Origin of the sequence: Corallococcus sp. Z5C101001 (assembly GCF_007352635.1) — a bacterium.
Lineage (GTDB): Bacteria > Myxococcota > Myxococcia > Myxococcales > Myxococcaceae > Corallococcus > Corallococcus silvisoli.
Genome location: NZ_VKLU01000003.1, coordinates 344,878 through 402,548, shown reverse-complemented (window position 1 = coordinate 402,548; position 57,671 = coordinate 344,878). Strand labels below are relative to the sequence as shown.

Genomic DNA, 57,671 nt, shown 5'->3' with positions numbered 1-57,671 from the left:
TGTCTGCCACCGGCCGCGAGGCCTGGCGCCTTCTCCACGACGAGCCGCGCGGGTGACAATCCTGAAACATTCACGTTCGCGGCGGGTGGGGTTCCCCGGGCTGGCGGGGCGGCCAGGGCGCTCCAGGGGAGCGCCAGGGCACAGCCCAGGGTGAAGGCAGACAAGGGGCGCGACGACGGCGCACGCCGGGACAAAGACTCTCGCATGATGGGTGTTCCTTCAGGATGGCTTAGTGCTCGCGCCCGCCCTCGACGCGCTCCCCCGCCGCACCACGACATCGGCTCCACCCACGAATCCTCTCAAGGACCGTGTGAGGCTCCGCGACCACCTGATGAAAGACGCTCGAATCGATGAAGGTCTGTAATATTTGTAAATCTCTTTTTCACTCCATGTCAATGTGCAGGCGCGTTTTCCATTGATGGCGGGAATTTTCGTCGCGGATGTCTGGCGTTGAAGGCCGGGCTAAGTGGAAACCACGAGGGCCTGGGTGCGCGGGTCCAACGCCGCTGCGTGAAGGGCCTCAGCGCTCCTGTTCGTCGTCCTCGCCCTGGAGTCCGTGCTTGCGCAGCTTGTCGTGCAGCGTGGCGCGGCCGATGCCCAGCGCGCGCGCGGCCTCCGTGCGCTGGCCCTTCGATGCCGCCAGCGCCGCGAGGATGAGCTCGCGCTCGTGCGCGTCCATCCGCTCCCGCAGGGTGGCGCCGCCGGATGCGGCCGGGACCGAGGGTGCGCGGAGGCCTCCGGGCAGCTGCTCCAGGTCCAGGGTTCCATCGGCGGACAGCACCACGGCGCTCTCCAGGGCGTTCTCCAGCTCCCGCACGTTGCCGGGCCACGGATGGGCGGTGAGTCGCTCCAGGACCGCGGGCGTCAGCGGCACGGGCGGCATGCGGAAGCGCTCGGTGTGACGCGCGAGGAAGTGGCTCGCGAGCGCGGCGATGTCCTCCGGCCGGCTTCGCAGGGGGGGCACCTGGAGCGTCACGACCTTGAGGCGGTAGTAGAGGTCCTCGCGGAAGCGGCCCTCCGCCACGCGTTGGGGCAGGTCCCGGTGGGTGGCGGCGAGGACGCGGACGTCGACTGGGAAGGCGCGGTCCTCGCCCACGGGCCGCACCTCGCCTTCCTGGAGGACGCGCAGCAGCTTCGCCTGGAGGGGCAGGGCCAGCTCGCCCACTTCGTCCAGCAGGAGGGTGCCTCCCGAGGCCTCGCGGAAGAGGCCTTGCCGGGAGCGCACGGCGCCGGTGAAGGCGCCTCTCGCGTGACCGAAGAGCTCCGCCTCCGCGAGCTCCGGCGTGAGGGCCGCGCAGTTGAAGCGCACGTAGGCCTTGTCCGCGCGCGGGGAGGCGCGCACCAGGGCCTCCGCGACGCGCTCCTTGCCGGTGCCGCTCTCTCCCGTGATGAGCACGGTGACGTCGCGGGGGCCCACGCGCTGGATGAGCAGGGACAGGCGCGCCATCGCGGGCGACACGAAGACCAGCGAGCGCAGCAGGTTCACTTCGCCGGACAGCCGCTCGTTCTCCGCTTCGAGCCGGACCTGCCCCAGCGCGCGGCGCACCACCGCCAGCACGTCGTCCACGTCGAAGGGTTTGCGGAAGTAGTCCAGCGCGCCCAGCTTCATCGCCTCCACGGCGTGGCGCTCGGAGCCGTGCGCGGTGATGAGGATGAGGCGAGGCGCATGGGGGCGCGCGCGGATGCGGCGCAGCAGCTCCAGGCCGTCCAGGCGCGGCATGCGCAGGTCGCTGAGCACCAGGTCCACGGGGGGCTCCGCGTCCAGGCGCGCGAGCGCGGCCTCTCCGTCCACGGCTTCCTCGACGGTGAGCCCGTCGTCCTCCAGCAGGCCACGCAGCGTGTAGCGCACGCCCGCGTCGTCATCCGCCACCAGCACCCGCGCCTTCATGTGCGCCCCTCCGTCCGAACGGCTTCCAGGCGGGCCTCGGCCGCCTTGGCCGTCGCGCAGACTACCCGCGCCTTCATGTCAGGGCCTCCGTTCGCGGGGCTTCCGCCTGCTGGGGCGCCGCCGGGAGGAACAGCTCCGCCACGCAGCCCCCGCCCGCGCGCGCGTGCAGGCTCAGCTCGCCGCCGTGCTGGCGCATCAAGGCCCGTGATAGCGCGAGTCCCAGGCCGGAGCCCTGGGGCTTGGTGGTGATGCCCGGCTCGAAGACGCGCTCGCGCAGCGACTCCGCCACGCCCGGCCCCCGGTCCCGCACCTCCACCCGGCCTCCTCCCTCCGGCGTCGCCCGCGCCTGGAGCTCCACCGTGGTGCCGCGAGGGGCGGCCTCCAGCGCGTTCTGCACCACGTCGATCATCACCTGCCGCACCTTGCGCGCGTCACACCAGGCCTCCACCGGCGCTCCCTCCACGACGCGGAGCCCCACGCCCCGCTCTCCGGCCATCCCCTCGTGCAGCTCCGCGACCTGCCGGCAGAGGGCATCCAGCGGCACGTGCGCTTCGTTGAGGGGCAGCAGCGGCCGGGAGAAGTTGAGGAACCCCTCCAGGATCTCCTGCATCCGGTCCACCTCCCTGCGCAGCACCGCCAGCCGCTCCGCCGGCCGGCCCTCCACCTCGCGGGCGATCATCGCCGCCAGCCCCTTCACGCTCGCCAGCGGGTTCTTCAGCTCGTGGGCGATCTCGCCCGACAGCGTGGTGAGCGAGCGCACCCGCTCCTCGTGTGTCTTCAGCGCGTCGTCGCGCGCGTCCAGCGCCGTGCGCACCATGCCCCGGAACGTGCGCCGCAGCGTCGTCCCGATGAAGTTCGCCCACACGACGAGGAACGCCGTCACCGTGAACATCGTCCAGAGGAGCGCGTCGCCGTGGCCCGCGCGCCGGCCGCCGCCGAAGAGCGGGGGCACCAGGTCCGCCACCGCGCCGGTGAACGTCACCGCCGCCTGCACGCCCAGGAGCACCAGCAGGTAGCCCGCCCACCGGTGGGCCCGCGCGGCCGGGAAGAGGATCGCCGTGGCGAGGCTCACCGGCAGCACCAGCGGGATGAGCGGGCTCTCCAGGCCGCCCAGCGACAGGTTCATCACCGTGAACAGGGGAAACGTCACCCAGGGCAGCATCGTGCCCGGCTCGGTGGCCACCACCGGCTCGCGCCGCCACGACGCGACGATCCCCAGCCCCACCACCACGAGCCCGAGCGCGACACCCACGCACACCCGCCGCCACACCGCCGTGTCCCCGACGAGCCCGAGCGACACCAGCACCACCGGCAACGGACTCAGGAACGTCAGCACCTTCGTCACCTGCCGGAACATCCGCGAGAACGCCTCGCGCTGGACCTGTTCGACTCCGGCGGCCGTGGGCTGGGGCAAGGAATGCAAGGGCGTCCTCCTGGACCGTGGGCGCTACCCTATGTCCAAGCAAGGCGGATGCCCCAGCCCGCGCGCCCGCCGCCCCGGTGCGAAGCGCCCGGCGGCTGTCCGGGAACCCGTCGGCCGGCGCCGGAAATCCGGACAGGCGGCGGGCCCACCCGGCGGGGCCCCGAGGCGTCCGGTGCTGGCACGCCGGGTGCTCCAGGGGCGTCATGACACGGGGCCAGGACGGCCCCGTGCGCGGGCCGCGTCCCTCCCGAGAGGGCCCTGGCGTGGAGGCTCCACGCTCCGGGGGGCGCCATTCGCGGCGAGGCCGCGTCAGGAGGCACGGGTGTCAGGACAGGGCCGTCGCTCGAAGCGCACCATCGTCATGGCGGCCCTCGGGCTCGCCTGCCTCGTCAGCGGCATCGCGTGGCTGCGGCGTCCCGCTCCGGAAGCACCGCCGCGCTTCACCGGCTACGTGGTCAGCGACAACGTCTACCTGTCCTCGCCGGTGGCCGGGATGGTGGCGGCGGTGTCGGTGGTGCGCGGACAGCGCGTGGAGGTGGGGACGCCGCTGTTCCGCATGGAGCCGACGTCGCTGGTGGCGCGGGCCGACCAGGCGCGCGCGCAGGTGGGGCAGACCGAGGCCCAGCTGCTCGCCCAGCAGTCGGACGTGGCCCGCGCGCGCGCCACGCTCGCCGCGGCGCAGGCGGAGGTGGACCGCGCGGACGCGGAGCAGGCCCGCCTCCTCGCGGTGGCGCGGGCGATGGAGGGGGCCGTGACGGCCCAGCAGCTGGACCTGTCCCGCGCGACCTTGCTGCGCGCCCAGGCCCAGCGCGACGCGGCCCGCTCGGAGGTGGCGTCGGTGGGCGCCCGGTTGGAGTCCCTCCGTGCCCAGCTCGCGAGCGGCCGGGCCGGCGTCACGGCCGCGCAGCAGCAGGTCCAGGAGCTGGCTCCCGTCTCCCCCGTCGCGGGCCGCGTGGAGGACGTCCTGTTCCAGCAGGGGGAGTGGGCCATGCCCAACGCCGCGGTCGTCAGCATCATCCCGGACGCGAAGCTGAAGGTGCGCTTCTACGTGCCGCAGGGGAGCGTGACGTCGTACGCCCCGGGCACCGCCGTGGCCATCGCCTGTGACGGCTGCGCTTCGGGGATGACCGCCCGCGTGGACTACGTCGCTCCACGCCCTGAGTACACGCCCCCCATCATCTACAGCCTGGAGACGCGGCAGAAGCTCGTGTTCCTGGTGGAGGCGGTGCCCTCCGCGCCCACGCGGCTGTTGCCGGGGCAGCCCATCGACGTGACCCCGCTCGGGACGCTGGCGGTGGGGGCGGCGCGATGAGCGAGCGGGCCATCGACGTGCGCGGGCTCAACAAGTCCTTTGGCGACCGGCACGTCGTGCGCGACGTCGCCATCTCCGTGGACGCCGGTCGCATCACGGGCTTCCTGGGCCCCAACGGCTCCGGCAAGACGACGACGCTGAGGCTGCTGTGCGGGCTGCTCACCCCCGACAGCGGAGAGGGTGAGGTGCTGGGCATGGACTTCCGCGTCCGCGGCGACGTCATCAAGCGCAGGACGGGCTACATGACGCAGAAGTTCTCCCTCTACGAGGACATGACGCTGGAGGAGAACCTGGCCTTCGTCGCGCGCGTCCACGGGCTGGACCAGCGACGTACGCGCGTGGACGCGACCCTCCACCGGCTGGGCCTCTTCGACCGCCGCCGCCAGCTGGCGGGCGCGCTCTCCGGTGGCTGGAAGCAGCGCCTGGCCCTGGCCGCCGCGACGCTGCACGAGCCCCGGCTGCTGCTCCTGGACGAGCCCACCGCGGGCGTGGACCCCAAGGCCCGCCGCGAGTTCTGGGATGAAATCCACGCGCTCGCAGCCGGCGGCCTCACGGTGCTGGTGTCCACGCACTACATGGACGAGGCCGAGCGCTGCCACGACATCGGCTACATCCTCCATGGCCGCCTCATCGCGCGGGGCACGGCGGAGGCCCTCGTCCGCGACTCCGGGCTGGTGACCTTCCTGGGAGAGGGGCCGGGCATCGACCGCGCGGCGCACCTGCTGGCCCGGGCCGAAGGCGTGCTCAGCGCCTCCGCGTTCGGCGCCGCGGTGCACGTCAGCGGCCTGGAGCGCGGGGCCCTGGAGGCCGCCCTCGGCCCCTGGCGCAAGGAGCCCTTCCAGTGGCGCGAGGTGTCGCCGTCCCTGGAGGACGTCTTCATCCAGCTCATGGGTCGCGAGCGCGACGAACGGTACGCGTCATGAGGGCCTCCCTGCCTCGCATCCTGGCCGTGCTGCTCAAGGAGTTCACGCAGCTGCGGCGCGACCGCATCACGTACGCGATGATCCTCGTCATGCCGGTGATGCAGCTGCTCATCTTCGGCTACGCCATCAACATGGACCCCCGGCACCTGCCGGCCGCGGTGCTGTCCCACGACACCAGCACCCTGGCGAACTCCGTCGTCGCCACGCTGGAGCGCACCGGCTACGTGGACGTGCGCTACCTGCCGCGCTCCGACGCGGAGCTGGAGCAGCTGCTGCGGCGGGGACGGGTGATGCTGGGCATCACCATCCCCCCGGACTTCACCCGGAGGATCCTCAAGGGGGAGCGCGCCCAGCTGCTCGCGGAAGCGGACGCGTCGGATCCGCAGGCCGCGGCGGGGGCGCTCGCGGCGGTGAGCGTGCTGCCCACGGAGGCGCTGCGGAACGAGCGGGTGGGTCCGGGGGTGTCCCGGACCGCCGCGCCGCCGTTCGAGGTGGTGGTCCACCGGCGCTACAACCCGGAGAGCCGTTCGCCGTTCCACATCGTGCCGGGCTTGCTGGGCATCATCCTGTCCATGACGCTGGTGATGATGACGGCCATGGCCGTCACCCGCGAACGGGAGCGCGGCACCATGGAGACGCTGCTCTCCACGCCCGCCACCCCCGCGGAGATCATGGTGGGCAAGCTCACGCCCTACGTGGTCGTGGGGCTGGTGCAGACCGTCGTCGTGCTGGGGCTGGCGAGGGTGTTGTTCTCGGTGCCCATGGCGCGCACGCCCGCGGGGTGGCTCGCGCTGGGGTGCGGCGTCGTGCTGTTCATCGTGGGCAACCTGTCGCTGGGCTACCTCATCTCCACGGTGGCGCGCAGCCAGCTGCAGGCGATGCAGATGTCGCTGTTCTACATGCTGCCCTCCATCTTCCTGTCCGGCTTCGCCTTTCCCTTCCTGGGGCTGCCGCCCTGGGCGCGGCTGCTGGGAGAGGTCATCCCCGTCACGCACTTCCTGCGCATCGTCCGGGGCGCGCTGCTCAAGGACCAGGTGCTCGCGGACATGGGGGACGACCTGCTGGCGCTGGGACTCTTCGTGCTGGCGGTGGCGGGCGCGGCGCTCGCACGTTCGCGCACCACGCTGGATTGACGCCGCACGTCAGGGGTGACGCACGGGGGTGGATGTCAGGTGCGTCGATCCAACGGGACCGTCGATTGCAACCTTCTCACCATCGGCGCCACGGACCTCGTGGTTCCGCGGGCATGGCGCCCGCGTCCGGTGTGGAGGAGCCCATGTCCCGTGAGAACCCTTTCGCGGCAGGTGCGGTGCGGACTTCGCGGTGGCAGGCCGCGCTGCATTCACGACTTCAGGGGTGGGGGAGGGTGGTCCTCCCACTCGTGCTCCTGTTCGTGGTGCCGGTGTCCTCTGGCTGTGGAGACGATGATGGGCCGGGAGACATACCTGACGCGGGTTGCCGTCCGCGCACGTGCGAGTCCCAGGGCTTCGACTGTGGCGAAGCGGCGGATGGGTGTGGTCAGCCGCTCGACTGCGGAACCTGCACCGCGCCCTTCGCCTGCGGCGTGGCGGGCCATGCCAACGTCTGTGGCTGCGTGCCGAGGACGACGTGCGGCCCTGGGGCGGAGTGCGGCGTCGAGCCGGACGGCTGTGGGGGCAACGTCGCCTGCGGGACCTGTTCGGCGCCGGAGGTGTGCGGCGGACGCGGCGTGGAGAAGACCTGCGGCATCCCCGCCGCCGCGCGTGAATGCTCGGACGGCTGGTGCTGGGAGTACCCGCTGCCCCACGGCTACCGGATGGAGGGCGCGCACTTCCTCGCGCCCGACGACGGGTGGGTGGTGGGCGAGGACGGCTTCATCCAGCACTGGGATGGAACGCGCTGGACGCGAGTGGCCAGCGGAACGCTGACGGAGCTGCGCGGCGTGCACGCGGCCTCCGCGACGGACGTGTGGGCGGTGGGCGTGGCGGGCACCGTCCTGCACGGCTCCGCGGGGGGCGTGTTCGCGCCCGTGAACTCCGGGACGACGCGGGACCTCGCCGCCGTGTGGGCCTCCGGTCCGAGCGACGTCTGGGCCGTGGGCGGCGCTGGCACCGTGCGGCGCAACCAGGGGAGCGGCTTCCAGGGCGTGGACGTGGGGACGACGCGGGGGCTCGAGGACGTGTGGGGCAGCGGCCCTTCGGATGTCTGGATGGTGGGACAGGGAGGCACGCTGCGCCGCTATGACGGCAGCACCGTCTCCAGCATTGACGCGGGCACCAACATCGACTTCCACGAGGTGACGGGGACGGGCCCGAACGACGTCTGGACCGTCGCCTCCGACGACCCCTGCCTCATCTGCGATGACTACGGGCTCGTCTTCCGGACGTTCCCCACCGGCGTCGAGCAGTCCATGCGCTCGTCGGATCAACTGTTCCACGTGTTCGCCGCGTCGCCCTCGCTGGTGCTGACCGGCGGAGAGGGGTCTCGCTACGCCTGGGACGGGACGAAGTGGACGGCGACGGGCTCCGACGCCAACGGTCCCATCGCGGGCAGCGGACCCGACGCCGTGTGGTTCTTCGGCGCGGGGGGCCTGGTGCAGCAGTGGAACGGACAGGGTTGGCGCCAGCAGGCGCCGCTGCGCACGCTCGGCTCCGCGCGGGCCATCCATGGCTCGGGCCCCGCGGATGTGTGGGTGGTGGCGGATTCGGGCCGCGTGTTGCATTGGAACGGCGGCGGCTGGCTCGAACCCGCGGTCAGCCCGCTCACCAGCGACAACGTGTCGGGCGTCTACGCGGCCTCGCCGTCGGCGGCCTGGGTGACGACGTCGTTCTTCCGCCGCATCTTCCGGTGGGATGGGACCCGCTTCACCATGGTGTTGGAGTCGCCGTCGCTGAAGCTCTTCGCCATCCACGGCGCGTCGGAGACCGACGTCTGGGCGGTGGGGGAGGCGGGCGAAGCGCAGCACTTCGACGGCGCGGCCTGGACGCGGCTGCCCACGGGGGCCGCCGCGACGCTCAACGCCGTCTGGGTCCAGGGGCCGTCGCTGGCCGTGGCCGTGGGCGAAGCCGGCACCCTCATGCGCTGGGATGGCGGTGCCTGGACCCCGATGAGCTCTGGCACCAGCGTGTCCCTCAAGGCCGTGTGGGGGAGCGGCCCGACGGACATCTGGGCGGCGGGCGCGGGCGGTACGTTGCTGCGCTACAACGGCACCGGCTGGAGCGCGGTGACCAGTGGCACCACGGCCACGCTGAACGGACTGGGAGGGCTCTCCGCCTCCGCTGTCTGGGCCACGGGAGACTCCGGCACGCTGCTGCGCTTCGACGGCAGGCGCTGGACCGCCGAGACCACCGGCACCCGCCGCGCCTTCCGAGGGGTGTGGGCACCGTCCGCTTCGGAGCTGTGGCTCGTGGGGGACTCGGCGGTCCTGCACAGGCCCTGACGTCGGGCCTCGCGACTCGCGCGTCGCGGCGGGGCTCGACGGGCCAGACCTCGTGTCACGAATGTGTGACGTGAAGTGCTCGGTCGTGTGACAGGCCGAAGGCGCCCGTGACGGTGTTGAAACAACGGGGGGTGAAGTGTGGCGGAACGCGGCGCCGCTCGGTAACGGGAGCGCAACTTCGCGTCCCCGTTCCTCTCGCCCCACGCCCTCATGACCTTCGCCCCGTCCCACCGCTCCGTCCTTCAGGCCCTGCTGGCTGGCGCCGCGCTGCTGTTCTCCTCCTCCGCCCTGGCCTGGGGCCAGGAGGCGCCGCCGGAGTCCGCGCCGGCCGGGGAGGCTCCGCCGCCCGTCGAGCCTCCCGCGCCCGTGCCTCCGGTCGCCGCGCCTCCTCCCGGGGAGGAGAAGAAGAAGGACAAGCCCTGGTACGAAACCCTCCGCCTGCGGGGCTACACGCAGATCCGCTACAACCGGCTGCCCAGCTTCCGGGTGAACGACTCGCTCATCAACGAGCAGGGGGATCGCTTCCTGGGGAAGGACACCGGCTTCGGCATCCGCCGCGCGCGGCTGGTCATCTCCGGGGACGTGCACCCGCACGTGTCCATCTACCTCCAGCCGGACTTCGCCTCCGTCATTGGCGACCAGTACAACGTCGCCATCATGCGGGACTGGTACGCGGACATCTTCGTCGACGCGAAGAAGGAGTTCCGCTTCCGCGTGGGCCAGTCCAAGGTGCCGTATGGCTTCGAGAACCTTCAGTCCAGCCAGAACCGGCTCGCGCTGGACCGCAACGACGGCATCAACAGCGCGCTGAAGGACGAGCGTGACCTGGGCGTCTTCTTCTACTGGGCGCCCGCGCACATCCGCGAGCGCTTCAAGTTCCTGGTCGACAGCGGCCTGAAGGGCTCCGGGGATTACGGCGTGGTGGGCCTGGGCGTCTACAACGGCCAGACGGCCAACCGGGCGGAGCGCAACAACAGCCCGCATGCCGTGGCGCGCGTCACCTGGCCGTTCCTCTTCGGCTCCCAATACGTGGAGGTCGGCGCGGGCGGGTACTACGGCCGCTTCAACCTCAGCGCCTCGCCTCGGGATGACGCCCCCTTCGCGCTCGCGCGGGGCGGAAACCTGGTGGATGCCCGCGCCATCGTCAGCCTGACCGTGTACCCGCAGCCCCTGGGCTTCCAGGCCGAATACAACGTGGGGCGCGGACCGTCGCTGGGAACGGGGCCGGACGCGAGGCTGCTCATCGACAGCCGGAACCTGCGCGGCGGCTACGCGCAGCTCATGTACAAGCTGGACGACGTGCTGGGGGTGTCCCTCATCCCCTACCTGCGCGGCACCCTGTATCAGGGCGGCAAGAAGTTCGAGACCAATGCGCCCCGCTACGACGTGCGCGAGCTGGAGCTGGGCGCGGAGTGGCAGATCTGGAAGGCGCTGGAGTTGACGGCCGCCTACGTCATCGCGGACCGGACCTCCTCGCGCTATCCCTATGAACAGGAGCAGGGGCACGTGACGCGCCTCCAGCTCCAGTTCAACTACTGAGGGCCCCGGCTACAGCCGGGGGTCCACCGGCTCGCTCTCCAGCGCCAGCACGCCGAAGACGCACTCGTGCACGCGGCGCAGCGACTCCTTGCGCGTGAAGCGCTCCAGCCCCTCGACGCCCAGCGCGAACTCGCGCAGCGCGAGGGAGCGCTTGGTGGACAGGCCCCGCTGGCGCAGGCGCTCCAGGTTCGCTGGCGCGGTGTACTCCGGGCCGTAGATGATGCGCAGGTACTCCTGTCCCCGGGACTTGATGGCGGGCTGCACCACCCCCCGCCGTCCGCGCACCGCGAAGCCGTGGGGCTTCACGACCATGCCCTCGCCGCCGCGCGAGGTGAGCTCCTCCCACCAGCGCACGCCGCCTGACACCGCCTCCGCGTCCTCCAGCTCGACGACGCGGTAGGGCGTGGCCATGAGGAACGACGGGTCCGCGCGGCACACGCGGGCCAGCGTCTCCATGTGCCAGACATGGTCCTTGTCCACGTGGGTCGCGCCCTCCGTGGCCAGGAGGTGGAAGGGCGCCAGCCGCACGTCGTCCAGCGACGCCACCGGCCAGCAGTAGCGCCGGTACGCCTCCACGTAGCGCTGCACGCTCGTGGCCTTGTCCGCGTACCGCGCGGCCAGGTCCCCGAGCGGGAGCCCTCGCGCCGTGGCCTGTCCCAGCACCGCCACGACATCCGTCAGCGCCGCGCGCGACGCCGCGCCCACCGCGGCGTACGGGTCGCGCAGCAGCTCCTGGGCCTTGAGCGACCAGGGCATCAGCTCGCAGTCCAGGCAGGCCCAGTCCGTCTTCAAGTCCTCCCAGAACCCGGACGCGTCCAGCGCCGCCCGGACGCGGGCGAGGAACGCGGCCTCCAGGGCCTCGTCGCTGAAGAAGCGCCGTCCCGTGCGCGTGTAGCAGACGCCCGTCTCACCGGAGGTGACGCCGAAGCGCCGCCGCGCGGCGTCCGCGTCACGCGCGAGCACCACCACGGCGCGCGAGCCCATGTGCTTCTCCTCGCAGACGACGCGCGTCACGCCCTCCCGGCGGTAGTAGTCGAAGGCCTCCTGGGGGTGCTCCAGGAAGCCGGCCTGCTGGCTCGTCTCCGACGGGGACATGGTGGGCGGCAGGTAGAGCAGCCAGCGCGGATCGATGGCGAAGCGGCTCATCGCCTCCAGCGCGGCGGTGGTGTTCTCCTCGCGCAGGGTGACGTTCGCGGACAGCCGCGTGGAGATGACCCGCTTGCCCCGCACGTCCTCCAGGTCGAGCACGTCGTCCGCCTGCTGCTGCGCGCTCAGTCCCGGGGCCGCGGGGACGACGCCCAACGGCTTCACCGGCTCGCAGTGCGTGCGCAGCGCCTGCACGGACACCAGCTCGCGCTCCGGGTAGCGCAGGGCGGTGAGCTGGCCGCCGTAGACGCAGCCCGTGTCCACGCACAGCGTGTTGTTGACCCACTCGGCCTGGAGCACGGGCGAGTGGCCGTACACCACCGCCGCGCGGCCCCGGTATTCGGCGGCCCAGTTGAAGCGCACCGGCAGGCCGTACTCGTCCGACTCGCCCGTCGTCTCGCCGTACAGCGCGAAGCCCCGCACGCGGCCGGAGCCCCGCCCCTGCATGCTCTCCTTCATGCCCGCGTGCGCGACCACCAGGCGCCCGTCGTCCAGCACGTAGTGGGACACCAGCCCGTCGATGAACTTCGCCACCCGCTGGTGGAACTCCGGCGGCTCGCGCTCCAACTGCTCCAGCGTCTGGGCCATGCCGTGGGACACGTTGACCTTGCCGCCGCGCAGCTTGCGCAGGAGCTTCATCTCGTGGTTGCCCGGCACGCACAGCGCCGTGCCGGCCTCCACCATGTCCATCACCAGCCGCAGCACGCCCGGGATGTCCGGGCCCCGGTCCACCAGGTCGCCCAGGAAGACGGCCTTGCGGCCCTCTGGCGCCCGCACGTCGAAGCCGGGCGTGCCGTCCGCGCGGGGCCGCACCTGGTAGCCCAGCTTCGCGAGCAGGGACTCCAGCTCCTCCCGGCAGCCGTGGATGTCGCCGATGATGTCGAACGGCCCGCGCTCGTGCTTGAGGTTGCACCAGAGCGGCTGTCGCTCCAGGACCACGGTGTCGATGACGTCCGGCCGGAGGATGTGGAGGTGGCGGAAGCCCTCGCGCTCCAGGCCGCGCAGCGAGCGGTGCAGCTGGGAGGCCTGGTTGCGCACGAAGCGGGAGCTGGCGGCGCGGTCCGGCCGCTGCTGGTTGCGCTCGATGCAGGTGCGCTCCGGCACGTCCAGCACCAGCGCTACGGGCAGCACGTGGTGGTCGCGCGCCAGCTCCACGAAGGCCTTGCGCGACTCCGGCTGGACGTTGGTGGCGTCCACCACCGTCAACAGGCCGCGCGCCAGCCGCTTCGCCGCGACGAAGCGCAGCGCCTCGAAGGCGTCCTTCGTCGCCTCCTGGTTGTTCTCGTCGTCGGACACGAAGCCCCGGTAGGTGTCCGAGGACAGGATCTCCGTGGGCTTGAAGTGTCGGCGCGCGAAGGTCGTCTTCCCCGCGCCAGAGGCGCCGATGAGCACGACGAGCGACAGCTCCGGAATATGGACGTTCATCGCGCGAAGACCCCCATCTGCGTGGGAGCGCCGACCTCCGCGTCGTTCTCTCCCACGGGCACGAAGCGCACGGTGTAGCCGAAGCGCTGGCACATGCCGTTCGCCCACGCCTCGAACTCGGCGCGGGTCCACTCGAAGCGGTGGTCGCGGTGGCGGAAGGTGCCAGCGGGGAGCGAGCTGAAGCGCACGTTGTACTCGGCGTTCGGGGTGGTGAGGATGATGAGGCCCGGCCGCGTGTGCTCGAAGAGCACGCGCTCGAACGCGGCGAGGCGCGGTGGGTCCAGGTGCTCGATGACCTCGATGACGGTGGCGGCGTCGAAGCCCGCGAGCCGCTGGTCGCGGTACAGCAGCGAGCCGTGCAGCAGCTTCACGCGCTGGCGTTGCATCTCCGGCAGCCGTTCAATGCCCAGCCGGTCATGGGCGATCTCCAGCGTGCGGTGCGACACGTCCATGCCGACGAGCTCGGTGATGCGCCGGTCCTTCAGCAGGACCTTGAGGAGCCGGCCCTCGCCGCAGCCCAGGTCCAGCACGCGCGCGGCGCCGTGCTCCTGGAGCACGTCGCGCACGCTCTGGAGCCGCTGCTCGTTGAGGCTCAGGCGGGACTCGAGCACGGCCTCCTCGGCGTTGCGCGTCTCCTGGCGCTCCTCGGGCTCCGGGGCCTCGTCGCCCGCCAGCCGCTCCAGCGCCTCGCGGGCGAGGCTGTGGCGGTGGCGCAGGTAGCGGCGGGCGATCTGCTCGCGCTCCGGGTGGGCCGCGAGCCAGCCCTCGCCGTGGCGCAGGAGCTTCTCCACCTCCTCGTCGCCCACCCAGTAGTGCTTGTCGTCGTCGAGCACCGGGATGAGGACGTACAGGTGCGTGAGCAGGTCGCCCAGCCGCACGCGCCCCTCCAGCGTGACGGTGAAGTAGCGGCTGTCGCCCCACGCGGGGACGGTCTCGTCGAGCGCGTGCCGGGTCGCGGTGACGGTGTAGCCGAGCGGTTCGAAGAGCCGGCGCAGGAAGCCCTCGCCGCCCCGGCAGGGCAGCACCGACAGGCGGGCGGAGAGGGGGAGCGGCGTGCCGGCCAGCTCCGGCCGGTCCTTGCTGCGCCCCGACAGCGCGGTGCCGAAGACGCGGGACAGGGCCACGCTCATGAAGGACGACGCCACGTAGGGGCGGTCGTTGACGTACTGGTCCAGCGTCCCGCCCGCGCCTCCCGGGGAGGAGGACCGGCCGCGCACCAGCGCGACGGGGTCCACCTCCAGGAGGAGCGCCGCCGTCGTGCGGTCCGCGGAGGCCTCCGGGTAGAAGACGTGGGCGTGTCCGAAGGGCAGCTCGAAGGACTGGGGCCGGTCCGGGTTCTTGTGCAGCAGGTAGCCCAGGTCCGTCGCGGGCGTGTGGGTCGTCGAGAGGGTCAGGAGCATGAGGGCGCGCGGGTCATCCTGCGGCGCGCTGGACGCACGGGACAAGGGGGCCTGACGAAGGGCCCCCGTCCATGGTGCTACCCGCCGACCACCTGGTCGATGGCGCCGAAGATGCTGCCGGCCTCATCGCGCATCTCGATGCGCACCCGGTCGCCCCGCTTGAGGAACGGCGTCCGGGGCGCGCCGTCCTGGAGCGTCTCCACCATGCGCAGCTCCGCGATGCACGAATAGCCCGCGCCCCCGGCGCTCACGGCCTTGCCCGGCCCGCCGTCGGGGCCCCGGTTCGACACCGTGCCCGAGCCCACGAGGGTCCCCGCGCACAGCGAGCGCGTCTTCGCCGCGTGCGCGACCAGCGTGCCGAAGTCGAACGTCATGTCGACGCCCGCGTCCGCGCGGCCGAACGGCTGGCCGTCCAGGAACACCTCCAGCCTCCGGTGCAGCTTGCCCTCCCGCCACGCGGGGCCCAGCTCATCCGGCGTGACGAACACCGGGGAGAACGCCGATGCGGGCTTGGACTGGAAGAACCCGAAGCCCTTCGCCAGCTCGCCCGGAATCAGGTGGCGCAGCGACACGTCGTTCACCAGCCCCACCAGCACCACGGCATCCAGGCCCTGCTCGCGAGAGGCCCCCAGCGGCACGTCGCGCGTCACCACCACGACCTCGCCCTCCATGTCGCAGCCCCACGCCTCGTCGGCGAGCGGAATGGGCTGGCGAGGGCCGAGGAAGCCGTCGGAGCCCCCCTGGTACATCAGCGGGTCGGTCCAGAAGGACGCGGGCAGCTCCGCGTTGCGCGCGCGGCGCACCAGCTCCACGTGGTTCACGTAGGCGGAGCCGTCCGCCCACTGATAGGCGCGGGGCAGGGGCGCGGCGCAGCGCTCGGGCTCGAACGGGGCGCCCGGGAGCGCGCCTTGCTCCAGCCGCTCCGACAGCGCGCGGAGGGCCGGCGCGTGCCGCTCCCAGTCGTCGAGCGCGGCCTGGAGGGTCGGGACGACGGCGGAGGCGTCCGACTGCCGGGAGAGGTCCTTCGACACGACGACGAGACGGCCATCCCGTCCCACGTTGAGGGAGGCGAGCTTCACGGCAGCCGGGCCTTGGGCAGGTCCGCCCAGCACGCGTCGTAGTCGGCTTGCAGCGCGGGGCTCTCCATCGCGGCGCGCGTCGGGGAGATGACCCAGCGGGTCTCGAACATGAAGGCCAGTGTGTTGTCGATCTTCCGGGGCGACAGGTCCGCGGCGACCGCCGCCTCGTAGGTCTTCCGGTCGGGGCCGTGGGCGCTCATGCAGTTGTGGAGCGACGCGCCTCCCGGCACGAACGCGTCCGCCTTCGCGTCATAGACGCCGTGCACCAGCCCCATCAGCTCGCTCATCACGTTGCGGTGGAACCAGGGCGGCCGGAACGTGTGCTCCGCCACCATCCACCGGGGCGGGAAGATGACGAAGTCGCAGTTGGCCGTCCCCGGCGTGTCGCTGGGCGACGTCAGCACCGTGAAGATGGACGGATCCGGGTGGTCGAAGCTCACCGTGTTGAGGGTGTTGAAGCGCGCCAGGTCGTACGTGTACGGCACGTGCGTGCCGTGCCACGCGACGACGTCGAACGGCGAATGGTCGAGCGTCGTCTCCCAGAGGTTCCCCTGGAACTTCTGCACCATGCGCGTGGGCCGCTCCACGTCCTCGTACGCCGCCACCGGGGCCACGAAGTCGCGAGGGTTCGCCAGGCCGTTGGACCCGATGGGGCCCAGCTCCGGCAGCCGGAACGCAGAGCCATAGTTCTCGCAGATGTAGCCGCGCGCGGGGCCACCCGGCAGCTCCACCCGCATGCGCATCCCGCGAGGGATGAGCGCGACGTGGCCCGGCGGGACGTCCAGCACGCCCAGCTCCGTGACGATGCGCAGCGCCCCGGACTGCGGGACGATGAGCAGCTCGCCGTCGGCGTTGAAGAACGCGGTGTCCGTCATGGACGCGTTCGCCGCGTAGAGGTGCACCGCCGCGCCCGCGCCCTCGGCCGGGGAGCCGTTGCCGCCCAGGGTGAAGAGGCCTTCCAGGAACGTCGTCGGCGCGGTGGGCAGCGGCATCGGGTTCCAGCGCAGCCGGTTGGGCGACGGGGGCACTTCGCGGAACGGGCCGCTGCGCAAGAGGCGGGACTCCACCTGCCGGTACGCCGGGTGGCCCGCGCTCGGCCGCAGCCGGTAGAGCCAGGTGCGCCGGTTCACCCCGCGCGGCGCGGTGAAGGCCGTGCCGGAGAGCTGTTCGGCGTAGAGGCCGAACGCGACGCGCTGTGGCGTGTTCTGGCCCACCGGGAGCGCACCGGCGAGGGCCTCCGAGGCGTGCTCATTCCCAAAGCCTGTCAGTTGGCGAACGGTTTCCATGGCACCGTAAATAGTAACAGATGAAACCAGATGGGCAAGGCTCAGGGGGCCTGCTGGAGGGCGCGGATGGCGGCGCGCTCGACGCGCTCCAGGAGGGCGCGGAGCACCGCGCGCTCGGCGGGCTTGAGCTCCGCGAGCACCTCCGCCTCCGCCTGGAGCGCCGCGGGGGCCACCCGCGCGTAGAGGCGGCGGCCCGCGGCGGTCAGCGTCAGGCGGCGCGAGCGGGCGTCGCTCTTGCTCGTGGCGCGCCGCACCAGCCCGCGCTCCTCCAGGGAGCGCGCGGCGCGGCTCACCGGGACCTTCTCCATCCGCGTGCGCCGGACGAGCTCCAGCTGCGAGCGCTCGCCGTCCTCGCCGAGCACCGCGATGAGCCGCCACTCCTGCGTGCTCAGTCCGTCCTCGGCCGCGTACACGCGGGCGATGCGCTGGCTGACGACGTTGTCGGCGACCGACAGCCGGTAGGGGAGGAAGTCGTCGAGGGTGAGGCGCGCGGCGCGTGCTTGGCTCATCGTGACCCCGAATATCGCCCGCGCGGCCTTCGGGCCAGCCATGAGCCCCTGGTGTCTGGTGTCATCAGGCCCCCGACGGCAGTCATCAGGGCGCGGCTCCTCGCGAGCCTCGGAGGCCCTGGCAACCCGTTGAAATCACGGCGGGGGCTGTCAGGACGGGCGCGCTCCGGGGGCGGCACGGCGGTTGCTCTAGGGGTGGTTCATCCACGCGTTCCGCTCCCGAGGTTCCGCCATGAAGCTCCGCTCCTCCTCCTTCTCCACCCCGTCGCTCTCCTCCGGCTCGCGCTCGCGCAGCAGCAGCGCGCCCCCCAAGATGGAGACGCCGAAGACCGTGGCGCCGAAGACGGAGACGCCGAAGACGGTGAAGCCGGAGACGGCCTCGAAGCCGAAGCCGCCCTCGCCGGCGGAGCTGCAGAGCGGCAAGAACAACCTGAAGCCGGCGGACTACGGCGTCGTGCACCCGGATCTGTCGGGCGTCCGGACCCGCCGTGACAGCAAGCAGTCGGGCGCGGACTTCGCGGACTTCACGTCGGATGCGCGCACCTCCACGCACCGGCTGATGGACAAGCCGGTGGGCAACCGGATGATGACGGAGCTCAACGGCCGCACGCAGCACGTGAACCCCGGCGCGACGGGCACCGCGCAGAAGCCGCTGACGGTGGCGGACATCTACTCCGGGCGGGATGCCTCCATGCCCATGTCGCACGCGCCGCGCCACGACGGCACCCTCCAGTCGCTGCGCCCGGCGTACCGCTACGACGGCCAGCCCAGCGCGGGCCAGGCCAGCCGCATCAACTACAACGAGAAGGACCCCGGCCAGCGCTTCAACAGCCTGGGCCACGAGTCGGTCCACGCGTGGCGCGCGTCCAATGGCTTGCAGGTGAGCCCCCTGGCGGCGAGCAAGCACAGCGACGCGGAGGTCTTCAAGCGCTACCCGGAGCACTCGGCCGCGATGAAGGACACCGTGGAGACCCGCCTGCGCCTGACGGAGGAGTTCGAGACCGTGGGCCTGCGTCCCACGCCGCACACGCCGAAGAACTGGGCGCCCACGGAGAACGGCATCCGCGCCGAGCACGGCCTGCCGGCCCGCGAGGACTACTCGGGCTTCCGGCCCAACGGGAACAAGAACGACCAGAACCTGGAGAACTACGACCTGGGTTCGGACGACCGCAGCCGGTTCCAGAAGTTCATGGGCACGCCCTCGCCCATGGGGAAGATCCTCGACGACCTGGAGAAGTGAGCCCGTCGCGCCAGCGGTCCCCCGGGACCGGGCAGGCACCGGGCGAGGGTGTCATCGATTGGAGGGACACCCTGCCCGGGTGGATTGCCAGGAGCGTGCGCACCCCCCACCGTTGCCTGGGACGTCCGGGTGTCGCGTGAACCGACGCGCGGCCGGGCCGGCGTGCCCGGGGGAACATCGTGCGCGCGCAAGTTCTGCTCATCCTCATTCCCGTGTTGCTGGCGCAGGGGCCGTACGTCCGGGCCCATGCCGCCAGCCCGCCGGTCGTCGCCACCCCCGCGCAGGGGACGCAGGACGATGCCTCCGTGCCGCCGCGCGTGGCCTCGCTCGCCGAGGGGGCCAGCCTCTTCGACGACCTTGGCAAGTTCCAGTGGACGGTGACGACGAAGTCGCAGGACGCGCAGGCGTTCTTCGACCAGGGCATGCGGCTCACCTATGCCTTCAACCACGACGAGGCCGCGCGCTCGTTCGCGCGGGCGGCCCAGCTGGACCCGTCCTGCGCGATGTGTTTCTGGGGCGTGGCCCTGGTGCAGGGGCCCAACTACAACATGCCCATGCTCCCGGACCGGGCCGCGACCGCCTGGGAGGCCTTGCAGCGGGCGAAGGCGCTCGCTTCCGAGGGGACTCCGACGGAGCAGGCGCTCATTGGCGCGCTGTCCCGGCGCTATGGCGGGCCCGAGCCGCGCACGCCGGAGGAGATGAAGCCCTTCAGTCGGGCCTATGCCAACGCCATGCGGGACGTGGCCCGGCGCTTCCCGGATGACCAGGACGTGCAGGTGCTCTTCGTCGAGTCCCTGATGGATTTGAATCCGTGGAAGCTCTGGTCGCTCCAGGCCAGGCCGGAGCCGGGCACGGAGGAGATCGTCTCCCGGCTGGAGGCGGTGCTTGCGCGCGTCCCCGACCATCCCGGCGCCAATCACTATTACATCCATGTGATGGAGGCTTCGGACCATCCCGAGCGGGCGCTGCCGTCCGCGCGCCGGCTGCCCGACTTGATGCCGGGGGCTGGTCACCTCGTCCACATGCCCGCGCACATCTACCAGCGGCTGGGGAAGTACGAGGAGGCCTCGGAGAGCAACCGCCGCGCCATCCAGGTGGATGAGGCCTATCTGCGCCGGGTGAACCCGACCGGTTACTACCCCATGTATCTGGCCCACAACTGGGGCTTCCTCGCGTATTCGGCCTCCATGGAAGGCCGCTCCGAGGAGTCCATCCGGGCGGCGCGCGAGGCGGCGGGCGTGATGAAGCCCGGGATGGTGGATGCGATGCCCGGCATGGACTTCTTCGCCGCCGAGCCGTTGCTCGCGATGGTGCGCTTCGGGCGCTACGACGCGCTGCTCGCCGAACCCAAGCCGGATCCGAAGTACCCCGTGCTCATGGGGCTGTGGCTTCATGCGCACGGGCTGGCGCTCGCCGCCCGCGGCCACATCAAGGAGGCCCGAGCGGAGCACGCGAAGCTGGTGGCGCTGGCCGCGGACGTGCCCGACACGCTGACCGCCGGCAACAACTCCGCCAAGGACGTGCTGGACGTGGCGGCCCGGGTGCTTGACGCCTCCATCGCCGAGCGCCAGGGGAAATCCGATGCGCTCACGCTCTGGGAAGACGCGGTGCGCGCCTCCGACCAGCTGGCCTATTCGGAGCCCAGCGACTGGTTTTATCCCGTGCGCCACTTCCAGGGCGCCGCGCTGCTGGACGCGAAGCAGTGGAAGGCTGCGGAGTCCGTCTACCGGGAGGACCTGCGCCGCAACCCCGGCAACGGCTGGGCGCTGTTCGGCCTCACCCGCGCGTTGGAGGGGCAGGGCCGGACCGCCGATGCCGCCTCCGCGCGCGAGCGCTTCGACGAGGCGTGGGCGAACGCCGACTTCAAGCTCACCCGCACGGCTTTCTAGCCTCGTGCACCCGGCGGTTGAGGCGGAGCGCCGCGACCGCGGACGCCGTCACTCCTCACTCGGCCACGTCAGCCCCACCGAGTCCGAGCGCACGGCTGACGCGCGGAGCAGGCGGCGTGGTCAACCTGTCCAACGGAAGCGGGGGACGCTCACAGGGCAGTCCGTGTGCATGAGGCGTCCAGGGTGGCTTCCGCTCCGTTCGTCAGATGCTGACTGTCGCGATCGGAAGATGCTCGTGCAAGTGAGTCATGATGGCCAACAGGCGATCCACGTGCTCGTCCGCACGTCCCGCTGGCGGCGCGAAGCGGTCGAGACAGAAGCGCACGATCCGGCCCTTGCATGAGATGTCCGCATCACGCCAAGGCGGTCCTCTACGCCCCGGCGGATACTGCGCGGCCCAGAGATCGAAGAACGCGTTGACGATCTCGAGCTGTTCCTCATCGGGCGCCGATGCGAAACGGATTTCGACGGCGAGTTCGCCGTTCGTTTCCATCTCGTACGGGAGCCGCTCCACGAGCTCGCGATACCCCGAGAGTTCGAACGGACACGCGGGAGGCGTTGGACTCGGCGTTGATGGGTCGAGGGGAGGGACGTCGGAGCTGGAGTCGTCAACCTCGTCGTCGTCGTCGTCATCGACCACACGCAAGCGCTGGCGAACCAGCACCCCGTCCCGAAGAAAGTACCGATAGCCGCTCTCCGGACGCACGTTGCTCTCGAATACGACGTCGCCTTCGTCCTCGTACTCGCCCAGCGTGATCCGGCGACGCCGTTCGATCCGGAGCTTCGCGCCGGGACCGTAGGTGAACCACTTGCGTTCGGTGATCACCACGACGTGCACATGCGCTTCATCGTCGACGAGTCCCAGCGGCTCGACGGCCTCGATGGGCTCCGGTAGCGGGTCGACCGTTCGCGGTGCGGGGTACACCGTGGTCGTTTGCACGAACCACGCGCGCGCGATGCGGTGCCGCTCGAGGAGCGCTCGGAGGTCTCGCGTGCGCAGCTCGTGATCCACGTCGAGATGAGGCAGCCAACCGCCGGTGCCGAACCAGCGCCGGCGTTCGTCGATCGCGCGAGTCAACCCCCAGGCGGAGGCTCGGACCCAGCCGCGCTCCCGCATCTCGCGCAGGAGCTCGCTGCGCTGATACGCGGTGAGCGGGCATTCGCATTCGAACAGGAACAGCCCCACCGCGTTGGGCACAGCCGCGGGATCAAAACCAGAAATCACCATCATGGCTCGCCGGACAGACGTTCACGCGTCAAGCCGCCACCGAGTTTCAGGATCCGCTCGTGTGGAGCGTATCCCTCTGCTCAGCGTTCAGAAGCCTGATCGCCTGTGGGTCTTACCGCCGTGGTGACCGCGCCTTCAATACGAAAGCCGATGGAGGACGGGCGATGAGCTCTCACCAGCAGCCAGTGGCAGGCAAGCGGGTCGACAGCCGCTTCACGGCGCACCGCCCGAATGAACGCGGAGTGGGAGACACCACGGAGTGGACCATCCCCGGAGGCAGACTCTTCCTGGCGGCCAGCATCGACCTCTCTTCGCGCTTCGTCGTGGGCTGGGCGCGCATCGAGGTGAACGACAGTCAGCTGTCGCTCAAGGCGCTGGCCATGTCGCTGCGCCGTCGATGCTCGGTTGAGAGTCGCTTGCACCACACGGACCAAGGGAGCACCGGCGGATTCAATCGATCGTCGCAACGCCTCTTGGTTGAAGTGAACGTCGATGCGTGCTCAGCACCTCGAAAGGTGTCTTCCGTCCAAGCGTCCTGCGGGTCCGGTTGTTGAGGGCGGAGGCTCCTCGAGCGTCTCGAATCCTCGACAGGATGAGACCGCGGGACCCGGTCCCACGGAAAGAAGCCGCCGCCGCATGCCGTCGCGGTGACGCTGGAAGCGTTCCCGAAAGCGATGAATCATCCGAGTATCAAGACGGCATCCGGTACTTCATGGAAGAGGATGCCGACCGTCGGAGGAGGGCCCGCCGCCCCCGCGAAAGCCATACACCCAGGCGCCAGCGGCCCCGAGCGCGGGCAGCACCACGGCGACGGTGAGCGCGATGAACACGGCGTCATTGGTGGCCTGTCCGATGAGGTCCACGCCCGACACGCGCAGCCAGGCCTTCACGCAGGTGATGGCCCAGTTGGCGTAGTTGGCGACGATGACCGCCCAGGCCAGCCACTGCTGCCCCACGGCGCCGTAGCGCAGCATGGGCAGTGTCCACGCGACGCCCAGGAGGAAGAAGGTGCCCATCAGCGCGTTCAGGTGCGCCGCGAGCGCCATCCCTGGATCCGCGGGCACCTTGCCCGTCATCGCGGCGGACACGTAGCCCCCCGTGAGCAGGCCCACCAGCATGAGCCATGCAGCGGCGTGGGCCATCCGCCGCGCGGCGGGAAGGACGGTGGGCGGCGCGCTGGCGGTGGGGGAGCTTTCGGGACGGACGTCCCCGGAGATGGTAGGAGTGGGGGCGGTGCTCATGGTGGGCAGGGCGGCATCCTCGCACCCGGCGCCTGGGAGACGCCAATGCCCCCGTCCTGACTCCGGGCGTCAGAAGCGGGCCTGGAGCAGAACGCTGAAGCCCACCGCGTTGGCGGGTCGCAGGACGGGCCTGGACACGCCCGTCTCGTCATTCTCGAAGGTCGCCCGGTTCGGATCATGGGTGAACGACGCCTCCGCGAGGACTCCCGCCACCGCGCCCAGGTCCCAGCGGGCGGTGGCTTTCACGGTCACCGCCGTCTTGGGCTCCACGCCCTCGGGCAGGATGGAGAGCTGGTTGGGCCCCAGGAGCACCGTGGTCCAGTCGGGCGCCGGCACTCCGAGCACCGACTGGCGGAACGAGGCGGGGCGGGTGAACCGCAGCAGCAGCCCGGGCGTCAGCCCCCAGTCCTGAATGTGGTAGTCGCTGCTCAGCGTGCCTGACACCTCCGGCTGGGTGTCCGCGCTGCTCCTGAACGCCTGGAAGGGAGGGATGCCGGGGACGTCCGCCTGGATGAAGCCGGGCGTCCGGAGGTAGACCAGCGCGTGTGCCCGCCAGAAGCCCTGCTTCACCCGTCCCTCCAGCGCCCCCGCTGTCGAGGTCTGGGTCTTGGGCTGGAACGTGGATGCTTCGGGGTCCTGGAGCCCCTGCGACACGAGGCTCCCCTCCAGCGACACCGACGCGCCGAAGCCGCCCGGGTAGGTCTCCGGGACGAAGAACCGCTCGAAGAAGGTCGGGTCGCCCGTGTAGAGCGCCAGGTCGACGTTGTTCCCGACGGGCACGCCGTGGTGCCACGCCCCCCCCAGCGAGGCGCCGCGCACGGGAACGTGCATCTCGATGCCCAGGGTTCCCACGCCGGGAACCTGACCCCGGTTCAGCACGGTGCCCTTCAATGCCAGCCGCAGCTCGGGGGTGACGTCCACGAAGCCTCCCGCGAGCAGGGCGTAGCGGCGGGAGGTCTCCAGCCGCAGGCTGTCGAGCACCTCCGCGGACTTGAGCGCCGCGAAGGCCTCCCACCGCCGGCGTGACAGGCGCAGCTCCAGCGCGGACTCGGTGCTGGCGCGGTTGGAGAAGGCCTTCCGCTCCCAGGTCACCGGGTAGGTGAAGCCCATGTACAGCCGGGTCGTGCTGAGCGGATGGACCGCGAGGACGACGCCCTCCTGGGACTCCCAGTTGGAAGGCCGGTAGCGCAGGCTCAGGGTGCTGCCATTGTCCACCAGCCCGAACGTCTGGCTGTTGCCGCCGTTGGAGAGGAAGAGCGACAGCGCCGCCTCCGCGCGCAGGCCCGACGCGAGCTCTGGCGTATGGCCCTCCAGCGCCGCATGGAACGACGTGGTGGAGCCCTCGGTGTCGACATCCTGGTCGCTGGCGAAGAAGGACAGCCGCGCCTGGAGTGCGGAGTTGGTGGAGGTGGGCTCGGAGACCTGGCCCAGGCAGAGCAACAGCGGGAGTGTCAGCAACGGAGAGGTCATGGCGCGGGCGCGTCTAACACATCCCGGAAATGGCCCGCCGGCGACGCCCGTTCGCGCAACTAGTTTTCAGGCCGCTTGCGTCTCGTCGATGCGGCTGTGACGCTGCGTGTCCGGCATGAGCGCGTAGACGAGCAGCGAGCAGAAGATGCCGCCCGTCACGTACCAGAAGAACCATTCCTCGTGCCCGGCCAGCTTCAGGCGCGTGCCCACGTACTCCGCGGTGCCGCCGAAGAGCGACACGGTCAGCGCGTAGGGCAGCCCCACGCCCAGGGCGCGGATGCGCGCGGGGAACAGCTCCGCCTTCACCACCGCGTTGATGGACGTGTAGCCGGAGAGGATGACCAGGGCCGCGAGCACCAGCAGGAAGGCGGTGAAGGCGTCCCGCGTCCGCGTCAGCGCGGTGAGCAGCGGCACGGTGCACAGCGTGCCCATCATGCCGAACCCCATCAGCACGGGCCTGCGTCCGACCTTGTCGGAGAGCGCCCCGAACGCCGGCTGCAACAGCATGTAGAGGAACAGGGAGCTGGCGGAGATGAGCGTGGCCTCGTCGCGCGTCAGCCCCACCGAGTTCACCAGGAACTTCTGCATGTAGACGGTGTATGTGTAGAAGGCCAGGGTCCCGCCCAGCGTGAGGCCCACCACGACGGCGATCTCCTTGGGGTGGCGCAAGAGCTCGCGCATGGGGTGGTGCCGTGACGCCTTCGCGGCCTCGCGGGTGAAGGCCTCCGTCTCCACCATGTCGCGCCGCATGTAGAAGCCGAAGATGGCCAGCCCCGCGCCAATGCCAAACGGGATGCGCCAGCCCCAGGCCTCCAGCTGCGGGCCCGTCAGCACCAGCCGCTGCAACACCAGCAGCGTCAGCGTCGCCAGCAGCTGTCCCAGGATGAGCGTGACGTACTGGAAGGAGCTGTAGAAGCCCCGGTGCCGGGAGGTGGCCACCTCGCTGAGATAGGTGGCGCTGGTGCCGTACTCCCCGCCCAGGGAGAGCCCCTGGAGCAGCCGCGCGAGCATCAACACGGCGGGCGCCAGGACCCCGATGCGCGCGTAGGTGGGACACACGGCGATGACCAGCGACCCCAGGCACATCAGCGAGACGGACAGCGTCAGCGCGGACCGGCGGCCGCGCTGGTCCGCGTAGAGCCCCATCACCCACCCGCCCACGGGGCGGATGAGGAAGCCGAGCGCGAAGACGCCTGCGGTGTTGAGCTGCCGCACGACGGGATCCGCGTCCGGAAAGAACGCCTGGGCGAAGTACAGCGAGAACGCCGAATAGACGTAGAAGTCGTACCACTCGATGAGGTTGCCGACCGAGCCGCCGAAGATGGAGCGCAACCGCTGCCGCATGGGGGGACTTCTAGCCTGAACTCCCCCCACGGCGATGCCTGGAAGTGGAAGCCCGCGCCGTGCTCAGGCGCGCAGCGTCCGGCCGAACAGCTCCTGCAACCTGCGCCAGTGCGTCTCCGCGGCCTCCGCGTTGAAAGCGGCCGAACCCTCCACGGAGTAGCCGTGGCGCGCGCCGGGGTACAGCTCCGACACATGCTTGACGCCCGCGTCCTTCAGCGCGGCCTCCAGGGTCTGGATGGCCTGGGCGGGCATCGAGTCGTCCTTGTCGGCGTGGCCGAAGTACAGCTCGCCCTTCACCTCTCCCACCCTCCGGTGGGGGCTGTCCGGCGACTCCGTGGCCAGGCGCCCCCCGTGCGAGGACGCCGCCGCGCCGATGCGCTCCGGGAAGTCCGCGGCCATGCGCACCGCGATGCCACCGCTGAAGCAGTAGCCCGCGACGCCTGCCTTCGGGCCCTTCACGAAGGGCTGGCGGGAGAGGAAGTCCAGCTCCGCTCCAGCATCCAGCTTCTGCCGCTCCGGCGTCAGCGCGCCAATCAGCCCGTAGATGCGCTTGCGGAACGTCTCATCCGCGAAGGAGCCGTCGAGGTCGAGCTTCGACGTGTGCCCGTCCCGGTAGAAGACGTTGGGCAAGAGCACGACGTACCCCGCCTTCGACAGGCGCCGCGCCATGGACTCGAAGGCGGGCCGGATGCCAAAGGCATCCGCCAGCATGATGACCGCCGGCCAGGGCCCCGCGCCCTCTGGCTGGAACAGCTTCGCGTCCATCACTCCATCCGCGGTCTTGATGTCGACGTCTTGCATGTCCTGGCGGACCTCCGTGTCCGGGTGTCGGGCGGAGCCTTCCGCCCCGGGGCAGGGTGACACCACACGCGGTGGACCTCCGCCATCCCTTTCGAGCGAGGAGTCCTCGTGCCCCTCATGAGCGAACACTCTCCACGGTCCAGGAAGAAGGCCGGGCCGCCCTCCGCGGGCGCCCGGCCTTCCGTGCTTCACGTGACGCGGACTAATTGACGCAGTTGCCCCAGCCGCGCTTGCCGTTGGTGACCGTCATCTCCCAGTAGCGGGTGCCGCTGTTGTAGTCGATGGACACGCCGTCGCTGAAGTCGCTGGTGCTGAAGTTGCCGCCGATGCCAGACAGCAGACAGGCCACGCCGCCGGGGTTGTAGGCCAGGTTCGCCGTGAAGCCGCCCGGGTTGCCGGCGATCCACAGCCAGCCGCCCTGATCCGTGGCCACGTCCACGCACACCGCCGTGCCGCCACCGGCCGCGGCCATGGTGCCACCCAGGTACCAGTTGAGGCCGTCATTCCAGACGCGGACATAGTCTGCGTTGGCCGTGAGGCCGCCCGCGGCCTCCACCTGGGTGAGGAAGCAGCGGCGCTGCGAGGTGACCGCGCCCAGGAGCTTCGCCGCCTGACCCTGGTACCAGGAGACTTCCGGCGTCCGGTTGGTGGCGGTGCTGAGGCACTGGATGCCCGTGCTCAGCGCCTTGCTGTTGTTGTGGCTGACGAACATCTCCCAGCCCCCGCCGTACAGGAACACGCCCGCGCTGGACCAGCTGCCAGCGGTGGCCGGCTTCAGGTTGCCCTGGATGCCGGAGAGGAAGCAGGTCCGGCCCGTGGCGGTCCCGATGGACGTGGAGGTGAAGCCGTTGCTGGTGGTGCCCCACCAGTAGGTCCCTCCCAGTCCGATGGCCTGCTCGCTCGACGCGAGCGACGTGTCCTCCGCGGCCGACGGGGTCGGGTCCTCGCCGGTGCCGGTGCCCGCGTCCATCATCGGATCGCCACCACACCCCACCGCGAAGAGGCCCAGGGGCACCGCCAGGAACAGCTTCCGGGTGAATCGAACCATCCGCATGTCACTTCTCCGTTCATTCGTGGGATGCAACGCCAGCGCTGCGTCATGGCCCGCTGGGTCCTGCTCCGGGCCTATCGCCATCGGGGAGCGTCCCGTCGCTAGAGCAACGAAGGTGCCAGCCCCTCCTCCCTGGGGGCCGCGCGCGAGGACGGCAAGACTTGCTGGTCCCCGGCGCTCGCGGACTGCAGGCCTTGCATGGATGGCAATCATTGCCGTGGACGGGGCTGGCGCCGCCGGATGGAAGGTGTGTCAGCGCCCGGCTCCTGGCAGGATCGGACGCGGGCGTTTCCAAGGAGGAGGTCGAGGTGCACATCCATCGCGAGGGCGCGAGCGCCGTCCGGACGCTGCTGCTGCTGAGCGCGCTGCTCGGGGGCGGCGCATGGGCGGAGGTGACGCGGGCGGAGTTCCTGGTGCCGTCGGAAGAGGGCATCGAGGTGTCCGTGCGCGAGGTGAAGGACACCGGGATGCAGGTGTCGGGGCTCGCGCCCCTCATCCTCCTGCACGGCGCGCGCGTCCCAGGACGGGCCTCCTTCGACCTGCCCGTCGAGGGCGGTTCGCTCGCGGAGGAGCTCGCGCGCGCGGGGCACGCCGTCTACATCATGGACGCACGGGGCTATGGCGGCTCCACCCGGCCGCTGGCCATGAGCACGCCCGCGAAGGGCCGGCCCCTGGTGGGGTCGCACGAGGTCGTGCAGGACGTGAACGCGGTGGTGGGCTGGGTGAAGGCGCGCACGGGGCAGCGCCGCGTCGGGCTGCTGGGGTGGGCCACTGGTGGGCACTGGGCGGGGATGTACGCGAGCCTCCACCCGGACAACGTGAGCCACCTCGTGATGCTCAACGCGCTGTACGCGGGGAGCGCGGTGCATCCGAGGCTCGGGCGGGGCACTGACTTCGAGGATCCGAAGCGGCCGGGGCTGTTCAACGCGGAGGGCCTGGGCGCCTACCGCTGGAACACGGGGGCCTCGCTGATGGCCGTCTGGGACCAGACGCTGCCGCCGGAAGAAGACAAGGCGAAGGCGCGCGATCCAGAGGTGGCCGCGGCGTTCCAGCGGGAGGCGCTCGCGAGCGACCCCCTGGGGCTCTCGCGCACGCCGGCCGCCTTCCGTGCGCCCTCCGGCGCGCTGGAGGACAGCTTCTATCTGGCCACGGGGCGGCAGCTCTGGGACGCGGCCTCCATCTCCGGGCGCGTGCTCATCCTCCGCGCGGAGAACGACTTCTGGAGCCGGCCCGAGGACGTCACCCGCCTCCAGGAGCACCTGGTCCACGCGGCCAGTGTGAAGGCCGTGGTGCTCCCGGGCGCGACGCACTTCGTCCACCTGGAGCGTCCGGAGCGGGGGCGCCGCCTCCTGCTGGACGAGGTCCTGCGCTTCACCGGCGCCCGGACGACTCCCGCCGCGCGGCCCGTGAAGGAGGCTTCGGGCTCGAAATGATTTCCATCCGGAGACTGGAACAGGCGACCCCCGAGGAGCGGCACGCGCTGGCCCGGCTGCTCATCGACTCGGTGGAGGGGGGCGCGTCGGTGGGCTTCCTGCCGCCGCTCTCGCTGGAGGCCGCGGCGGAGTACTGGCAAGGCATCTTCGCGTCGCTGGGGCCGGGGCTGGTGCTCTGGGTCGCGGAGCTGGACGGGCGCATCGTCGGCACCGTGCAGCTGGCGCCGAGCCTGCGCCCGAACGGGCTGCACCGCGCGGAGCTCCAGAAGCTGCTCGTGCACTCGAGTGCCCGGGGACAGGGGCTCGCGTCGCGGCTGCTGCACGAGGTGGAGGCGTTCGCGAGGAGCGCGGGTCGCACGCTCCTGGTGCTCGACACGTTGGCGGGTTCGCGGGCGGAGGCCATCTACCGGCACTTCCAGTGGCAGCGCGCCGGGGAGATTCCGGACTGGGCCCGGCACACCGACGGCGAGCTGCACCCCACGGTCCTCTTCTACAAGCGCCTCGTCCCGTAGCGGGGGCCGGAGGTCACTCCGGGATGCGCCGCCTCACGGCGCGCGAGGGCAGGGTGGGTCGCTGGGGCAACGGCCCGAGGCGTCGCGGGGCAGCGTCTGCGTGCACTCGGCGATGCGCGCGAAGGTGTTCGTCGCCAGGAAGTCCACGGCGGCCGAGCCGTCCCAGCCGCGCAGGATGCCGTGGCCCGCGCTGTCCTCGATGGAGGCCCCGGTGATGAACGCCGTGGCGGGCTCCTTGAAGAGGAGGATGGCGGAGCTCACGTCGAACGAGGGCGGCAGGTAGTTGCAGCCGTAGCTGGAGCACAGGCAGGGGCCGCCCGCGTAGCGCACGCGGATGTTCTCCAGCCGGTTGGCGGGGTTCGTGCCATCGAAGCGCAGTCCGGCCCAGTCCCCGGCGGCCGGCGCGGCCTTCGCGGAGGTGAAGACCACCGGCCGGGCCTGCGTGCCGGCGGCGATGAGCGCGCTCTTCCCGTCATAGACGAGCAGCCGGCTGCCGGGATCGAAGCGCAGCTCGGCGCCGGCTTCCAGGGTCAAGGTCGCGCCCAGGTCGTGGTTGCCCACGGTGAGGTCCGTCACGTGGTACGGCACCCCGAGGTCGCGCACCGTCGCGTTGCCGCCCAGATAGGAGAGGGTGGCGGATGCGATGCCGGGGCCCACGAGGATGGCGTCCTCGCGGTTGCCCGTGTAGGTGCCCGAGGGCAGCGTGCCCAGCGCGTTGGGGTTGATGCGCAGCGGCTGGGGCTTCGACTCGCTCCCCGAGCGGGTGATGGTCAGCGCGTTGGAGCCGTCCGCGAACCCGGCGGTGCCGTTGATGACGACGCCGGGGCCGGCCGAGTCCTCGATGGTGACGTGATCCACGAACAGGGGCCGGGCACCGGGGAGGTCCGCGCCCGCGCGCACGCGCACGGTGGCGTCCGCGGAGGACGGGTCTCCACCTCCCGACAACGTCGTCCACGACAGGCGCACGGTGCTGCCCTCGGCGACCAGCAGCTGGCCCCACGGCCGGCTGGAGTCTGCGGCCTGGAGGCGCACCGGCCGCGCCTGCGTGCCCTGGGTGATGAACGCACCCCCGCTGTTCACCTGGATGCTGGCCGAGCTGCCCAGGCTCACGAGGGTGCAAGGCTCCACGGTCACGGCGGCGTTCACGTTCAGCGACGAGACGGCGTGGGGGCTGTTGGCGCTCCAGGTCTCCGGCGCGGAGATGGTGCCCTGGTGCGTGACGGTCGCGCCCGTGGGCGTGGGACATCCGGTGTCCACCACGCCCGAGTCCGGCGTGTCGTCGGGCGCCGGGTTGGACTCCGACGAGCACCCTGGCAGGGCGAAGGCAGTCAGCAACAACAGCAGGGCAGGGCGTCGGAGCGAAGCGCGCATGGAATCCGTCTCCAGGTGGGTGGGGCCTCACCTGAACCATCGCTGTTTCAATCCATGCGTGACAATGCGGATGTGTGTTGTTTCACCGGCTACAGCGTGTTGCTTCGTGGGCAACGGCGGCGCGCGAGGCAATCCCTCTCATGTGCATCCACCCTCCGCGTCCGGGCGGTGTCGGGTACTGCCTCGCGGGTGAAGTCCTCGACGCGGGTGGGGGGCGGCCCGCGATGGGGTTGATGGCCCGGGCCCCCTCCGCGTTCTGGCGCGCCACTTCAGGGGCGTGCTCGGGAAGCCGCTCGTGGCGCGGGCCAGGCCAAGCTCATGGGCGCAGGGCGGCCCCGTCCGGCCCGGGCGGCTCACGTTCGGGGCGCATGCGCGCCCTGGTGACCCGAGTCATCAGGTGGTGAATGCCGTCATCGCGCCACGTCGCGCCGAGTGACCGGCGTGGCGACCCAAGTGCCTGATTTTCAAGGTGGTGACGTGCCCGGACGGTCGCCGCGGCGGGCTCGGGGCGCTGGCACGCGCCCTGCCTAGGTCCAGGCGTGCAGCACATCGGCGGCCCCGGTTCTCTTCCCTGTCCCGCCCCCACTCCTCGGCCTCCCGGAGTCTGAAATGTCCATCGCGTCCTTCAACCGCTCGTCCTTCTCCAGCCCCCTCTCGAACACCTCCCGCATCAAGCCGGTCTCGACGCCGGTCCAGGACGTGGCGAGCATTCCGGCGGCGCAGCCCCAGAACGACGTGCGGCGGAAGCTGATGACCGACTCCTTCGAGTCGGGGCCCAGCGCGCTGGGCGGCGCTTCCGGCGGCTTCGAGAAGACGATGTCTCAGGTGGTGGAGCAGCTGGGCGAGCTCGTGCAGTTGCTGAAGTCCCTGGGGACGCAGACGCCGGGAGGTCCGGCCGCCGACCTGGGCGGTGAGACGCAGGACGCGACGCCCAGCGTGGGGAGCGCCTCGGGTGGCGCGGCCCCGGCGAGCCCGGAGGCCGACTCGTTCTTCGGCGCGCCCAAGGCGCAGAGCTCCGCTCCTGCTTCCAGCGCGGCCAGCGGCGCGAGCGACGCGGCACACCCCACCTACGACAGTGACGCGGGCCCGGGCTTCGGCCCGCCCTCCGCCGGGTCCACCGAGCAGGTGAACCCGAGCGAGCCCTGGCTGGCCCGCAACAACGTGGGCACGCCCTACAACAGCAACATGCAGCTCATCGACCCGGGCCAGAAGAGCCAGTTCAAGTACACGAACACCTTCACCAACAACACGAGCGAGCCGCAGACCGTCACGCTCTGGAACAAGACGGGCGAGAACGGGGGCCCGAACGACGGGCAGAACTTCGACAAGAGCACGCCGAAGACGTTCACGCTCCAGCCCGGCCAGTCGCAGCTGGTGGCGTTCGACACCAACAGCAGCGTGGCGTGGAGCGTGTCGAAGGACGGCTCGGCGAACGCCGGCGCCAACTCCGGTCAGACCTGGGGCGAGGCGACGTTCGCGAACGCCGGCACGGGTTGGAGCGGCTACGACACCAGCCAGATCAGCCCCGCGGGCCACAACGGCAAGATGTCCATCACGAACGAGGCCAATGGCGTCCGAGTGACGGAGGCCAATGCCTGGCAGACGCCCTCGGACGACCCCGCGGGCCACGACATCGGCGTCCCCGCCGGGCCGCTGAACCTGGTCACGACCCTGGGCTGAGCCGGCCGCCGAGGCTCGAACGGCGCGAGGGATTGTGACATCCGGGAGGGCGTCCAGCGACGGAGGCACTCCCGGTTCATTTCACGGCCGCGAATCAACCCGCGCGCGGACGACGTCGCCGGGCCGCCAGCGCCACGAGCGCCAGCCATGCGAGCGGTGCCACCGGGGCCGCGCCGCAGCCGCAGCCAGAGTCGTCGGGCGGAGGCGGGGTCGTGCCGCCGTCGGTGCCGCCGTCACTGCCGCCGTCCGGCTGAGCCGGTTCGCAGCTGCCGTCGCCAACGCACACCGTCACCCGCGCTTCAGAAGGGACTCCGGCCGTGTCCACCACGACGAACCGCAGGGCGTGCGGGCCCGGCGAGAGGCCGGTGGTGTCCCAGCGGCCGTGCTCTCCGCCGAAGTGGAAGTGGTTGTCCGACCGGATGTCCGTGTATTCCAGCGTGCCGTCCACGTAGAACTCGGCGCGCGTGCAGCCCACGTCGTCCACGCAGTCGCCGAAGAACTCCGCCGTGCTGCCCGACACGCGCTCGCCCGAGGTGGGCCGCGTGAGGATCGCCTGCGGCGCTTCGTCCGCCTTCGTGGTGAGGGTGAAGGTCTGCTCCGCGTCTGGATTCACGCCGTTGGTCACCCGCACGCGCACGTCCACGGTGCCCGCCGCGGTGGGGGTCCAGGTGATGAGCCCGGTGGCCGCGTCGATGCCCATCCCCCGCGGCACGGTGCCCGTCAGCGAGTAGGTGGGCGCCGGCCGGCCCACCGCCTCCACGTCGTAGCGATAGGGGGCGCCCGCGACGGCGGTGGTGACGGGCGTGGAGGAGATGACAGGCGCGAGCGGGTCGTCGTCCACCTCCGTGGCCTCCACGGAGCGCGCGTCCAGCCCGGGGATGGCGAGGGTGAGGATGGCGACGCCGTCCACGTTGTCCGCGTCCTGCGCGGCGCGCAGCGTGACGGTCTTCGGCGTGCTCCAGTTGGACGTCGTGAAGCTGAGCGTGGCGCCGGACTCCACGGTGATGTCCTCGTCGCCCTGGGTGCGCGCCACGGTGACGGTGACGTTGGAGCTGGGCCGCTGGGACAGGGACACGTCGAAGGTCGCGGTGCCGCCCTCGGGCACGGAGACGCGGGTGGTGGACAGCACCAGCCGGGGGGCGTTGTTGTCGATGGTGGTGACCTCCACGGCCTCATCCGCCAGCCCGTCCGCCGACACCGTGAAGGTGGCGACGTCCGCTTCGGCGTCCGCGTCCTCCGCCGCCTCGATCGTGACGACCTGGGGCACGCTCCAGCTCGACTGAGAGAAGGTGAGGGTGGCGCCGCTGGCGACGCTCAGGTCCTCGGAGCCGCCCATCGCGCGAGCCACCCGCACCGTCACGGGGCCGGTGGGCGCCTGGGCCAGCCGCACGAAGAAGGCCGCGCGGCCTCCCTCCATCACCCGCAGGTGGAGCCCGGACACGACCAGCTTCTGCCCGGTCGCCGTGGGAGTCACCCGGCGGATGACGCCGTTGGTGTACCCGAGCGAATAGAGCGCTCCGTCCGGCCCCACCGCCATGTCCACGTTCGCGGAGAAGGCCGTCCCCCACGCATCCACCGTCGCCACCGAGTCATCCGCCGCCAGCGTGGCGCGCGTCACCTGCCCGGAGTTGTAGTCACCGAAGAAGTAGTTGCCGCGGTACTCCGGTGGGAAGAGGGTGGCGTCGTAGAAGGTGCCGCCGGTGATGGAGCCCCCCAGCGCCTGGGTCGTCGCGGTGCCTCCGCCGCTGCTCGCGTCCGGCAGGCCCGGCTGGGCCACGGTGAAGGTGGTGGTGGTGGGCGCGCCCGCGGCGCTGGCGACGTAGAGGCCGCCGTTGAAGCTGGGCTCCCCCACGCCGCTGATGTTGATCCGCTCACCCTTGCGGAAGCCGTGCGCCCCCGTGGTGGTGAAGGTGGTGACGCCGCCGCTGCGCACCGCGCCCGTGGCGGTGAGGTTGCGCGTGTCCACGCCGTTGGTGCGGTACTTGATGAGGGGCGTGATGAAGTTGGCGGGCTGGTTGTTCTCGTAGGCGTTGTAGCCCGCGTGTTCGCCCCTGTTCACGGCGAAGACCTGCTCGTAGCCCGTGCCCACGCTGTTGACCCACAGCCTGCCGGTGCGGGGATGGAACGTGAAGGTGAACGGGTTGCGGAAGCCGCGCGCCCAGATGTACTCGTTGTTGGGGCCCACGCCGTCGTTGAAGGGGTTGTCATTGACAGGCGTGCCGTCCAGGTTGGCGCGGCTCACCTTGGCCGCCAGCGACGTCAGGTCGGCGTTCACGCCCGTGCCGTTGCCCAGGTCGCCAATGGACCAGTAGAGCTTTCCGTCCGCCCCGAAGCCGATCCCGCCGCCGTCGTGGTTGTTGCCCGCGGTGGGCAGCTGGGTGACGACCTCCGTGCGCGCCGTGCCCGTGCCGTTGGCGTCCGTGTACCGGACGATGCGCTGCTCGGTCGCGGAGACGGTGACGAAGAAGTAGACGTAGCGGTTGACCACGTAGTTCGGGTCGAACGCGATGCCGATGAGGCCACACTCGCTGTTGGTGTGGACGGCCGGCTCCGTCGCGAACAGCCGGGTCACCAGCGTGGTGTTGCCCGGCTGTGTCTCCAGGGCGCCATCCTTCATGGCCACGGTGCGCACCACGCCGTTCTTGAGCGTGACGAACAGGCGCCCCGAACCATCCGGCGCCCACGCCATGCCGGTGGCCGGCGTCAGGCTGCTGGATGAGTAGTTCGTCTCCGTGAAGCCAGCGGGCACCGTGGCCCAGACGGGGGGACTCAGCAGCAGGAGCAGCAGGGCGGCCAAGGGGTGGGTTCGCATGGCCGCGACGCTACCGCACACGGTGTTGGACCCGGGTCCAACACCGGAAGAATCGCTACCGTGTCGCCGTGAAATTTCGGCGGATGAAGCAGCCCGGACTGCTCGCCTCGGTGGTGGCGGTCTGGAGCTCGTAGGTGCCCTGGAGCGTGGAGGGGGCGGTGGCCGTCTGGGGCGCGGGTGCCAGCACGGTGGCCTGGATGCTGGTGGAGGACCAGGTCGTCGCGGTGAGCTCCTGGGTTCCGGAGAGGTGGAGCTCCAGTCCGGGCTCGCCGTAATAGAAGCCCGACAGGTCGGCGCCGCCCAGCGTCGTTCCGACCCGCGTGTCCGCGTACGTCAGCACGAGCGGCCCCGTGGGCAGCTTCAAGCCCAATGCCTCGCAGCCCCCACCAGGGGGCGAGGTGTCCGCGAACTGGAGCGTGTAGCTGCCTTCAATCGCGCAGCCGCTCTCACAGACCGAGGGTGCGGGTTCGCCGCTGCTTCCGCCGCCACAGCCCGGATTTCCCATGCCGCTGCCCATCGTCATCATGCCCACGGCAAGCAGCACCGGAGCGCGGAGGAGCGTCGCGGTCTTCGAGATGCGGGAAGCACGCGGGGATTCGGTGTGCATGGGGCTGGGACTCCAGGTGGGAGCGAGGAGGCGTCAGGATAGCCTGAGGCCTTTCACCCTCGCGCCTTGGAGCCCGGTGACGCCAGGCGGTTCATGGGCAGGGGGCGTCATCGCTTCGACCCCGCACCGCGAATGCCATCACCGCGAGGCTGCACGTCCCGTGACGTCAGCGGACCCGCGACGCGACGGGGAGTCGGGACGCGACCCCGGTGGCGGTGGGCGCCGTCAGGGCCTGGCTGAACCTCCGGGTGCCGTCCGACAAGGGGCCCCGTGCGACCTCCTGCCCGGAGTTGTCGAGCACCTGGGCGAAGACGCGGTCGAACCCCTTCTTGAGTCCCATGGACTCGTGGGGTTCCCCCTTGGAGTCCGCCACCATGTAGAGGGACGAGTCCAGCTCCGGAGGCGGGGCCTCGCCCTTCTCACGGAACAGGTCCTTCATGGCGTTGAGCGATTCGTCGTGGCCCTTGCGGATCTCCCCGCGAGCCATGCCCTTGAAGAGGCCCGGAACGTCGCGCAGGTCCACGTGGACGACGACGATGGGGCGCTGGGCGCGCACGTCATAGATGAACTGGTAGGCGCGCTGGCGCAGCTCGTCCCGGGTGCCCTTGTTGGCGTAAAGCACCAGGGTCGGGCGGCCCTGCCCGATGGGGACTTCCTTGCCGAACACATCCTTGAGTTCGGCCGCGCTGGCCGGCAGGGCGGCTCCCAGCAGTCCGAGCAGGCAGGTCAGCAGGGCGGTCTTCTTCATTCGTTGGCTCCTAAGGTTGACGAGGCGCATGGGGTCCACCAACAGCGTCACGTCCACCCTGAATCCCCCAGCCGCGAATTCAATCCGCTGTCGCAGCGTCCGAAGCAGGGGGGCCGACGTAGCGGGCCCTGGGACGCAGCAGATGGCCCTGCTCTCGCTGCTCCAGCACGTGCGCCACCCAGCCCGCCGAGCGCCCCACCGCGAACACCGTGGACGCGGCGCCCTTCGGCAAGCCCAACGCCTCCGCGAGCATCACCAGCCCGACCTCCATCGAAGGCGCTGGATGTCCCGCCTCACGCATCACCTCCACCACCGCTTGCGCCACGCGCACCCCCGGCGCCTCCGGGCGGACTTCCCGCGCGGCCTGGATGAGCGGGGGCGTGCGTGGATCCCCTCCGGGATACAGCCGGTGTCCGAAGCCCGGCACGGACCCGCCCTGGCGCAGATACGCGGCGACCACCTCCTTCGCCCGCGCGGGCCTTTGGACCTCCGCGAGGAGCGCCTCCACGCGGTCGCACGCGCCGCCGTGCTTCGGTCCTGAGAGCGCCGCCATCGCGGCGCCAATGCACGCGTACAGGTCCGCGCCAGAGGAGGCCGTCACCCTCGCCGCGAACGTCGACACGTTCAGCTCGTGGTCCGCGCAGAGCACCAGCGCCTGGTTCAGCAACGCGGGCGCGCGGGGCGACCTGGCGGCCCACGCGCGTGCCAGGGAGTCCGCCACCGTCTTCTCCTGGAGCGCGCGCGTCACCCGTCCGGGGGCTCGCGCCACGCACACCCACGCCGCCAGGTGCCGCAGCAGCCCCCGGGCCCGCGCCAGCTCTTGTTCAGGCGGCGCCGCGACGCGCAGCGCATCCCGTGCGCCCAGGAGCGACACCAGCGTCGACAGCACCTCCGCCGGTGGTGTCCCTCGGGGCAGCAGCGCCGCCAGCGCGGAGGGGGCGAAGGGCATGCGCGGCGCGCGCCACGCCGTTCCCCGGGGCTCCGGCAAAACGCCCGACCACAGCAGCTCCGCCACGTCCTCGAAGGACCGGCCCTCGGTGGCCAGCGCCACCGCGGGCTGGCGTCCCCGGTACGCCAGCCCCCGCGCCTCCACGCGCGACACGGCGGAGTCGATGACCGGCTCTCCCCACCGCAGCGCCCCCGCCGCCACCGCCGCGTGTCCCGCCCTGGCGTCATGGCGTGCCTTCAGCCGCTCCAGGTCCGCGCGCGCGTAGCGATTCTCCTTCGTCCCCCGCACCGGCACGCACCTCACCCAGCCGCGGCTGACGTACGTGTACAGCGTCGTGCGCTTCACCCCGAGCAGCGCCGCAGCCTCGCTCGCCGAGACCAGGGCTTCTTCCCGCTCAGGTCGATGGTCGAATCGAGATTGAGAGCGTCCACCCCGGCGTCTATCCATGCTCCACCCACCTCCTGGCTGCGGAGTGTCGACGCAGGCCGGATCCGCTGTCGACGTGTCTTTGCTCCAGGGCGGGGAGGGTCGAACACGGAGGACATTCCATGCACGTGGACTTTGGACGCACGTCGGAGGACTACGCCCGGCACCGCGCGGGCTTCCCGGACGCCTTCTTCGAGCGGCTGCTTCGCGAGGGCGTCTTCCCTTCCGGCCAGCAGGTCCTCGACCTGGGCGCGGGCACGGGCACGCTCGCCCGGGGCCTGGCGAAGCGCGGGGGCCATGTCACCGCGCTCGATGTCTCCGCGCCCATGCTGGAGTCCGCCCGGCGGCTCGCCACCGAGGAGGGGCTGTCCATCGACTTCCGGGTGGCGCCCGCGGAGGAGACGGGGTTGCCCTCCAGCGCCTTCGGGCTCGTGACCGCTGGGACGTGCTGGCATTGGTTCGACCGGGCCGCCGCGGCCCGCGAGGCCCTCCGCGTGCTGGCACCCGGCGGGCGACTGGTCATCGCGCACTTCGACTGGCTGCCATTGCCGGGCAACGTCGTGGAGGTGGTTCACACGCTCATCGACACGTTCAATCCCTCACAGGTCGCGCCGTACGTCAGCTTCGGGAACGATGCGGGCGTCTACCCGCGCTGGTTCATCGACGTGGCCACCGCGGGCTTCACCGGCCTGGAGTCCTTCACCTTCGACACGGTCGTTCACTACTCGCATGAGGCGTGGATGGGGCGGGTGCGCGCCAGCGCCAAGGTGGGCCCGGTGCTCTCCGACGACGAGGCCGCCCGCTTCGATGTCGCGCACGCGAAGCTCCTGGCGGACCGCTTCCCGCGAGCGCCCCTCGCCGTCCCCCACCGCGTCTTCGCCCTCCTGGCCACGCGGTGACGCGCGGCGAGTGACAGATGCGGAGACGCCCGGTGTTCGATCCTCCAGCCACTTGTTTCGCTGGAGGTCACAGACCATGGGCATCTCATTGGACCGTCGCTCCCTCATCCAAGCCAGCCTTGGGCTCACCGGGGGGCTCGCGCTCCTCCGGGGCGCTCCTTCCCTCGCGGCCCAGCCCCCGTCCGGGGCCTCCGCCTCCGCCGGGGCGCCCACGCCCTGGTATGAGCTGGGATTGATGGAGGACCCCATCATGGAGAGCCAGCTCCTCCACTTCCTGGCCGCGACCTACAGCGCCCAGGCGGACATCAGCGAGGTGCTGGACACCGCGCGGCGCGTCGTCCCGGGGGATGACTGGAGCTGGCCCAACGAGTGGGTCCACACCGCCGACCGCATCCGCACCATGGGCGACGCGAGCCTGGCCAAGCGTCACACCCTCAGCGCCGGCAATGCCTATCTGCGCGCCGCCAACTACTACCGCGCCGCCCTCATCCACCACCCCGAGCCCACCCACCCGAGCGTGGTGGCCACCGGGCGCAAGGCGGTGGATGCGTACAACAAGGCCCTGACGCTGCTCCGGATCCCGGGGACGCCGGTGCGCATCCCCTATGAGCGGACGACGCTGCCCGGCTACTTCTTCCGCTCGCCGAGCGCCCGGACCCTCGCGCCGCTGCTCATCTTCCAGCAGGGACGCGACGCGTGGCCGGAGGAGTCCAAGTACGTCGTGGATGCGGCCCTCGCGCGGGGCTACCACTGCCTGCTCGTGCACGCGCCAGGGCAGGGCATGGCCATCCGCGAGCAGGGGCTGCCCTTCCGTCCAGACTGGGAGAACGTCATCCGGCCGGTGGTGGACTTCGCCGTGTGCATCGCGGGAGTGGACTCGCGGCGCATCGCGCTCCTGGGATGGAGCATGGGGGGCGCGCTGGTGCCCCGCGCCGCGGCGTTCGAGCGGCGCATCAAGATCCTCATCCCCAATCCCGGCGTCCTGAACTGGGGCCAGTCCTCCTTCGAGCAGTTCAACACCTACTTCCCGGACGTGATGCCGCTGCTGGAGAGCGACCCCCGGGCCTTCGACGCGGCCATGGCCCAGCTGATGTCGCAGGTGTTCCTGTATCGCTGGTACATGAAGGACTCGATGTGCAAGCACGGCGCGAGCTCGCCTTCGGACCTGCTCTTCAAGCTGCGCGAGTTCAACAACGAGCCCGTCGTCCACCGCATCCACTGCCGGACGCTGGTGATGGACGGCACCGCGGAGGCGTTCTCCCAGGGACAGGCCCGGCTGCTCTTCGACTCGCTGAGCTGCCCCAAGGACTACCTGCTCTTCACCGCGGAGGACACGGGCCTGCTTCACTGCCAGGAAGGGGCGCAGGCCGTCGCCAACCACCGGATGTTCGACTGGCTGGACGACGCCATCTGACGTCCCGCCTCAGCCCCGGGCGTCAAGCACGACGCGGAAGAGGGCCTCCACCTCCTGGGGCTCCAGGCCCAGCTCCCGGGCCCAAGCGCGGCGCACGGCGAGCAGCGCCTCCTTGCGCGCCGGCTCGTTACCGGGAGGCTGGGCGCGGCGCTGGCGACGGGCCAGCTCCGCGCGGCGGGCGAGCAGCTCCACCAGCTCCCGGTCCAGCTGGTCGATGTGCTCGCGCGGCTCGCGGACCTCCGGGGGGCCCGGCTCCAGCCCAGGGGCTGAGAGCCCCGCCGCCTCCCGCGCCTGGACTCCGGAGGGAAGGGCTTCCAGGTCGCGGTGGATGGCCTGGAGCGCCGCGAGCAACCGCCCGCGCGCCTCGGTCGCGAAGGGGTTCTCCTGTTGGATGGCGTTGAAGAGGTGCCCCGCGTCCATGCGCACCGTCTCGATGGTGCGCGACAGCGCCTTGAAGCTCGCGGGCGCGAAGGGCACGTCCACCGCGGAGCCGGAGTCCACCATCCCCTTGGCCACGAAGAACGTGAGCGCGTGCGTCCGGGCCATCACCCGGTCGTGTCCCTCCGGCGTCTGTTCGATGACCTCGCACCCCAGCGCCTCGTAGAAGCGCCGCGCGCGCGGGGCCGCGTCCGGATGCAGCGGGTTGGGGCAGAGCACGACGCGCATGGGCCGCTCCGCCATCGCGAGGCTCAAGGGCCCGAAGAGGGGATGCGTCCCGACCCAGGGCACCTGGGCCCCCAGCACCTCCGTCAGCGCCTCCACGGGCTTCACCTTGACGCTGCCCACGTCCAGCACCAGGTGGCGCGGCGTGAGGTGCGGTCGCAGCGTGAGCAGCACCTCGCGCATCCGAGGCACCGGCACCGCCACCACCACCAGCTCCGCGCCCTCCAGCAGCTCCGGCACCGAGCGCGCGCGGAGCGGCTCCGGCGGTTCGGCCACCGGGTCCATGGCGCGGTAGCCCAGCTCCGCTGCCTCGAGCAGCGTTCCCAGGGCCCGACCGAAACGTCCGTATCCGACGAGTGCGACTTGCGGCATGCCGCCCAGTCTACGCGGCGCCGCCGGACGGGACACGACCGCCGGGCCCCCCATGCGGGGCGCCCGGCGGCACGTGACCTTCCAGGGTGGGCGGCGGCGGACTACCGGGCGCGGAAGGCTTCCGCGGTGAGGCAGGCGTCGGTCTTCTCCGGGATGACGAAGAACGGCTGCGCGCGGCTCAGGCCCTGGGACACGCCCAGCCAGGGGTCGCCGATCTGCGAGGCGCCGTCATACACGAGCGCCAGCCAGTCGTTCTGCGACGCGGGGAAGGTGTCCAGGGTGTCCGAGTCGTGGTTGAGGTCCTTGGCGTAGGACACGGACTGGATGACGCCGTTGTTGTTGAAGTCCAGGTTGGCGCTCGCGGTGCCGCTGACCTGGATGCCATTGATGCGCACGCCGATGTGGGCCAGGTCCGCCTCCGTGGTGGGGGAGACGGGCGCGAAGGCGGAGACCTCGTTGATGGAGGACTCGCTGATGGAGGCGACGCGCACGCGCGAGTAGTCCAGCACGTTGTCCACGCCGTCCACCCGCAGGCCGTACATCTGGTACTCGTAGTTCATCTGGCTCAGGTAGTTGGGCTTGTAGTTGCTGTCGTCGTTGCCGCCATGCCGCAGGCCGATGTTGTGCCCCAGCTCGTGCATGAGGGTGCCGGCCTGCTGCAGCTCCGTGCCGCCCGCCGGGCTCCAGGCGCCCAGGGTCACGATGAGGTCATGGCCGGGGATGCCGCGCGACAGGCCGCTGGAGCTCGTCGTGCCGTAGGTGTTGGCGAAGAGGGCGTAGTGGAAGAAGGGCGCCCGGCGGGCCGGGAAGTACTTGCTCTTGAGGGTGTCCACGCCCTGCCACGCGGTGTCCAGGTTGGCGATCGCGTCCGCGGCGGCGATCTGCGAGTCCAGCACCAGGTGCAGGTTGATGCCCGTGGTGCCGTTGGGGTTGCTCACCGGCGCGTTGGCGAAGGCCGTCGTCACGCGGTCCAGCGCGGCCTGGGTGGGCTTGCGGTCGGCGTAGTAGTCCACCTCCACCAGGACGTCCTTCTTGCGCGGATCCACGCCGTAGTAGCGCAGGTCCACGCCGCCGTAGCCGTACAGCTCCGCGTAGTCGCTGATGCGGTCGCCGTCCGTGTCCGCGCTGTACGGGTTGGTGCCGTAGCGGGCCTCCGCCGCGTCGCAGATGCCGTCGCCGTCCGAGTCCACGGCGTTGGTCGCGCACAGGTAGACGGGCTGCACGTTGGAGACGCTGTAGTCGGTCCCGTCCTGCGTGACCGTCTCGTACTTGGGCCGGTGGTAGACGGTCACGGTGCGGTAGCCCGCGCGGGTGTAGACGAGCCGGAGCGCCTCCTCGCCGGCGGCGGGCATGACGATCTGCACGTGGTCCGCGCCGTTGTGGTTGCCGTACGCGTCGAAGACGTAGAGGCCCGACGATTCCGTCTTCTGGAACGTGGGGTTGCTGCCGCAGCCGTTGCCGGAGCAGACGCCGGAAGCAACGGTCACCGTCACGTCCTGCACGGCGCTGCCCGAAGACGCGTCGTAGACGTAACCGTAGACACATCCGTTCAAGCCGACGAGTGCCATGGTGGCCGTCAGCAGGCTCTTGTGAAACGTGGACATACATCCCCCTCGGAGGAGTCAGGGGTTGGCATCTCGAGCCAACCGCGACCTTTACGCCGGGGGCCGCGAATATTCTTTTCGCGAGCCTGGATTGACACGAAGGGGTCCGTGTTTTACCTCTAAGGCATCATGAGGCCCGTCTCCATCCATGCCCTGCCGACCCTGAGCGCTTTCGCGCCGGCGGCGGACGTGCGCCTCGCCCCCCGTCACGAGGTTCTGCTCGATATTTGAGCAGGCGGACCGGATGGCTCCGGTGCGCGCCGTGGCTGGTTGCCCGCGCGCCGTGAGCGCCGTCTCCGCCTGAGTCGTCCCCGGGGTGTCTTCGTGTGTCCTCGCGCGTTCCCGAGCGGCCCGCCGTGCCGCTGGGGGTCCGTCGTGCGCGGGCGCGCCTGAAGACCTCCGGGGGCCAGTTCCTCAGCCCAACCAGCGCCTCAATCCAACACACCCGCGGGCCTCGCTGCCCGGACGGGAACGGGAGTCTTTCATGTCTCGCACCACGCGCATCGAGCGGTATCGGAACATCGGCATCATGGCGCACATCGACGCGGGCAAGACGACGCTCACCGAGCGCGTCCTCTACTTCACCGGCCGCATCCACAGCACGGGAGAGGTGCACGCGGGCTCCACGGAGATGGATTGGATGGAGCAGGAGCGCAAGCGTGGCATCACCATCACCTCCGCGGCGACGACGGCCTTCTGGCAGCCCCGTCACGGGCGGGAGGCGGGCGTGCCCCACCGCATCAACATCCTGGACACGCCGGGCCACGTGGACTTCACCATCGAGGTGGAGCGTTCGCTGCGCGTGCTCGACGGCGCGGTCGCGGTGTTCGACGCCAGCCAGGGCGTGGAGCCGCAGTCGGAGACGGTGTGGCGGCAGGCGGACCGCTACGGCGTGCCGCGCATCGCGTTCATCAACAAGATGGACAAGGTGGGCGCGGACTTCGCCCAGAGCGTGCAGTCCATGGTGGACCGGCTGGGCGTGCGCCCGGTGGCCGTGCAGTGGCCCCTGGGGGACGGCGCGGACTTCCAGGGGTTCGTGGACCTGGTGCGCCTGCGGCTCGTCCGCTTCGAGGGCGACGACGGCCGCTTCGATGACGACGGGCCGGTGCCTCCCGCCCTGTTGGAGGAGGTGATGGCGCACCGCATGCGCCTCATCGAGGCGTGCGCGGACGTGGACGCCACCGTGCTGGAGAAGTTCGTGGAGGGGCGCGTGGAGGACATCACCGCGGAGGACCTGGAGCGCGCGCTGCGCCTGGGCACCCTGTCGCGGACGCTGGTGCCGGTGCTGTGCGGGTCGGCCTTCAAGAAGAAGGGAGTGCAGATGCTCTTGGATGCGGTCGTCAACTACCTGCCGTCACCCGCGGACGTGGCCGCCGTGGAGGGCTGTGTCCCGGGCACCGGCGAGCACGTCAGCCGTCCCGCGTCGGACGCGGGGCCCCCCTGCGCCCTGGTGTTCAAGCTGATGAGTGACAAGGCCGTGGGCGGCATCGTGTTCCTGCGGGTGTACTCCGGCACGCTGCGCGCGGGCACCGTCCTGCTCAACCCCGTCACCGGACGGCGCGAGCGGGTGGGGCGCCTGATGTTCATGCACGCCAACCGCCGGGAGGAGGTGGGGGAGGTGCACGCGGGAGACCTCTGCGCGGCGCTGGGGCTCAAGGGCGTGCGCACGGGCGACACGCTGTGCGACCCGGAGGCGCCGGTGGTGCTGGAGGCGTTGAACGTGATGGAGCCCGTGGTGCAGCTCGCCGTGGAGGCGCGCTCGCCCGCGGAGCTGCCGAAGCTGGAGGAGGGGCTGCAGCGGCTGGCGGCGGAGGACCCGTCGCTGCGCCTGGGCGTGGACGCGGAGAGTGGCCAGGTGCTGCTGTCCGGCATGGGAGAGCTGCACCTGGAGGTGGTCGTGGACCGGTTGAGGACGGAGTTCGGGGTGGAGGCGCGCGTGGGACAGCCGAAGGTGGCGTACCGCGACACGCTGCGGAGCGCGGTGCGCCAGGAGTACCGCCACGTCCGCCAGTCTGGCGGGCCCGGACAGTATGCGTACGTGGTGCTGGACGTGGGGCCGGCGCCGCGAGGGGCGGGGCTCGTCTTCGTGGACGCCACGAAGGGCGGCACCATTCCCCGGGAGCTGGTGCCCGCGATTGAAAAGGGCGTGGCCGGCGCCATGGCGCGGGGCGTGCGGGACGGCGTGCCGCTGGTGGACGTGGAGGTGCGGCTGGTGGATGGGGACACGCACGTGAAGGACTCCACCCCGCAGGCGTTCGCGGTGGCGGGCTCGCTGGCGCTCCAGGAGGCCGCGCGGCGCGTGGGCGTGCAGGGGCTGGAGCCGGTGATGGAGGTGGAGGTGGTGACGCCGGAGGAGTTCCTGGGCGACGTGCTGGGAGACCTGGCGTCGCGGCGGGGACGGGTGTCGGGGATGGAGGCGAAGGGGGCGGCGCGGAGCGTGTCCGCGCGCGTGCCCATGGCGCGGCTCTTCGGCTACGTGACGGCGCTGCGCGGCCGCACGCAGGGACGGGCCCAGGCCAGCATGCGCCTGGGGACGTACGAGCCGGTGCCGGACGCGCTCCTGTCCTCCAGCGCCGAGGCGCGGGCGTGAGCTGAGGGCCGGGCCCCGGGCTCCCGAAGCAGGGAGTCCGGGGCGGTGTCGTCCCTCCCGAAGGTGCACACCCCGGGACCTGGGACGGCCGCCTTGGAGGGGGCCCGGAAGGAAGGCCGCACCCGCATGTCGATTTTCCGGCCGCTCGTTCGACGCGCTGTTGAAAGGAGCGTCGAGCGCGGCGAGCGGCCTGCCTGGTAGGGCTTGCACCCACGCGCAGGGGTGATTGAGTCCGTCGCCGTGACGGATTCCAAGGCACAGGCCGCGGTCCACGCGGTGTGGAGAATCGAGTCCGCGCGGCTCATCGCCGGGCTCGCGCGCATGGTGCGCGACGTAGGGCAGGCGGAGGAGCTGGCGCAGGACGCGCTGGTCGCGGCGTTGGAGAAGTGGCCGGTGTCGGGCGTGCCGGACAACCCGGGGGCGTGGCTGATGGCCACGGCGAAGCGGCGCGCCATCGACGAGATGCGCCGGCACAAGCTGCTCGCGCGCAAGCACGAGGAGCTGGGGCACGGGCTGGAGGAGGCGGAGATGCCAGACCTGGACGCGGCGCTGGACGACAACGTCGGCGACGACCTCCTGCGCCTCGTCTTCATCTCCTGCCACCCGGTGCTGTCCCCGGAGGCGCGGGTGGCGCTCACGCTGCGGCTGCTGGGCGGCCTGACGACGGAGGAGATCGCCCGCGCGTTCCTGGTGCCGGAGCCGACGGTGGCCCAGCGCATCGTCCGGGCCAAGCGGACCCTGGCGGAGAAGGGCGTCCCCTTCGAGGTCCCCCGGGGCGAGGACCTCGAAGCGCGGCTCGCGTCGGTGCTGGAGGTCATCTACCTCGTCTTCAATGAAGGCTACTCCGCGACCGCGGGGGATGACTGGATGCGCCCCGCGCTCTGCGAGGACGCGCTGCGCCTGGGCCGCATCCTGGCCGAGCTGATGCCCCGCATGCCGGAGGTGCACGGGCTGGTGGCGCTGATGGAGATCCAGGCCTCGCGGACCCGGGCGCGGGTGGGGCCGAACGGCGAGCCGGTGCTGCTGCTGGAGCAGAACCGCGCGCTGTGGGATCAGCTCCTCATCCGCCGGGGGTTCGCGGCGTTGAAGCGTGCGTCGGAGGTGGGCGGCGTCCAGGGCCCCTACGGGGTGCAGGCCGCCATCGCCGCCTGCCATGCCCGGGCCCGGACGCCGGAGGAGACGGACTGGGAGCAGATCGCCGCGCTCTACTCGACGCTCATGCGCCTGGTGCCGTCACCCGTGGTGGACCTGAACAGAGCCGTCGCGTTTTCAATGGCGTACGGCCCCGCCGTGGGGCTGTCCATCGTGGATCGGCTGCTGGAGGAGCCGTCCCTCAAGCACTACCACCTGCTGCCGAGCGTGCGCGGTGACCTGCTCCAGAAGCTGGGGCGCCTGCCGGAGGCCCGGGCGGAGTTCGAACGGGCGGCGTCGCTCACGCGCAACGCCAGGGAGCAGGTGCTGCTGCGGGCCCGCGCCGCCGCCTGCTCGGGCGGGCCGTCGTCGTAGACCCCCGTCCGCGGGAGGGCTTGACCGCGGGCTCCCGCGACGAGCTTCCACTGCAGGACACCGGCTGGAACGCGGGCTCTGGGAAGGGGTTGTAGGCACTGGGTGCATGCCTAGGTTGCATGCGTCCATGACGAACGCACCCCATCCGACAGCAGCTCGCCCGACTCGCGTGGCGCATGTGATGTACGGCCTGGAGATGGGGGGACTTGAACAGCTGGTGGTCCGGTTGTCACAGCACGGCCGCGCTCGGGGCATTGAGTCCGTGGTGCTGGCGCTGGGACCGGACGGCCCCGTGCGGGAGCTGCTCCAGCGCGCCCACGTGCCCACGGTGTGGCTGGGAGGGCTGGCGGGCATGACGCCCACGGTGATCCGCCGGCTGGTCCAGGAGGTGGATGCCTTTGGCGCGGACGTGGTCCACGGCCACGACGTGGGGCCCTGGCTCAACGCCGTCGCCACGCGGACCCTGCGCCCGCGCACGCCCGTGTTGGGGACCTTCCATCAGACCGTGGAACCGCGGGGCAAGCTGCGTCCCGCGGCCATGGCCGCCGCCGTCTTCACCCAGTCGCTGGTGGCCTGTGGCAGCGAGGTGCGCGCCAGCCTGGAGCGGTGGAGCCCGAAGCTGCTCACGCGCGTCGTCACCATCGAGAACGGCGTGCCGCTCGAGGTGGCCCTGGGCGCGGAGGCCCGGCGGACCGCGCGCGCGCGCCTGGGCGTTCCCAGGGACGCCACCGTGGTGGGCTACCTGGGCCGCCTCTCCGAGGAGAAGGGGCCGGACCTGCTGGTGGACGCCTTCCTGCGCCACTTCGCGGACACGCCGGACACGCACCTGGTGATGATTGGCCCCGGCCCGATGGAGGCCGAGCTGCGCGCCCGCGCCGCCGCGTCCCCGCTGGCCGGACGGATTCACTTCACCGGGGCCGTGCTGGAGGCCAGCCGGCTGCTGCCCGCGTTCGATGTCTATGTCCAGCCGTCGCGGCGCGAGGGCCGCTCGCTGTCGCTGCTGGAGGCGATGGCGGCGGGCCTGCCCACGGTGTCGCACGCCATCCCCGCCATCCACGAGGTGCACCGCGACGGCCGGACGTCGCTCCTGGTCGCGACCGGAGACGTGGACGCGCTCGGCGGGGCGGTGAAGCGCCTGGCTCGCGACGTGGAGCTGCGGATGCGCCTGGGGTCGGCCGCGAAGCTCGAGGCACAGCGCTTCTCGCTCTCCACCATGGTGGACCTGTACGCCGGGCTCTACCGGGGGGCCGTCGCTCGCGCCCAGGCGTGAGCGGGAGATCCACGGTGCCACACTCCATCCTCCTCCACGTGCGCAGCACCTGCGGCCTGTACGGCGCGGAGCGGGCCCTGCTGTCCCTGGCCGCGTCCACGCCGGACCCCTGGCGCGCGCAGGTGTGCAGCCTGGTTGCTCCCGGACGGGTGGACGTGCTGTCGGGCGCGGCGCGGGAAGAGGGCCTGGACACCCTGACGCTGGAGGTTCCCGGCCGGTTCAGCGCCATGGCCGTGGCCACGCTCGCCTCGGAGGTGCGCCGGCGCGGCGTGGGGCTGTTGCACGCGCATGACTACAAGTCGCTCACGCTGGCCGCGGCGGCGAGCGCGCTCGTCGGCGTGCCCCTGGTGGCGACGTACCACGGAGACACCGGCGCCACGCCCGCGCTCATCGCGTACGAGGGGCTGGCGCGCGTGCTGGGCAACTGCACCCGCGCGGTGGCGGCGGTGTCGCGCGAGCTGACCGCGCGCCTGCGCCGCTATGTGCGCCGCTCGCCGGTGGTCCACATCCCCAACGCGCTGCCGCTCGCGGACGTCTGCACGGAGGCGGAGCGCGTCCGGGCCCGCGAGGAGCTGGAGCTCGCGCCCGACGCGTCGGTGATCGCGCTGGTCGGGCGCCTGTCGATGGAGAAGGGGCCCCAGGTCCTCCTGGAGGCGATGCGGCGGCTGGCCCGGACGACCGGCGCCAGGGTGCCCACCCTGCTGCTGGTGGGGGACGGTCCTCTGCGTGCGTCGCTGGAGGCCCAGGCGCGCGGGCTGCCGGTGCGCTTCCTGGGGTTTCGTTCGGAGGTGCGGAGCGTGTACGCGGCGGCGGACGCGGTGGTGATGCCGTCCCTGCGGGAAGGCATGCCGCTGGTCGCGCTGGAGGCGATGGCGGTGGGACGGCCGTTGATCGCCTCCGGCGTCGGCGAGCTGCCCCACGTGCTGGGCACGGGGCGCGGCCTCGTCGTGCCTCCAGGCGACGCGGGCACGCTGGCCTCGGCGCTCGCGGGCCTGCTGGCCGCTCCCGGTTGGCGTGCCCGGATGGCCCGGGCCGCGCGAACGTACGGGGTGTCCCATCACGCACCGGAGCGGATGGCGCGGCGCTACATTGAAGCGCTCTACCTGCCAGCCCTGCTCGGCATGCCTGACGCGAGCGCGACGGCCGGGTAGGGCGGTGGCCTGACGGGGACCTCTCTCTCGGTCCGCCCGAATGCGGGAGGAGGCTCAAGAGACCTCTTCGCCCGGGGGCTTCTTGCCCCCCACCGCCACGGCCGGAGCGTTCTGGTAGAGCTCGCCCAGGCCCTCCGCGATGCCTTCCCACGCGAAGGCCTCCGCCATCCGGCGCGCGTTCCGCGAGAGCTTCAAGCACAGGTCGGGTTCATTGCGCAGCCTTCGCAGCGCGGCGGCGAACTCCTGCGCGGACTCGGCGAGCAGGACGTGCTGGCCCTCCACCATGGGCAGCCCCTCCACCGCGAGGCGCGTGGCCACCACGGGCACGCCCGCCGCCGCGGCCTCCAGCACCTTGAGGCGCGTCCCGCTGCCCGCGCGCAGGGGAATGGCCGTCGCCAACGCGCGCGCCAGGTGCGGCGCCACGGACGGCACCGAGCCCGTCACCACCAGCCGTTCGTTCTCCAGCGCGCGCACGGAGGCGGGAGGGCTGCGGCCCACCACCATGAGCTTGCCCGGCGCCAGCTCCGACGACACCAGCGGCCACACCTCGCGGGCCAGCCGCAGCACGGCGTCCTCGTTGGGCCACCAGTCCATGGAGCCCACGAAGACCAGGTCGTCGCCGGTGACCTCCCGGTGCTCGAACTCCGGCAGCTTCACGCCGTTGGGCACCACGTGCACCTGCCTCGCCCCCAGGGAGCGCAGCAGCGCGGCGTCCACGTTCGAGCACGCGAGCACGGAGTCCGCTTCGTTCACGCACTCGCGCTCCAGCCGCTCCAGGCGGCGGTACTGCCAGCGCAGGAGCGGGCGCAGCGGCGGCGCGCTCAGGGGCACCAGTCGGGCGAGCAGCTGGCTCTCCACGTTGTGCTCGTCGATGACGAGATGCGCGGAGGGGTTCAGCTCCCGCGCCAGCCGCAGCAGCTGCGCCATGTGCAGGTGGTCGAAGTGGATGATGTCGAAGGGGCCGCGCTCCTCCACCGCGCGGCGGAAGGACTCCCGCGCGCCCTGGCGCGTGAAGCGGATGTAGGTGAGCGGCGTGCCGTGAAAGAAGGCCCGGGTGCTGTGCAGCGTCTCCCGGGGCGCCACGCGCGGCGTGTCCACCAGGTGCAGATGTCGGGTGGGCACGCCCAACCCGGCCAGCCAGCGGGCGAAGCCCTCGGCGTCATTCCCAGGACGATTCAGCGCGAGCACATCCAGCGAGAAGCGCGAAGCCAGCGCGCGCATCAGCTCCAGCGTGCGCAGCGTTCCGCCCGTGTCCGAAGGCAGCGGTACGTAGGGAAGGACGGCGAGGACGCGTCGCACGGTGAAACTCACGCCTGCTTCAGGAGACGAGTGCCGCTCGCCGCGGGCTGCGCACCACGACCTCTGGCTTGGTAAGCACCCAGCGGCACGGGGCCCAGGGGCGCGGCGAGTTTCCCCCCCAACGGGCAACACATCCCGACCCCGGGAGGCCAGGTGATGGCGCATCGCGTCTTCCGAGCAACACCGGTCTTCCCAGCGGTCGATGCCCCGAGGGCGCCGGGGCTTCAGGGGCCTCGAAAAGCCGCGCTGTTTCCGGCATGAGGGGCGCACGGCGGAACGACGGAGGAGAAGCCATGGGCCTTGAGCAGACGCAGGGGGCCGCGGCGCGCGAGCGCATCGCGCGGCTGCGGCAGGTGATGCGGGAGCGCGACGTGGCGGCGGTCTGGGTACCGTCGAGTGATCCACACCTGTCCGAGTACGTGCCGGACCGCTGGAAGGCCCGCGAGTGGGTGTCCGGCTTCACGGGCTCCATGGGCACGCTGGTGGTGACGGCGGAGGACGCCGGCCTCTGGGTGGACAGCCGCTACTGGGAGCAGGCGGACGCGCAGCTGAAGGGGAGCGGCATCGCGACGGTGCGCACGTCGAACGCGCCCGGGCAGCCGCATCTGGAGTGGCTCGCGGCGAACGTGCCGCCAGGGCGGGCGGTGGCGGTGGATGGCGCGGTGCTGGGGCTGGGGCAGGCGCGGTCCGCGGCTTCGCTGCTCACGGCGAAGGGCGTGGTGCTGCGGACGGACCTGGACGTGGTGGCGGAGGCCTGGCCGGACCGGCCGCGGATGCCCTTCGCGCCCGTGTACGCGCACGAGCAGGCGGCGGGCTCGCGCGCGGACAAGCTCCAGGCGCTGCGCGCGGAGCTGGCCCGCGTGGGCGCGACGCACCACTTCATCTCCACGCTGGATGACATCGCGTGGTTGACGAACCTGCGCGGCGCCGACGTGGACTACAACCCGGTGTTCCTCGCGCATCTGCTGGTGGAGCCCGGGGGGGCGCGCCTGTTCATCACGGAGGGCAAGGTGCCGGACGCGCTGCGCGTGGCGCTGGAGGCGGACGGCATCACGCTCAGGCCGTACGACGAGGCGGCCCGGGCGCTGGGCGCGCTGCCGGCGGACGCGAAGCTCCTGGTGGACCCCCGGCGCGTGACGCATGGCCTGCGGCAGGCGGTGGCGGAGGGCGTGGCGGTGGTGGAGGCGCTCAACCCGTCGACGGTGGCCAAGTCGCGCAAGACGGCCGCGGAGCTCGAACACATCCGCGGCGCGATGGCGCAGGACGGCGCGGCGCTCTGCCACTTCTTCGCCTGGTTCGAGTCGGCGCTGGGCCGTGAGCCCATCACCGAGCTGACCATCGACGAGCGCCTCTCCGCGGAGCGGGCCCGCCGTCCGGGGTTCGTGTCGCTCAGCTTCGCGACCATCGCCGCGTTCAACGCGAACGGCGCGATGCCGCACTACCGGGCGACGCCGGAGTCCCACGCGACGGTGTGCACGCCGGGGCAGCCCGTGCAGGGCCTGCTGCTCATCGACTCGGGCGGGCAGTACACGACGGGCACCACGGACATCACGCGCGTGGTCCCGGTGGGGGAGCCCACGGCGGAGCAGCGGCGAGACTTCACGCTGGTATTGCAAGGGATGATCCACCTGTCCCAGGCCCACTTTCCCAGGGGCACGCGTTCGCCGGCCCTGGACGTGCTGGCGCGAGCGCCGCTGTGGGCGGAGGGGCTGGACTACGGCCACGGCACGGGCCACGGCGTGGGCTACTTCCTCAACGTCCACGAGGGGCCGCACGGCATCTCGCAGACGCTGCCCAACGAGCCGCACACGGCGCTGGAGCCGGGCATGGTGACGTCCAACGAGCCGGGCCTCTACCGGCCGGGGCGTTGGGGCATCCGCATCGAGAACCTCATCGCCACGGTGCCGGCGAAGTCGACGCCCTTCGGGGACTTCCTCCGCTTCGAGACGCTGACCCTGTGCCCCATCGACACGCGGCTGGTGGACCGGAGCCTGCTGTCCGCGGCGGAGGCGGACTGGCTCAATGCCTATCACGCCACCGTGCGCGAGCGGCTCCAGCCCCACGTCCAGGGCGCGGCGCGCGATTGGCTGATGCAGCGGACCGAGGCGATTTGAAGCGGCGCGCAGTCGCGTCCTCGGCGCCACCGTGAAAGGCACGCACCTCTGAACTCAGCAGGTGCGCGCCGCTCGACGAATGCCTTCCGCCACGCTGGACCTCCCTCCTTCCGCCTGGACATGCTGGGCCCCGGGGGCGGGTCCCCTGCCTTTGATTGGAAGGGATGCCCATGCGCGCTGCTCGAATGCTGTTGCCGCTCCTGGTGGTCCTCCCCCTCCTGGCGTGTGGCCGCAGCGGTGGCGTCGGGGACGCCTGTGGAGGAGGGGCCTGCTCCGACGGGCTCTCCTGCCAGAAGGGCTTCCCCAACGGCTTCTGCTCCCAGGCGTGCACCGCGGAAGGGGAGGGCGGCGGTTGCCCGGCGGAAACGCTGTGCACGCGCCAGTTTGACTCGCTGCTGTGCGCGCCTGTCTGTGCCTCCCAGTCCGACTGCCGGGTGAACTACGCCTGCAACGGGGTGAGCGGCACGAACGGGAAGGCCTGTCAGGTGCAGCCGTAGCGAGGCCGCGCCAGGTCCTTCCTGATGACGCGCCAGGCTCCGGGGAGTGCGCGCCGTGGAATGAAGGCCCTCACAAGGTGAAGGACTTCTTCGGCGTAGTGGTTTCCCACATCCCGGACCGCCTCGGGACCACCGCTCCAGACCTGTAGCAGTCCATCGGGCCTGTTCCTTTCCGGGGACAGGCCCTTTTTGCGCTCATCGTGTCTGGTTGGATTTTTGAAGTGAGCGCGGCGCGTCAGTGGGGTGAATCCAGACAGACTCCCGGGTCGACGTTGCCCAATTGTGACAAAGGCAAACATTCGAGCGATGTCTGGTTGGAAAATTACGTACAGGTTAAACTGTGAGATCTTTATTTCCAGATCTTCGCAACTCAATGAGAGGCGTTTGGATAATCGGGGCAGGAAACACAGCCTCCACCGAGGAATCCCCGAATGAGCCTCTCCGCGACCACGTCCCAGCGTACGAATTCCGTCTTCTCGAATCGTTCCCAGGGAGTGACGGCGAACGCGGTACTCAGCGGTTCGAACCCGAACGCCATCCTGTCGCAGTACAAGCCCACGGGCGCCTCCGCGCGCACGGCGGCGCAGGACGGCCTGCAGCCGGGCGTGGCCGCGTCGACGAAGATGGCGCAGACGGATCTGGCGCGGCTGCAGAAGTTCAAGGGCAACATCGAAGCGGCGGCGCAGAAGTACGGCCTGCCCCCGGCGCTGCTGGCGGCCATCGCCAGCCGTGAGTCGCGCGCGGGCGCGGCGCTGGACCGCAATGGCCGCGGCGACGGCGGCAACGGCTTTGGCGTGATGCAGGTGGACCGCCGCTACCACACGCCGAAGGGCACGCCCACCGGTCAGGAGCACATCAACCAGGCGGCGAGCATCCTCAAGGGCTTCGTCAACGACATCAAGAAGGCCCACCCGAACTGGTCCGAGGCGCAGCAGCTGCGCGGCGCGGTGGCGGCCTACAACTCCGGCCCCGGCAACGTGCGCACCCTCCAGAACATGGACGTGGGCACCACCGGCAATGACTATTCAAACGACGTGTGGGCGCGCGCCCAGGCGCTGGCGCCGCACTTCGGCGGCGCCGCGACGAACACGGCCACGACCGACACGGGCAACACGGCGCGGCCGGGGCGCACCACGGACAGCTTCGAGCCCGCGGCCGCGAACGCGAACGGGAAGAAGACGTGGACCTCCGCGCCCTCGCTGGAGCAGGTGAAGGCGGGCGGCCACAACCTGCGCGAGGGCATGCAGGGCGCGGCGGTGAAGCACGTCCAGCAGATGCTGGGCATCCCGGCGGACGGCAAGTACGGCCCCGTCACCAAGAAGGCCGTGGCGGACTTCCAGAAGGCGCACGGCCTGAAGCCGGGCACGGCGGAGGGGCAGGTGGGCCCCACCACGCTCCAGACGCTGGAGAAGTCCAACGGCCCCGGCAAGACGGACTCCACGAACAACAACGGCGCGGTGCTGGGCAACGGCGTCCGCATCAACACGAACGACCCCACGCTGAAGAAGCTGGCCACCGCGGCCCTGCGCAACGGCGAGACGGGCTACTGCGTGCGCACGACGCTGGACAACATGAGCCGGCTGGGCATCCCGAACACGCCGGGGGCGACGGGCAATGATCCGAACAACCCCCGCGGCGGCATGGCGCAGATGCTGCGCAAGGGCTGGGAGTCCATCCCCTTCCCGGGCGCCAAGCAGCAGACCATCAAGAGCCCCTACGGCAACGCGACCGCCAACGTGGTGTCCGCGGCCCAGTACAAGAAGCTGGTGGAGCAGGGGAAGGTGCCGGACGGCGCCATCATCTTCCAGTCGCGCCACGGCTGGGACTACAGCGGCGGGTCCAAGGGCAACGACATGGGCATCGTGCGCGACGGCGGCAAGACGACCCACAACTACAAGGACATGAGCTCCATCATCTATTCGGACTGCAAGGAGGTCGTCATCCTGGTCCCGAAGGGCGCCATCCAGCGCGACTGATGCGCTCCTGAACGCGGGTGTCCCTCCCAGGCCCGGTCCGCAGAGTCGGGCCGGGCTTTCTTCATGGGGACGCGGGCGGCGGACGCGGCGCGTCGTCCTTCACCAGCAGCTCCGCGCCCAGCTTCTTCGCCGCGTCCAGGAACTCGTCCCCCAGCTTCGTGCCGCGCACGGCGCGTGACAGGGACAGGGCGCCATACATGAGCGCGATGGCGGCCAGGGCCTTCTCCCGGCGCCGCGCCCCGGGCCCCAGCAGCTCCCCGAAGGACTGGACGAACTCCTGGAGCTCCGACTCCAGCGCGCCTCGGTAGGGCTCGCCCGCGCGCGACACCTCCGCGGTGATGCTGGGCAGGGGGCAGGTGGGCGTGACGCCGTCGCGGTGCTTGCGCGACAGGTAGCGCTCCATCACCTTCAGCGCGGGCGCCTCCGGCGCGTCCTCCTTCGCCTTGCGCAGGAGCACGTTCCACACCGCGCGGGCGGTGCCCCGAAGGGTCTCCGTGAACAGGTGCTCCTTCGAATCGAAGTGCCCGTAGAAGCCGCCCACGGTGAGCCCCGCCCCCTTCATCACGTCCAGGATGGAGCTGGCCTGGATGCCCCGCTCCACGAGCAGCGTGGCGGCGGACGCGAGGATGGCGTCGTGCGACTTCTGCTTCTGCTCCGTCTTCTGGGTCATGATGGATGATGGAAGTAATATTCCGACCATCATCGGTCAAGGGACCCCGGGGGGACGGCCCGGCCGGCCGCCCCCTCGCGGCGCGGGCCTACGGCTTCTTCTTGCGTGAGCCGTCCTCGTAGAAGGTGTCGTCCTCCACCAGGCCGCCGTCCGGGTTCCAGCGCTTGCGCGCGGTGACGCGGCCCTTGGCCCACTGCGAGTCCTCCACGAGGACGCCGTTCTCCGCCCACACCTGGCGCTGGCCCTCGGCGTCGCCCTGGACGTAGTGCTCGCGCGACTGGGGGCCGCCGTCGGGGAGGAAGGACTCCGTCAAGCCGTCGGGCACGAAGCGGCCCCGGCCGTCCTCCATGGCCAGGTTCTCGCGCTGGCGCAGCGAGCCGTCGTCCAAGAAGAGGGAGTCCACCGCGCGGGTGCCGGTCACGACGAACTCGCGCTTGCGCTCGCCGTTCTGGAAGTACTCCACGCGCTTCACCTTCTGGCGGTCCTTCCAGGTGGTGACCTGCTTCTTCGCGCCGTCGTTGAAGTACTCCGTCTCGTCGCCCTCCTGCTTGCCCTGGACGTAGGTCGTGGAGCGGCGGGCCGTTCCCTCGTAGAACTCCGTGCTCACGCCGTCGCGCAGGCCCGCGGCGAACGCGGTGGTGCCGGTGCGCTGGCCCTTCGAATCGAAGGACTCCGTCACCCCCTGGCGCAGCCCGTCCTTCAAGGGGATGACGGCGCGCTTCTGGCCATTCGGGTGGAAGAACACGAGCGGCGAGGGCCCCTTCCAGGGGCAGTCCTTCGTGCCCGCCTCGCGCGAGGTCTGGAGGCCGCAGCCCGCGCTCGTCAGCCGCCCGGTGTCGTCGTAGTCCGCGAAGCTGCTCCGGGCGTCGTCCGGTTGCCGGTCCACGCGCCGGGACACCTTGCCGTTGGGGTGGTAGCGAAGCTCCTCGCCCCGGGCGTTGTCATCCACGTACTGGGCGGTCTCCACCAGCCGGCCTTCTTCGTAGCGCTTGAAGCCGCCCTGCCGCTTGCCGGCGCGGTACTCCTGCTCCACGGCGCGGCCGCCGGGCCAGCGGCGCACCTCCCAGCCGTCCTGCTTGCCGTTCTTGAACGAGACGGTGTGCGTCTCCTCCTTCGTGTCCCGGTCCAGGCAGCGCACGGTGCCGGTGAGGGTGGCGGTGGAGCTGCCATTGTCCAGGTTGATGGGCTTGCCCTGGAACGAGCAGTCCGCGATGGCCCACGCGGGCGCGGAGAGCAGGGGCACGGACAGCAGCAGGAGACGCATCACGGGAGGCGCGCGCATGGAGGGTCCACGAGGTGGGGAGGCCGGAGGTTCCCGTCCACCCTAGCCCCGGCGCCCGCGCCCTGGAACGGCTCCCGGGCCCACGCCCGCCATGTGCATGGCGAGGGGGCCCGGGAGGGGAGGCTCAGCGCGAGGCGACGGCGGGGGATTCCGGCTGGGGCTCCACGGTGGCCTTCGCGGCGGCGATGGCGGCGTTGATGTCCAGCTTGCCTCC

45 protein-coding genes (2 of these 45 only partly in view) are annotated in these 57,671 nt (G+C 71.2%); 20 read left to right on the top strand and 25 right to left on the bottom strand.

Annotated features, from left to right (window positions below; genetic code table 11):
• The 3 genes from FOF48_RS07715 to FOF48_RS07705 all read right to left on the bottom strand — a co-directional run.
• Positions 1-206, bottom strand: partial view of a S8 family serine peptidase gene (locus FOF48_RS07715; RefSeq protein WP_143899519.1) — the start only. 2,278 nt of this gene lie to the left of the window's left edge; 206 of the gene's 2,484 nt are visible here — the first part of the coding sequence; its start codon is at positions 204-206; the stop codon falls past the left edge of the window.
• A 314-nt stretch (positions 207-520) separates the two neighbouring features.
• Positions 521-1,888: a sigma-54 dependent transcriptional regulator gene (locus FOF48_RS07710; RefSeq protein ID WP_143899518.1), complete on the bottom strand. Its 1,368-nt coding sequence runs from the start codon at positions 1,886-1,888 to the stop codon at positions 521-523.
• Between the two features lie 73 nt (positions 1,889-1,961).
• On the bottom strand, positions 1,962-3,311 hold the full coding sequence (locus FOF48_RS07705; protein ID WP_186001825.1) for a HAMP domain-containing sensor histidine kinase: 1,350 nt from the start codon (positions 3,309-3,311) through the stop codon (positions 1,962-1,964).
• Between the two features lie 322 nt (positions 3,312-3,633).
• Here FOF48_RS07705 and FOF48_RS36385 point away from each other — a divergent pair, with 322 nt between their 5' ends.
• The 5 genes from FOF48_RS36385 (at position 3,634) to FOF48_RS07680 (ending at position 10,503) form a co-directional block, all read left to right on the top strand.
• Positions 3,634-4,623 (top strand): HlyD family secretion protein, encoded by a 990-nt coding sequence (locus FOF48_RS36385; protein WP_186001824.1) that lies wholly within the window; start codon positions 3,634-3,636, stop codon positions 4,621-4,623.
• Positions 4,620-5,546, top strand: coding sequence for an ABC transporter ATP-binding protein (locus FOF48_RS07695; RefSeq protein ID WP_143899515.1), 927 nt, complete (start codon positions 4,620-4,622; stop codon positions 5,544-5,546). Before FOF48_RS36385 ends, FOF48_RS07695 begins: the two co-directional genes overlap by 4 nt.
• The gene (locus tag FOF48_RS07690; protein ID WP_143899514.1) at positions 5,543-6,679 is read left to right on the top strand and encodes an ABC transporter permease; all 1,137 of its coding nucleotides are present in this window, start codon (positions 5,543-5,545) and stop codon (positions 6,677-6,679) included. The genes FOF48_RS07695 and FOF48_RS07690 overlap by 4 nt, the downstream gene beginning before the upstream one ends.
• Positions 6,680-6,912: 233 nt before the next feature.
• On the top strand, positions 6,913-8,964 hold the full coding sequence (locus FOF48_RS07685) for a hypothetical protein (RefSeq protein WP_143899513.1): 2,052 nt from the start codon (positions 6,913-6,915) through the stop codon (positions 8,962-8,964).
• A 210-nt stretch (positions 8,965-9,174) separates the two neighbouring features.
• Positions 9,175-10,503, top strand: coding sequence for a porin (locus FOF48_RS07680; protein ID WP_143899512.1), 1,329 nt, complete (start codon positions 9,175-9,177; stop codon positions 10,501-10,503).
• Positions 10,504-10,512: 9 nt separating this feature from the next.
• Here FOF48_RS07680 and FOF48_RS07675 read toward each other — a convergent pair whose 3' ends face one another.
• The 5 genes from FOF48_RS07675 to FOF48_RS07655 form a co-directional block, all read right to left on the bottom strand.
• Positions 10,513-13,074 (bottom strand): polynucleotide kinase-phosphatase, encoded by a 2,562-nt coding sequence (locus FOF48_RS07675; protein WP_143899511.1) that lies wholly within the window; start codon positions 13,072-13,074, stop codon positions 10,513-10,515.
• Complete coding sequence (locus FOF48_RS07670) at positions 13,071-14,474, bottom strand: 3' terminal RNA ribose 2'-O-methyltransferase Hen1 (RefSeq protein WP_143899510.1); 1,404 nt, start codon at positions 14,472-14,474, stop codon at positions 13,071-13,073. The genes FOF48_RS07675 and FOF48_RS07670 overlap by 4 nt, the downstream gene beginning before the upstream one ends.
• A 77-nt stretch (positions 14,475-14,551) precedes the next feature.
• Complete coding sequence (locus FOF48_RS07665) at positions 14,552-15,553, bottom strand: fumarylacetoacetate hydrolase family protein (RefSeq protein WP_143899509.1); 1,002 nt, start codon at positions 15,551-15,553, stop codon at positions 14,552-14,554.
• Positions 15,550-16,839, bottom strand: a complete 1,290-nt coding sequence (hmgA, locus tag FOF48_RS07660) for a homogentisate 1,2-dioxygenase (RefSeq protein ID WP_143899508.1) — start codon at positions 16,837-16,839, stop codon at positions 15,550-15,552. Before hmgA ends, FOF48_RS07665 begins: the two co-directional genes overlap by 4 nt.
• A 41-nt stretch (positions 16,840-16,880) precedes the next feature.
• Positions 16,881-17,348 (bottom strand): MarR family winged helix-turn-helix transcriptional regulator, encoded by a 468-nt coding sequence (locus FOF48_RS07655; protein ID WP_143899507.1) that lies wholly within the window; start codon positions 17,346-17,348, stop codon positions 16,881-16,883.
• A gap of 232 nt (positions 17,349-17,580) precedes the next feature.
• Here FOF48_RS07655 and FOF48_RS07650 point away from each other — a divergent pair, with 232 nt between their 5' ends.
• Positions 17,581-18,588, top strand: a complete 1,008-nt coding sequence (locus tag FOF48_RS07650) for a M91 family zinc metallopeptidase (RefSeq protein ID WP_143899506.1) — start codon at positions 17,581-17,583, stop codon at positions 18,586-18,588.
• 179 nt (positions 18,589-18,767) lie between these two features.
• Positions 18,768-20,477 carry a hypothetical protein gene (locus FOF48_RS07645; RefSeq protein WP_143899505.1) on the top strand — a complete coding sequence of 570 codons (1,710 nt, stop codon included), beginning with the start codon at positions 18,768-18,770 and terminating at the stop codon, positions 20,475-20,477.
• Between the two features lie 202 nt (positions 20,478-20,679).
• Here FOF48_RS07645 and FOF48_RS07640 read toward each other — a convergent pair whose 3' ends face one another.
• Positions 20,680-21,708: a hypothetical protein gene (locus tag FOF48_RS07640; RefSeq protein WP_143899504.1), complete on the bottom strand. Its 1,029-nt coding sequence runs from the start codon at positions 21,706-21,708 to the stop codon at positions 20,680-20,682.
• Positions 21,709-21,869: 161 nt separating this feature from the next.
• Between FOF48_RS07640 and FOF48_RS07635 the strand changes: the two genes are divergently transcribed.
• Positions 21,870-22,259 carry a DDE-type integrase/transposase/recombinase gene (locus FOF48_RS07635; RefSeq protein WP_143899503.1) on the top strand — a complete coding sequence of 130 codons (390 nt, stop codon included), beginning with the start codon at positions 21,870-21,872 and terminating at the stop codon, positions 22,257-22,259.
• Positions 22,260-22,415: 156 nt separating this feature from the next.
• Here the strand turns inward: FOF48_RS07635 and FOF48_RS07630 are convergent, their stop codons facing one another.
• The 5 genes from FOF48_RS07630 to FOF48_RS07610 form a co-directional block, all read right to left on the bottom strand.
• A complete protein-coding gene (locus tag FOF48_RS07630; protein WP_255441996.1) occupies positions 22,416-22,946 on the bottom strand; it encodes a hypothetical protein in 531 nt (176 codons plus the stop codon).
• 69 nt (positions 22,947-23,015) lie between these two features.
• Entirely contained in the window at positions 23,016-24,416 is a 1,401-nt protein-coding gene (locus FOF48_RS36380; RefSeq protein ID WP_186001823.1) for a hypothetical protein, read from the bottom strand.
• 66 nt (positions 24,417-24,482) lie between these two features.
• Positions 24,483-25,760, bottom strand: a complete 1,278-nt coding sequence (locus tag FOF48_RS07620) for an MFS transporter (RefSeq protein WP_143899502.1) — start codon at positions 25,758-25,760, stop codon at positions 24,483-24,485.
• Between the two features lie 63 nt (positions 25,761-25,823).
• A complete protein-coding gene (locus FOF48_RS07615; protein WP_143899501.1) occupies positions 25,824-26,561 on the bottom strand; it encodes a dienelactone hydrolase family protein in 738 nt (245 codons plus the stop codon).
• Between the two features lie 202 nt (positions 26,562-26,763).
• A complete protein-coding gene (locus FOF48_RS07610; RefSeq protein ID WP_255441993.1) occupies positions 26,764-27,615 on the bottom strand; it encodes a hypothetical protein in 852 nt (283 codons plus the stop codon).
• A gap of 305 nt (positions 27,616-27,920) precedes the next feature.
• Here FOF48_RS07610 and FOF48_RS07605 point away from each other — a divergent pair, with 305 nt between their 5' ends.
• Positions 27,921-29,045, top strand: coding sequence for an alpha/beta fold hydrolase (locus FOF48_RS07605; protein WP_186001822.1), 1,125 nt, complete (start codon positions 27,921-27,923; stop codon positions 29,043-29,045).
• Complete coding sequence (locus FOF48_RS07600; protein ID WP_143899500.1) at positions 29,042-29,557, top strand: GNAT family N-acetyltransferase; 516 nt, start codon at positions 29,042-29,044, stop codon at positions 29,555-29,557. The genes FOF48_RS07605 and FOF48_RS07600 overlap by 4 nt, the downstream gene beginning before the upstream one ends.
• 33 nt (positions 29,558-29,590) lie before the next feature.
• Here FOF48_RS07600 and FOF48_RS07595 read toward each other — a convergent pair whose 3' ends face one another.
• Positions 29,591-30,928 (bottom strand): hypothetical protein, encoded by a 1,338-nt coding sequence (locus FOF48_RS07595; RefSeq protein WP_143899499.1) that lies wholly within the window; start codon positions 30,926-30,928, stop codon positions 29,591-29,593.
• A 609-nt stretch (positions 30,929-31,537) separates the two neighbouring features.
• On the opposite strand from FOF48_RS07595, the gene FOF48_RS07590 reads away from it, so the two are divergent.
• Positions 31,538-32,608, top strand: coding sequence for a hypothetical protein (locus FOF48_RS07590; RefSeq protein ID WP_143899498.1), 1,071 nt, complete (start codon positions 31,538-31,540; stop codon positions 32,606-32,608).
• Positions 32,609-32,702: 94 nt separating this feature from the next.
• Here the strand turns inward: FOF48_RS07590 and FOF48_RS07585 are convergent, their stop codons facing one another.
• The 4 genes from FOF48_RS07585 to FOF48_RS07570 form a co-directional block, all read right to left on the bottom strand.
• Positions 32,703-35,420 (bottom strand): PQQ-dependent sugar dehydrogenase, encoded by a 2,718-nt coding sequence (locus tag FOF48_RS07585; protein WP_143899497.1) that lies wholly within the window; start codon positions 35,418-35,420, stop codon positions 32,703-32,705.
• Positions 35,421-35,475: 55 nt separating this feature from the next.
• Positions 35,476-36,027, bottom strand: a complete 552-nt coding sequence (locus FOF48_RS07580; RefSeq protein WP_143899496.1) for a hypothetical protein — start codon at positions 36,025-36,027, stop codon at positions 35,476-35,478.
• Between the two features lie 166 nt (positions 36,028-36,193).
• Complete coding sequence (locus FOF48_RS07575) at positions 36,194-36,775, bottom strand: hypothetical protein (protein WP_143899495.1); 582 nt, start codon at positions 36,773-36,775, stop codon at positions 36,194-36,196.
• A gap of 79 nt (positions 36,776-36,854) precedes the next feature.
• Positions 36,855-38,171: a citrate synthase family protein gene (locus tag FOF48_RS07570; protein ID WP_143899494.1), complete on the bottom strand. Its 1,317-nt coding sequence runs from the start codon at positions 38,169-38,171 to the stop codon at positions 36,855-36,857.
• Positions 38,172-38,272: 101 nt separating this feature from the next.
• On the opposite strand from FOF48_RS07570, the gene FOF48_RS07565 reads away from it, so the two are divergent.
• Positions 38,273-39,049 carry a class I SAM-dependent methyltransferase gene (locus FOF48_RS07565; RefSeq protein WP_143899493.1) on the top strand — a complete coding sequence of 259 codons (777 nt, stop codon included), beginning with the start codon at positions 38,273-38,275 and terminating at the stop codon, positions 39,047-39,049.
• Positions 39,050-39,125: 76 nt separating this feature from the next.
• Positions 39,126-40,463 (top strand): S9 family peptidase, encoded by a 1,338-nt coding sequence (locus tag FOF48_RS07560; protein WP_143899492.1) that lies wholly within the window; start codon positions 39,126-39,128, stop codon positions 40,461-40,463.
• Positions 40,464-40,472: 9 nt separating this feature from the next.
• Here the strand turns inward: FOF48_RS07560 and FOF48_RS07555 are convergent, their stop codons facing one another.
• Both FOF48_RS07555 and FOF48_RS07550 read right to left on the bottom strand, forming a co-directional pair.
• Positions 40,473-41,498 carry a prephenate dehydrogenase/arogenate dehydrogenase family protein gene (locus FOF48_RS07555; RefSeq protein ID WP_143899491.1) on the bottom strand — a complete coding sequence of 342 codons (1,026 nt, stop codon included), beginning with the start codon at positions 41,496-41,498 and terminating at the stop codon, positions 40,473-40,475.
• A gap of 101 nt (positions 41,499-41,599) precedes the next feature.
• The gene (locus FOF48_RS07550; protein ID WP_143899490.1) at positions 41,600-43,102 is read right to left on the bottom strand and encodes a hypothetical protein; all 1,503 of its coding nucleotides are present in this window, start codon (positions 43,100-43,102) and stop codon (positions 41,600-41,602) included.
• Between the two features lie 484 nt (positions 43,103-43,586).
• Here FOF48_RS07550 and fusA point away from each other — a divergent pair, with 484 nt between their 5' ends.
• The 4 genes from fusA to FOF48_RS07530 all read left to right on the top strand — a co-directional run bounded on the left by fusA (position 43,587) and on the right by FOF48_RS07530 (position 49,619).
• The gene (gene fusA, locus FOF48_RS07545; protein ID WP_143899489.1) at positions 43,587-45,692 is read left to right on the top strand and encodes an elongation factor G; all 2,106 of its coding nucleotides are present in this window, start codon (positions 43,587-43,589) and stop codon (positions 45,690-45,692) included.
• A gap of 240 nt (positions 45,693-45,932) precedes the next feature.
• Positions 45,933-47,198: an RNA polymerase sigma factor gene (locus FOF48_RS07540; RefSeq protein ID WP_143899488.1), complete on the top strand. Its 1,266-nt coding sequence runs from the start codon at positions 45,933-45,935 to the stop codon at positions 47,196-47,198.
• 127 nt (positions 47,199-47,325) lie between these two features.
• Entirely contained in the window at positions 47,326-48,468 is a 1,143-nt protein-coding gene (locus FOF48_RS07535) for a glycosyltransferase (RefSeq protein ID WP_186001821.1), read from the top strand.
• 14 nt (positions 48,469-48,482) lie between these two features.
• Positions 48,483-49,619: a glycosyltransferase family 4 protein gene (locus FOF48_RS07530; RefSeq protein ID WP_143899486.1), complete on the top strand. Its 1,137-nt coding sequence runs from the start codon at positions 48,483-48,485 to the stop codon at positions 49,617-49,619.
• A gap of 54 nt (positions 49,620-49,673) precedes the next feature.
• Here the strand turns inward: FOF48_RS07530 and FOF48_RS07525 are convergent, their stop codons facing one another.
• Positions 49,674-50,918: a glycosyltransferase family 4 protein gene (locus FOF48_RS07525; protein ID WP_161664352.1), complete on the bottom strand. Its 1,245-nt coding sequence runs from the start codon at positions 50,916-50,918 to the stop codon at positions 49,674-49,676.
• 293 nt (positions 50,919-51,211) lie between these two features.
• Here FOF48_RS07525 and FOF48_RS07520 point away from each other — a divergent pair, with 293 nt between their 5' ends.
• The 3 genes from FOF48_RS07520 (at position 51,212) to FOF48_RS07510 (ending at position 55,505) form a co-directional block, all read left to right on the top strand.
• Complete coding sequence (locus tag FOF48_RS07520; protein WP_143899484.1) at positions 51,212-53,032, top strand: aminopeptidase P family protein; 1,821 nt, start codon at positions 51,212-51,214, stop codon at positions 53,030-53,032.
• A gap of 170 nt (positions 53,033-53,202) precedes the next feature.
• Positions 53,203-53,529 (top strand): hypothetical protein, encoded by a 327-nt coding sequence (locus FOF48_RS07515; RefSeq protein ID WP_143899483.1) that lies wholly within the window; start codon positions 53,203-53,205, stop codon positions 53,527-53,529.
• 431 nt (positions 53,530-53,960) lie between these two features.
• A complete protein-coding gene (locus FOF48_RS07510) occupies positions 53,961-55,505 on the top strand; it encodes a peptidoglycan-binding protein (protein ID WP_143899482.1) in 1,545 nt (514 codons plus the stop codon).
• Between the two features lie 61 nt (positions 55,506-55,566).
• Here the strand turns inward: FOF48_RS07510 and FOF48_RS07505 are convergent, their stop codons facing one another.
• The 3 genes from FOF48_RS07505 to FOF48_RS07495 all read right to left on the bottom strand — a co-directional run.
• Positions 55,567-56,175 (bottom strand): TetR/AcrR family transcriptional regulator, encoded by a 609-nt coding sequence (locus FOF48_RS07505; RefSeq protein ID WP_143899481.1) that lies wholly within the window; start codon positions 56,173-56,175, stop codon positions 55,567-55,569.
• Positions 56,176-56,263: 88 nt separating this feature from the next.
• A complete protein-coding gene (locus FOF48_RS07500; RefSeq protein ID WP_143899480.1) occupies positions 56,264-57,457 on the bottom strand; it encodes a toxin-antitoxin system YwqK family antitoxin in 1,194 nt (397 codons plus the stop codon).
• A 124-nt stretch (positions 57,458-57,581) separates the two neighbouring features.
• Positions 57,582-57,671: the end of a S8 family peptidase gene (locus FOF48_RS07495; protein WP_143899479.1), read on the bottom strand. 1,140 nt of this gene lie beyond the right edge of the window; only the last 90 of its 1,230 coding nucleotides appear in the window; its start codon lies off the right edge, out of view; its stop codon occupies positions 57,582-57,584.

Coding starts and splice junctions, on each gene's coding strand:
- FOF48_RS07520 (WP_143899484.1), top strand. CDS start 51,212: ATGGGCCTTGAGCAGACGCAGGGGGCCGCGGCGCGCGAGCGCATCGCG.
- FOF48_RS07575 (WP_143899495.1), bottom strand. CDS start 36,775: ATGAAGAAGACCGCCCTGCTGACCTGCCTGCTCGGACTGCTGGGAGCC.
- FOF48_RS36380 (WP_186001823.1), bottom strand. CDS start 24,416: ATGACCTCTCCGTTGCTGACACTCCCGCTGTTGCTCTGCCTGGGCCAG.
- FOF48_RS07505 (WP_143899481.1), bottom strand. CDS start 56,175: ATGACCCAGAAGACGGAGCAGAAGCAGAAGTCGCACGACGCCATCCTC.
- FOF48_RS07515 (WP_143899483.1), top strand. CDS start 53,203: ATGCGCGCTGCTCGAATGCTGTTGCCGCTCCTGGTGGTCCTCCCCCTC.
- FOF48_RS07630 (WP_255441996.1), bottom strand. CDS start 22,946: ATGAGCACCGCCCCCACTCCTACCATCTCCGGGGACGTCCGTCCCGAA.
- FOF48_RS07635 (WP_143899503.1), top strand. CDS start 21,870: ATGAGCTCTCACCAGCAGCCAGTGGCAGGCAAGCGGGTCGACAGCCGC.
- FOF48_RS07580 (WP_143899496.1), bottom strand. CDS start 36,027: ATGCACACCGAATCCCCGCGTGCTTCCCGCATCTCGAAGACCGCGACG.
- FOF48_RS07670 (WP_143899510.1), bottom strand. CDS start 14,474: ATGCTCCTGACCCTCTCGACGACCCACACGCCCGCGACGGACCTGGGC.
- hmgA (WP_143899508.1), bottom strand. CDS start 16,839: ATGGAAACCGTTCGCCAACTGACAGGCTTTGGGAATGAGCACGCCTCG.
- FOF48_RS07655 (WP_143899507.1), bottom strand. CDS start 17,348: ATGAGCCAAGCACGCGCCGCGCGCCTCACCCTCGACGACTTCCTCCCC.
- FOF48_RS07650 (WP_143899506.1), top strand. CDS start 17,581: ATGAAGCTCCGCTCCTCCTCCTTCTCCACCCCGTCGCTCTCCTCCGGC.
- FOF48_RS07695 (WP_143899515.1), top strand. CDS start 4,620: ATGAGCGAGCGGGCCATCGACGTGCGCGGGCTCAACAAGTCCTTTGGC.
- FOF48_RS07510 (WP_143899482.1), top strand. CDS start 53,961: ATGAGCCTCTCCGCGACCACGTCCCAGCGTACGAATTCCGTCTTCTCG.
- FOF48_RS07550 (WP_143899490.1), bottom strand. CDS start 43,102: ATGTCCACGTTTCACAAGAGCCTGCTGACGGCCACCATGGCACTCGTC.
- FOF48_RS07570 (WP_143899494.1), bottom strand. CDS start 38,171: ATGGATAGACGCCGGGGTGGACGCTCTCAATCTCGATTCGACCATCGA.
- fusA (WP_143899489.1), top strand. CDS start 43,587: ATGTCTCGCACCACGCGCATCGAGCGGTATCGGAACATCGGCATCATG.
- FOF48_RS07710 (WP_143899518.1), bottom strand. CDS start 1,888: ATGAAGGCGCGGGTGCTGGTGGCGGATGACGACGCGGGCGTGCGCTAC.
- FOF48_RS07680 (WP_143899512.1), top strand. CDS start 9,175: ATGACCTTCGCCCCGTCCCACCGCTCCGTCCTTCAGGCCCTGCTGGCT.
- FOF48_RS07535 (WP_186001821.1), top strand. CDS start 47,326: ATGACGAACGCACCCCATCCGACAGCAGCTCGCCCGACTCGCGTGGCG.
- FOF48_RS07610 (WP_255441993.1), bottom strand. CDS start 27,615: ATGCGGATGGTTCGATTCACCCGGAAGCTGTTCCTGGCGGTGCCCCTG.
- FOF48_RS07640 (WP_143899504.1), bottom strand. CDS start 21,708: ATGATGGTGATTTCTGGTTTTGATCCCGCGGCTGTGCCCAACGCGGTG.
- FOF48_RS07595 (WP_143899499.1), bottom strand. CDS start 30,928: ATGCGCGCTTCGCTCCGACGCCCTGCCCTGCTGTTGTTGCTGACTGCC.
- FOF48_RS07555 (WP_143899491.1), bottom strand. CDS start 41,498: ATGCCGCAAGTCGCACTCGTCGGATACGGACGTTTCGGTCGGGCCCTG.
- FOF48_RS07690 (WP_143899514.1), top strand. CDS start 5,543: ATGAGGGCCTCCCTGCCTCGCATCCTGGCCGTGCTGCTCAAGGAGTTC.
- FOF48_RS07675 (WP_143899511.1), bottom strand. CDS start 13,074: ATGAACGTCCATATTCCGGAGCTGTCGCTCGTCGTGCTCATCGGCGCC.
- FOF48_RS07560 (WP_143899492.1), top strand. CDS start 39,126: ATGGGCATCTCATTGGACCGTCGCTCCCTCATCCAAGCCAGCCTTGGG.
- FOF48_RS07590 (WP_143899498.1), top strand. CDS start 31,538: ATGTCCATCGCGTCCTTCAACCGCTCGTCCTTCTCCAGCCCCCTCTCG.
- FOF48_RS07565 (WP_143899493.1), top strand. CDS start 38,273: ATGCACGTGGACTTTGGACGCACGTCGGAGGACTACGCCCGGCACCGC.
- FOF48_RS07600 (WP_143899500.1), top strand. CDS start 29,042: ATGATTTCCATCCGGAGACTGGAACAGGCGACCCCCGAGGAGCGGCAC.
- FOF48_RS07585 (WP_143899497.1), bottom strand. CDS start 35,420: ATGCGAACCCACCCCTTGGCCGCCCTGCTGCTCCTGCTGCTGAGTCCC.
- FOF48_RS07620 (WP_143899502.1), bottom strand. CDS start 25,760: ATGCGGCAGCGGTTGCGCTCCATCTTCGGCGGCTCGGTCGGCAACCTC.
- FOF48_RS07615 (WP_143899501.1), bottom strand. CDS start 26,561: ATGCAAGACGTCGACATCAAGACCGCGGATGGAGTGATGGACGCGAAG.
- FOF48_RS07500 (WP_143899480.1), bottom strand. CDS start 57,457: ATGCGCGCGCCTCCCGTGATGCGTCTCCTGCTGCTGTCCGTGCCCCTG.